Origin of the sequence: Pseudomonas medicaginis (genome assembly GCF_965119365.1) — a bacterium.
Lineage (GTDB): Bacteria > Pseudomonadota > Gammaproteobacteria > Pseudomonadales > Pseudomonadaceae > Aquipseudomonas.
This window is the reverse complement of sequence record NZ_OZ221631.1, coordinates 3,145,151-3,202,821: the sequence shown is the minus strand read 5'-3', so window position 1 is coordinate 3,202,821 and position 57,671 is coordinate 3,145,151. Positions and strand designations below refer to the sequence as shown.

The following is a 57,671-nucleotide window of genomic DNA, read 5'->3' as shown; positions in this document are numbered from 1 at the left end:
CAGCGTCCATGTCTCAACTCCCGAAACGAATGAAACCGCCTTCTTGGGCATGCTCACTGCTGTGCATGCCCCCCAGACTGGAAGCAGCGGCCCGCGGTACCGCAGAAACCGCAACACGCCCCTGCAGGGTGAAAAAGCCCATCAGTTCCTGCAACTGTTCGGCCTGGCTACTCATTTCCTCGGCGGTGGCGGCCAGTTCTTCGGACGCCGAGGCGTTTTGTTGAGTGATCTGGCTCATCTGCGACATGGCGGTATTGATCTGCTCGGAGCCGATGGACTGCTCTTCAGACGCAGCGGAGATCTCTTGGACCAAGTCGGAAGTCTTGGTGATCGAGGGCACGATTTCATCCAGCAAGTTGCCTGCCCGCTCAGCCAGGGCAACACTGCTTTTGGCGACCTGGCCGATTTCCTGCGCCGCAACCTGGCTGCGCTCGGCGAGCTTGCGCACTTCAGCGGCGACCACCGCGAAGCCCTTGCCATGTTCGCCGGCACGGGCCGCTTCGATGGCCGCGTTGAGCGCCAGCAGATTCGTCTGATAGGCAATCGAGTCAACGATCCCGATCTTCTCCGCGATGGTTTTCATGGCCGAGACGGTGTCCTTGACGGCCTGCCCACCCTCGCTCGCTTCCTTGCTCGCCTTGCCGGCCATGCCATCGGTCACTTTGGCGTTCTCGGTGTTCTGCGAGATCGACGCTGACATTTGCTCCATCGACGCCGACGTTTCTTCAACCGAGGCGGCCTGTATCGAAGCCGACTGGCTGATGCTCTGGGCCGTGGCAGAGATCTCTTCCGAGGCGCTGGACAGCGAATCGGCGGAACTGCGAACCTCGCCGATGATCTGCGAGAGCTTGCTCACCGTTTCGTTGACCGCGTTCTTCAGGTCTTGCAGGCTGCCCTGGTAATCACCTTTGACGTTGCGGGTCAGGTCACCACCGGACAGGGCCACCATGACCTCCATGGCCTCGCTGAGCGGTGCAACGATCGAGTCCAGCGTGCTATTGATCCCCGCCACGATACGGCGGAAATCCCCTTGATGGCGGGTACTGTCCGCTCGGGTATCGAGCTGGCCGACCACAGCATTCTCGCTGAGCATCCGGGTGTCTTCGATCAGCGCCTGGATGTTGCGGCGCAGTTGTTCGATGTTGTCATTGATAAAGGCCTTTTTGCCGGGGAATGGGGCCAGGGGTGCCGACAGATCGCCTTCACCGAAAGAGCGTATGCACGCCATGGCCTGCTTTTTAACGCTGATGTGACCATTGACCATGTCATTGATGCCTTGGGCAATCTGACGGTACGAGCCTTGGAATCGCTGGACCTCGATTTGCACATCGATGTCGCCTTTTTCATGCTCGTCCGACATGTGCCGCATCTCTTCGATCAATGCCGTAATGGTGCCGCGAAGATGTTCGATGGTGACGTTAATGAAGGCTTTCTTGCCGGGAAATGCTTGCAGGGGCGCCTGCAGATCGCCTTCGCTGATCGACTTGAGACAGGCCATGGCTTGCTTCTTGACGCTGATATGCCCGCTGACCATGTCATTGATGCCCTGGGCCATCAGCCCATAGCTGCCAGCGAAGCGCGCTGGGTCGATCTGCACATCAATGTCGCCTTTGTCATGCTCGGCGGACATGTGATTCATTTCGCCGATCAGTTGATTCAAGGTCCCGCTCAGACGGTCCATGGTTCCCATCAGTCCGGTACGCTCAAGACCATAGTTGCCGCCCTGCACATCCAGTTGGCCGGCCAAGATCCGCTCGGCCAGCAACCGTACATCGTCGGGCTCCCCCCCCAACGTGCCGAGCAGCCGGCGTACCAGGAAGAAGCCGACCAGGCCGATCGCCAGCAAGGTGGCGCCGCCGACCAGGGTAATGCTGTAGATCGCCGTCTGTTCGGTCGACGCAGCGATCGCCGCACTTTTACCGCCCAGGTCCAGGTTGTACTGGCGGATATCATTCAAGGCGGAAGTGACCTTTTCACGTGTCACGTCCAGGTCGAGCAGCACACTGCGGGCTTCGGGGGCAGCATTGCCGAGGGCACTGTCGAAACGTTCCACGCCCCGGTTGTATTCGTTGACCGTGCTGCGCAGGGCGCTGAGCAGCGTTGCATCACGATCGTCGGAGACGAACTCTTTCTGATAGCGATCGAGTGCCTGGAGTACCGATTCCTTGTCATTCTGCTGAGCGTTACCGACAGGTCCGGACAGGCTCTGCCATTGTCGGCTTTGGCTATCGGCCAGTGCCGAGGCCACATGATCCAGCAACTGCAGGCTGGGCACTGTATTGACTTGCGCATAGCTGGCGGTGCTCCTGACCCCACTTATCAGGTAGAGACTGAGACTGACCAGGATCAGGATGCCCAACAGAGCTGAGGCGACCAGCAGCGAGATATTTTTTTTGACGGTCATGAGGCTGTACTCCAGGGAGAACTATTGAGTCAATTCAGGGCTGAGGGTCGTACCGTGCTTCTGCTGGCTGGCGACTTGCCCGAGTAGTTTGGGAATATCCAGGATCAACGCTACTGCTCCGTTCCCCAGGATGGTGAAGCCGCCCAATCCATGAGCTGTACCGAAAATCTTGCCCAGCGGCTTGATGACCGTCTGGAACTCCCCCAGCAATTGATCGACGACCAGGCCCACGCGCATCCCCGCGTAGTGCACTACCACAATGTTTTCACGGCCATGGTTAGGCTCATCGATGCCAAACATCTCGCGCAGACGCAGGACCGGAAGCACCGCACCTCGCAGGTCGAGGAACTCCTGATTACCGCCATCGTCGGTCGACAGCTCGATGCACTCTTCGACCAGCTCCAGAGGCACGACATAAGAGGCATTGCCGACCCCGATCAGAAAACCATCGATGATGGCCAAGGTCAGCGGCAGACGGATACGCACCGTGGTACCCCGGCCCTCTTCACTTTCCAGATTGACCGAGCCGCGCAGGGCGACGATGTTCCGTTTGACGACATCCATCCCCACGCCGCGCCCGGACAGGTTGCTGACCTGATCGGCCGTGGAAAAGCCTGGCTCGAAAATCAGATTGAGAATGTCGCCGTCGGCCAACGATTGCCCTTCGGCAACCAGTCCGCGCTCCATCGCCTTGGCCAGGATGCGTTGCTTGTTCAGGCCGCCACCGTCGTCACTGACTTCGATAACGATGCTGTTCGCCTCGTGATAGGCGTTGAGGCGAACCGTGCCCTGCTCCGGCTTGCCGCGTTCCCGGCGCAGTTGGGAAGCTTCGATGCCATGGTCCATGGCGTTGCGCACCAGGTGGGTCAGGGGGTCGCCGATACGCTCGACCACCGTCTTGTCCAGCTCGGTCTCGGCGCCAAGGACCTGCAAGGCGATGTCCTTGCCCAGTTCCTTGGAGACATCGCGCACCACCCGCTGGAAGCGGTTGAATGTGGCCCCGATCTGCACCATTCGCAGGGTCAGAGCACAGTCGCGCACCTCCTCGACAAGACGCGAGAGCGAACTCGTCGCTTCAATCAACTCGCCGATGCCGCTTTGGATGGCTCCCAGGTTGGCACCAGCGCCGGCGATGATCAGCTCGCCCACCAGGTTGATCAATTGATCCAGTTTTCCAGCGTCGACCCGAATCAGATTACCTTCGGCTGGACGGGCCTCTTTTGTCCCCCGGGTGGTCACGTCATCGCGCGCCGCCTGGTCTGGCGCCACGGAGGCAACCGCAACAGCCGTCGACTCGCCAGAAGACGGAACGGCCAGCCAGGCTTCACGGGTGACGGAACCACAGGCGATGAAGGCCTCGACCATGGCATCGGGCTCAGCATCGAGACGACCGATCAAGGCCCGAAAAGCTGTCAGGTCGCCGTTACATGGCAACACGCATATCTGGCTGCCTTCGCGAACGAAGTCGAAGGCCCCTTCAATGGTGGCCTGGTCGGCATCACTGACAAACCCCAGCTCAAACCCCAGGTAACACGTTTCCGGATCCACCGTCGTGATATCCGGCAGGCCATCGGTGATGCACACGACGGCGCTGATGTGGCCGAAGCTGTTGAGGTAGCGCAGCAACGACAGTGGATCCATACCGTTGCGCAAGACGTCAGGACACAGGCGAAGGGACAGATGCCAACGCGCGACGCAAGCCGACAGCAGAGGCTCGACCGCTGCCAGGGACTGCACCGGTTCGTGACGGTGTTCCAGATAACGGTTGAGACGCTCGACCAACGCCGCGCCCTGTCGCTCGTGCTCTGCAGTCATGCCTTGCAGGTTGCCGTAGCGGGCAAGCAACTCAATGAGCGTGCACAAATGGTCGCGCACTTCCAGGAACAAGGCACTCAACGACTCGTCCACCCGCAGCTCATGTCCGCGGACCCGATCCAGTACGCTCTCTGCCACGTGGGTAAAGGCAACGATCGGCGTGAAGCCAAACAGGCCGGCAGAACCTTTGATTGTGTGGGCGACGCGAAACAACGCGTTGATGGTGTCGGCATCATCCGGCGTCTGTTCGATCTGCAACAACGCGTCTTCCATCAGGAGCAAAAGATCCTGGCTTTCGGCGATGAACGTCTGTAGCACGTCGTCCAGATTCATGGGCGAGCTCATGGTTTCAACCTCTCTGCTGACGAGGCGTGGCCGACTCGTCGAAAAAGCCGTGCAGCCCGCTCATAGCCAGTGCATCGAGTACCGCTGTACTGGGATTACTCAGTAGCAGCCTGGAGCCCTGGCGCCGTGATTCCTGTTTGATCAGTACCAACAGCTGAAGCCCGGCGGTGTCCATTTCGTCCACCCCCCCAAGATCCAACTCGACTTCCTGAGCCAGAGGAAACAGCTCCAGAAGCAGGTCCTTGCGTTCGACGGCGGTATAGATGGTCAGCGGTCCTTCGAGAACCAAAATCCGACGCAGGCAATCCGTGGTGTTTGTCATGACAATTTTCCTTTCCAGGGACTCTGGACGGCGCTACGGCATGATCAGTTTGGAGACGGCAGCGAGCATCTGAGCCGGCTGGAAAGGCTTGACCATCCAGGCCTTGGCACCGGCGGCCTGCCCCTGTTGCTTCATGGCATCTCCGGTTTCGGTCGTCAGCATGATCACGGGCGTGAACTTGTAGGGCGCCAGTTGTTTAGCTGCCTTGATGAAACTGAGGCCGTCCATGTTCGGCATGTTCACGTCACTGACGATCAAGTGGATCTTGCGTCCGTCGAGCTTGTTAAGCGCATCACGCCCGTCGACACCTTCGATGACTTCGTATCCGGCGCCCTTCAAGGTGATGCTCACCACTTGGCGAATGGAAGCGGAGTCATCGACAATCAGGATGGTTTTGCCCATGGGGAAACTCCCTAGAAAAAAGTGATCTCGGATGAAGTGCCACTCACCACAGACTTACCGTGATGGATCGCGTGCTGTTCAGGCATGGTGTAGGTGCTTGCCAACTGCTCAAGCCAGGTATCAGCGATGATCGGGGCAGGCGTACCGCCGGCGAGGGCCAGTTGCTGGCGTTCGGCGATATGCGCATGCAGCTTGCCAAGATCGTTATTGACCAGGGAAAGCATCTGGCCCACCCGATCCTGGAACTGCAGGGCGACCAGTACCCCCGAGATCTCGGTGGCAACGTTTTCGCTCTGCTGCTGAAGACTGCTGCTGGTATCGACGATGGCCTGGGCGTTATGCCGGAAGTGCTCGATCACCTGGGACACCAGTTGCTCTGACTGAGCCAAGGTGTGTGAATCCTGCTGCGCCTGGTGCCGGGAAAGCTCGACGGTGCGAGAGATGGCAGCGTTGACTGTGTTCACCGTTTCACTGATTTTCTGCCCCGTCTCCCCGGATAAACTGGACAGTTTGCGCACTTCGTCCGCCACTACCGCGAAGCCGCGCCCCGCATCCCCTGCCCGCGCCGCCTCAATGGCAGCGTTGAGTGCCAGCAAATTGGTCTGTTGGGCAATGTCACCGACGAACTTGGCCATTTCCTGCAACTGCGAAGTGAAGTCGGAAAGGAGCAAGACCTCCTTGAGCTCCGACTCCTTGCGCAAAAGCGCATCGCGCAGGGCAACCATGATCGAATCCAGGTCCCGCTGACCGACTTCAAGGATTTCCAGCAAGCGTGCGCCCGAACTCTGGCCTGCGCCGAGGGAAGCAGACGCACTGATGTCTCCCGACAACGTCGCGAAGCGGTTACTGAGCTTGAGGATCGATTCCTCGCTGAGGATGCGCGCTGCATCGATCTGATGGCTCCAGATCGGCAGTACCTGTGCGCACACCTCACCCAATCCTTCATCAGGTGAAACGGTCAGCGAGGGGTGACCTGGCTGATCGTCTTGCTCGGCGTGCGAACGGGTATTCGCTAAACGCTGGCTCCACATGCCCATGAACAACGAGCCAAACATGACAAAAGCGCAACTGACTGCGCCGCGCAGAGAGAAGTCCGCGCTGATCAGAATCGCGGCGCAACCGAGCACTCCCGTCAGACCCGCGGGCAGCATCATCAAGATCAGGGGGGAGGAAACTACCTGTCCTTTCACCTTCATCTCTCCAGTTCAGTGCGGATCCGGCGGGACCCGGCGCAAGACATCCACCCTTGGGATGCCCGGTTTTGTTGGCCTGAAAAGATAATGGCCAAGTGATGGCAGTGAAACTATCGGAGCATCCTGATTTACAGCTAAGGATTGCGGCTGTTGCGTAGGGAAATTCCTACGCGCCGCTGGCGAAAACCCCGAACACTAAAAAAAACCAGCGACAAGCGCTGGCAGGAAATTCAGGCGCGCATCGCGTTACCCAAATCGCGACTCGCTGCCTTGCACCTTGCCGGTCCAGAGCGCATCAAGGTTTTTGAAACCCCAGGTTTTCTCAGACTCAAAGCTGACAATGCTGTCTTGCTCGCAGGCCAGATCAATGCATTTGTGAGGCAACGGCGTGCGACTCGACGTCGAGAAAAAAACCTTTACCACAGGCGTGAGCAAACATTCGGTGTGCTGTTCCATGACCACCGCCAACCGGCCGCTCTGTAGGCGCACCAAGGCGCCCACCGGATAGATACCAATGCATTTGACGAAGGCGTGAAACACTTTCTGATCGAAATGACCGGTCCATCCGGCCATTTTTCGAATCGATTCCGCGGGGCACCAGCGATCTCTATAAGGACGGTCGGACGTCACAGCGTCGTAGACATCACAGACAGCAGCCATGCGCGCGAAGAGGCTGACCTGGGTTCCACATAATTTATGGGGATAGCCGCTGCCGTCCATCTTTTCATGGTGATGCAAACAGACGTCCAGCACTCGGGAAGTGAAATGATTGCTGTCCGCCAGCATCCTGACTCCTGCCTCAGGGTGGGAGCGCATTGTTGTATGTTCGTTGTCATTCAAAGGCAACGGTTTAGCCAGGATAGCCGTGGGTATTGCCATCTTGCCTACATCATGCAACAAGCCCGCAAGCCCGGCTTCTTCGACCAGGGTCGGCGGTAGATTCAGTTGACGAGCCAAACCGATCATCAGGCCACAGACCGCCACGGAGTGCATGTAGGTATATTCATCGGCGGTCTTGAGGCGCACCAGACTGAGCAGTGCATCAGGGTGACGTAACAGCGAGTCGGAAATTTCTCCCACCATGTCCGTGACGCGGTCGAGCTGAACGATCCGCCCCATTCGCAAGTCGCCGAACATCTCCATGACTGCGTCCTTGGAACGGGAACACAGTTTAGCCGCCGCCAACAGCTCTTCGCTCATCGCCACCCTCGAACGTGGGCCGGGGGATTGCGCACAAGACAGGTTCGAGTCGCACGGGGGTTGCTGTCCACCTTGCCCCGCCTGCTCATCGTTTTCACCAGGCAATCGGGCTTGTACGCCCGCCCCCTTGGTCAGGTCGATCCATGCATCGACAATGCCCGAGGCAAGGACTTTCTCCAGCACGCCTTCATTCAGAATCAGGAAGCCGTTGTTCCAGAATGGACGCTCCACACAGGAACCGGAGACCTTCTGGACATACATGCCTACGCAAAGATCGGTTACGCCGATATGTACCAACACGATTCTGACGCCCCTCTGTCCTCACCACCCTCCCTGAATTGCCCAAAACGTAATGACCAAGCGCGTTCGTCTTGATTACGCATCAGGATGCCACCCTGGCCCCCAAACAGTAGCCAAGGGCCATCACATAAAAAATCAGAGGAATCTTATCTGGCCCTAAGATTTACAGATGGGCGCGTAGGAATTTCCCTACGCTGGAAACGCTATACGGAATGCGCCAAGGAAAATCCCGGCGTTGCGCTTTGCCGGCTAAACCTAAATTCAACCCCCTAAGCCCAGTCGGTGTTGCGCTCGAAAATCGCACCTTCGATACCCAACACTTCACGCGTGTCGGCGTAAATTCCCACCCCTTTTTCCCAAACATGCTTAATCGACTGATCAGCGCAGCGAATCTGGTAGTTGAGTTCGAATGGCTCCTGGCGCGAAAGCGCATATTGCACCTCGCGCCACACGTAGTCGGCGTCCTGCGCCAGGATCAGGCTGTTGTAGGTGAACTCATGGTTATCCACCAGGCGCTCGGCGGGATAGCCGGTGAGTTGCAAACACCCGGCACTGACGAATTCCATGGTCCAATCGCGGTTGTTGCGGCCGCGATAGATGAGCCCCGGCATGCTGTCGAGCAGGCTCATGCAACTGCGCTGGCTGGCCTGCCAAGCGATTTCGCGGCGTTTGTGCGCGGTGACATCCCCAGCCACCAAGTAGAAACCTTGCGGGCCGCGCTTGAGGTTGATCTCGAACCAACGCAACTCGCCGCTGGGGTGCACAAAACGCAAGCGCTGGTTGAACGAGGTGTCGGGACGGCGGCGCAGTTCATTCAAGGCTTGGCGCCACAACGGACGGTCTTCCTGATGCACGTAGTCCATCAGGTTACGCTCCGCGCCCGGAGGGCCCATCAACTCGGCCCAGGCCAGGTTGAAGTGGGCGATCTGGCCGGTGTCGCGCAGTTGCAATAAGGCGGCGGGAAAGTAGTCCATCACGTGCAGGGACGGTGTCGGCAGGAAGGTTTCGGGGTTGTCCCTCATCTAGTGGCGCTCCTCGTGTTTCATCAAGCCGCCGCTGTGCACCCAGGCCGCCAGTTCCAGTCGCGAATGCAGGCCAAGTTTCTGCAACAGACTGCGTACATAGATTTTCACCGTGCCGTCGCTGATCCTCAGCTCCCGGCCAATCAGTTTATTGCTCATGCCGGCAGCGATCAGCGCCAGGGTCTGGCCTTCACGTTCGGTGAGGTTGTCGCTGACCGGGGTCTCGCTGTGTGGTGATGGCTCGACCTGGTCGGCAAGAATGGCAACCAGGGTCGAATCGAGCACAATTGCCCCCTTGTGGCAATTGCGCATATACGCCAATAACGCATCGGGTTCGGTTTCCTTGAGCACATAACCACTGGCACCGAGGCGCAGCGCCGCAAGCAACTCCGCGCGATCCATCGAGGCGGTGAGTACCACCACCTGGCAATCCAGGCGCAATTGGCGTAGTTCATCCAGTACCTGCAAACCGCTGAGGCCGGGCATGTGCAAGTCCAGCAGCACTTGTTGCGGCGCCAGGCTCACGGCCAAGTTGATGCCCTCGCGACCGCTGGCCGCCTGCCCCACCACTTCGAAGTCGTCACTGGCGCCGAACAGCTGCGCCAGGCCTTTGCGAAACAGCGGGTGATCATCGATCAGTAATAAAGTCGTGCAGTCCATCGAAACTCCCCTGGGGCAGGTCTTGGTGGTGGCGAAGGCCAAGGTGCACGCGGACCCCGTGCGGGCGGATCGCTTCAATTGTGAGTCGGGCGCCAATGCTCGCGGCGCGCTCGCGGATAATCGCCAGGCCGAAATGATTGGCTTCCCCTGATGCCGGACTGAGTCCGATGCCGTCATCCTCCACCGAAATGGAAACATCACCGTTCTGGTTTTTCCGCAACTCGATGCGCACATGTCGCGCATGGGAATGGCGCACCGCGTTGGCCAATGCTTCACGAATGATCTGCAAGATCTGTAACTCGGTTCCCGGGCTCAAGGCATCATCAGCCAGGCGGTTGTCCAGCTCGAAAACGATGATGCAGCGCCGCGAGAACTCGGCGACCGAGTCAGCCAGTGCTTGGCGTAGCGAGCGTCCATCCATGGTCAGACGGGCACTGGTAATCAACTCGCGCACCTGACGCTGCAACTGGCTCAAACCGACGCACAGGTCCTGCAAGCCAGCAATGGCCTGTTCCGGCTCACCCAACTGGGATTGCAGACCATGGGCCTGGAACGACAGATAACCGAGTTGTTGTGCCACCGAGTCGTGCAGCTCACGGGCCAAGTCACCGTGGCGTGACGTCGCCTGTTTGCGCTGCTGCTCAGAGTTGTGGCTGCGCAAGCGCACGGCCACGCCGACCGCCTGCGCCGCCTCTTCCAGTAACTGGCGCCAACTGGCACCGGCCCGTTTGGGGCTATCGAGTAGCAGCACGCCCTTTTGGCCCTCGGGCAAGGCGCACACCAGGCGATGCATGCCACGTTGCCGGCACGTGCCGCAGGTTTGGGGCGTGTCTGCCGCGCTTGCGTCACGCCACGGACAAGTCGCCACGTCCTGGCACCCCTCGATCAAGCTGCGTCGCATCGGACTGAGGTCTTCGCCGCCAAGGATCAGGTTCAGCCTGACAGGCGGCAGCAGTGCGTCGAAACGGTCCAGAAAACTCGATAAGGCACCGTCAGCGTGCGCCTGGCTCAAAGGCAACCTGGCCAACAGCATGCGCACGTTGCGCGCCTGTTCGGGCCGCACAGGTCCTAACCAGAGCGGCCACCACTTCGGTCGTGTTCGCACTCTCGATAACCCCCGTCCGGTTGCTCCACGCTCTATGAATACCAGCAACTTCCATGCCCCGGACGGCCATATCGCAAGGCTTATCTCCAAAGGCATAGCCCTTTTTCCAGATTGAGAAGATTTTCTCCATAGGAAAGTATCTCTCCCAACAGGAAACAAAATACCCCGTGGAGAGCCCGCATGACGCCCAACCTCAGCCGCCCCATTGTGGTGATGCAATCAGAAGCCGCCGGCGCGGCGCTCATCGGTGAACTGGACATGCCCCTGCTGTTGATCGGCGAACACCCCGACTTTGCGCGGCGCCTGCAACAGGCACTGACCAGCGCCACCGTGGGCTGCCGACTCTACCTGCTGGGCGACGAAGCCTTCCTCTGGCGCATCCACGGCGAGGCTCGCGCCGCCGGCCTGGAAGACGACGAAATCAACATGACCTGCACCGTGCCCGGCCTGCGCCAGGTGTATTGCGCGCATTGCAGCCTGACCCAGGTGGCCGGACCGGATCCGCTGTTGAACTGTATCGGCTGCCATGTCGAGTTGGAGGTACGCACGCATTTTTCCCGGCGCCTGGGCGCGTACCTCGGTGTGTGCATCAATCCCGACCAACCCTACGCGGGGTTCCAGCCATGAATGCGGCCCTCACGGTTCAGGTCAGCGCGGCACGAATGCTCACGCCGGTAGTTCGCGAACTGCTCCTGACTTCAGCCACGGGCACCCTTCCGGGCTTCTCGCCCGGCAGCCATGTGCAGGTGCACCTGCCATTGGCCGGGGGCATGGTACGCAACGCCTACTCGCTCACCGGCGACCCGGCGCACACCCGGCACTACCGCATCGCCGTGCGCTTACAGGACACTTCCCGTGGCGGCTCGCAGTACCTGCATCATCAGGTACAGGTCGGCGATACCTTGCAGATTTCACCGCCAGCCAATCTGTTCGCCCCCCACGGCACCGCACGCCTGCATATCCTGATCGCCGCTGGCATCGGCATCACGCCGTTCATGGCCTATATCGCCGCGATGGAACAGCAGCAGAGCGATTTCGAACTGCATTACCTGTTCCGCCCGGGACTCAGCGACGCCTACCTCGACGAACTGCAACAGCGCCTCGGCGCGCGCCTGCACGCCTACGACAGGCGCCCCGACCTGAGCAGGATCCTCGCCGACCGGCCGCTGGGCAGCCACGTCTACACCTGTGGCCCGCAATCGCTGCTGGAGGCGGTCGAGCGACAGGCCACGCGCCTCGGTTGGCCGCGCCAGCGAGTGCATTCCGAAGCGTTCAAAGGCGCGCAACCCGGCCAACCCTTTGACCTGCACCTATTGCGCAGTGGCCGCCGCCTGCGGGTCGAGGCCGAGCAAAGCCTGCTGGAAGCCCTGGAGCACGCCGGTTTGCAAGTGCCCAACCTGTGCCGCGGCGGCGTTTGCGGCCAGTGCATGACCCGGCACAGCGGCGGTGCCATCGAACACCGCGACAGTTTCCTCAGCCCTGCCGAGCAGGCCGACTTTCTGATGCCCTGCGTCTCGCGCGGCAGCGGCCCCTGCGTTTCGCTGGACCTCTAGGAGTGAATGCCATGCCACTGCAATCGAGCCCCGTGCTGAGTTATCGCGACGATTTCAGCTTTCGCAACAGCCCGGCGGCGATCCGCCGTTTTCCCTTCCCGTTTATCGAGGACAGTTATCTGTATTCGGTGAACATCGAACCGGCCACCTCCCGCGACCCCGGCTCGGTCTACGAACACACCTTCGATATCGACGAGCACTACCGCTCGGAAATGACCGAACGGGCGCTGGTGCTGGACAAAGACCCGCGCCGCTATCTGGTGATGCCGCACATGCAAGTGGCGGCCTGGGATGCAGTGCAAATGATCATGGAACACCTGGCTAGCGACTACCCGAAGTGGTTCAGCCTGACCCGTGACGGTGAACGCTGGCATTGGCGCAACCACCTGCTGGACATCGACCAGCACTTCGTATTCGGCGATGCCGCCAGTCTGCCCTGTGCACCGCTGGAGTACATCGGTCGCCAAGTGCAGGGGGATTTCGCCTTGCTCGATCAGCGCGACGGCGACCTCTACATGGACGCCGGCCTGGTCACCAGCCCGGCCGACTGGTCGCTGGCGTTCGACGCCGGCATGAGCTTCAAGCAGTGGCATGCACCGGTGCCCATGGCCCATCAGATGGGTGTGTTCGAACGTGCGCTGAAGTACCTGCTCAACTTGCAAGTCGGTCAGCCGGTGCGGCGTCTGAACTGGACCCTGACGATCAACCCCCGCCTGGATTCATCGCCGGAAACCTTCCATGAATGGGGCGCCGACCGCGGCCAAATCACTGCGCAGAACGTCGGCCAACAGGTGCACCTGCGGGTCGAGTTGCAAGTGATGGCGCGCCTGCCGCGCAGCAACGCGGTGATGTTCAGCATCCGCACCTACCTGATCAGCCTGAACGAACTGGTCACCCAACCCGGCTGGGGCTGCCGCCTGCACCGCGTGCTGCGCGACCTGCCTGACCCCATCGCCGACTACAAGGGCATGACCCGCTACCGCCACACCCTGGTCGAGTGGCTGAGCCAGTTCGACTCGCAGGCCTGATTCTCTTCTACGACAAGGAACCACACATGACCCACTCATGGCGTACTTCTGCATTGGCCGAACGGCACCGCGCCCTCGGCTCTCAACTCGAAGACTGGAACGGCATGGGCACCGCCTGGACCTACAACAGCGCGCTGGCCGACCACCACGAAGCGATCCGCACCCGCGCCGGCCTGATGGACGTGTCGGGGCTGAAAAAAGTCCATTACGTGGGGCCACACGCCGAGAGCTTGTTGCAGTGGGCCACCACCCGCGACATCGCCAAGCTCTACCCCGGCAAATCGGTGTACGCCTCGATGCTCGACGAGGACGGCAAGTTCGTCGATGACTGCATCGTCTACCGCACCGGGCCCAACGCGTTCATGGTGGTGCATGGCGCCGGCATCGGGCATGAAATGCTGGTGCGTTCTGCCCAGGGCCGGCAAGTGGCGGTGCTGTTCGATGACGACTTGCACGACCTCTCCCTGCAAGGCCCGCTGGCGGTGGATTTCCTCGCCGAACACGTGCCCGGTATCCGCCAGTTGCCGTACTTCCATCACCTGCAAACACGCCTGTTCGAACGCCCGGTGATGATCTCCCGCACCGGCTACACCGGGGAGCGCGGCTACGAGATCTTCTGCAAGGCAACCGACGCGCCGTTCCTGTGGGACAGCATCCTCGAACAGGGCGCCAGCCTGGGAATCATCCCGTGTGCCTTCACCGCGCTGGACTGGCTGCGGGTGGAAAGCTCACTGATGTTTTTCCCCTATGACAACTCGCAGATGTACCCCTTCGCCGACCAGAAGGCCGGTGACACCCTGTGGGAACTGGGCCTGGACTTTACGGTTTCCCCCGGCAAACAAGCCTTCCGTGGCGCTGAAGAACACCTGCGCTTGCGTGGCCAGGAGCGTTTCAAGATCACCGGAGTACTGCTCGAGGGTGTACGCCCAGCCGAGGCCGGCGACACCCTGTGGCAGGGCAACCAGCAAGTCGGCGTGGTCACCTGCGGCATGTACTCGCGCCTGAGCAAACGCTCGATGGCCATCGCCCGCATGGCCGTTGCCTGCTCCGTGCCCGGTATTGCGCTGCAGGTACGCGGCAGCCTTGAAGCGGGAGCCGTGACCCATGCCCTGCCCTTCGACGACCCGGAAAAAACCAAACGCACGGCCAAGGGCTGAGCCTTCCCTCACTTTATCCAGGAGCCCTCGATGGACGCCTCCAGCGAACATTACATTCTCAAGATCACCTGCCCGGCGGCGTCCGGGATCGTCGCCGCGATCAGCGCCTGCCTGGCCCGGCAGCAGTGTTATATCAGCGAATTGGCGCAGTTTGACGACGAGTTCACCGGGCAGTTTTTCATGCGCGCGGTGTTCCGCTTCAACGCCGGCGTCGACGGTGATATCGGCGCCCTGCGCGAAGACCTGGGCGACCTGGCCGGTGGCTTCGACATGCAGTGGCAACTGTTCAGTTCGCGCCAGCCGACCCGCGTGCTGCTGATGGTCAGCAAGTTCGACCATTGCCTCACCGACCTGCTCTATCGCCACCGCAAAGGCGAAATGGACATGCACATCACCGCCGTGGTCTCCAACCACCTGGACTTGCGGGCGATGGCCGAGCGCGAAGGCATCCGTTTCATCTATCTGCCCATCACCAAGGACAGCAAGACCCGCCAGGAGGCCGAGCTGATGCGCATCGTCGAAGACACCCAGACTGACTTGGTGGTGCTCGCGCGCTACATGCAGATTCTGTCCGACGGCCTATGCCAGCAGTTGTCGGGGCGCGCGATCAATATCCACCACTCGTTCCTGCCCGGGTTCAAGGGTGCCAAACCCTATCACCAGGCCTATGACCGCGGTGTGAAGCTGATCGGCGCCACCGCCCACTATGTCACCAGCGATCTCGATGAGGGGCCGATCATCGAGCAGGAAATCCAGCGCGTCGACCACACACACCTGCCCGATTCACTGGTTGCCATCGGCCGCGACACCGAAACCGTCGCCCTTTCCAAGGCGCTGAAATACCACCTGGAACACCGGGTATTCATCAACCAGGACAAGACAGTGATCTTTCGCTGAACCCCTCAGGAGGCACGCTCATGACTCTACGTGTTGCAATCATCGGCGCCGGCCCGTGTGGCCTGGCGCAACTTCGCGCCTTCCAGTCGGCCCGTGACAAAGGCGCCGCTATCCCTGAACTGGTGTGTTTCGAAAAACAGCAGGACTGGGGCGGCATGTGGAACTACACCTGGCGCACCGGCCTCGACGAAAACGGCGAGCCGGTGCACGGCAGCATGTACCGCTACCTGTGGTCCAACGGCCCCAAGGAATGCCTGGAATTCGCCGACTACACCTTCGAGGAACATTTTGGCCGCCCAATCGGCTCATATCCGCCGCGGGAGGTGCTCTGGGATTACATCAAGGGTCGTGTCGAAAAGGCCGGGGTGCGGGACTACATCCGTTTCAATAACGTGGTGCGCCAGATCACTTTTGACGAAGAGACCCAGCGCTTCACGGTGATCGCCCACGACCACGGCAGCGATACCCAGACCTCGGAGGAATTCGACTATGTGATCAATGCCTGCGGACACTTTTCGACGCCGAAGATGCCGTACTTCCCAGGATTCGAGCAGTTCGGCGGGCGTATCCTGCACGCCCATGATTTCCGCGACGCGCTGGAGTTCAAGGGCAAGGATCTGCTCATCGTCGGCAGCAGTTATTCTGCCGAAGACATCGGTTCCCAGTGCTACAAATACGGCGCCCGCAGCATCACCAGTTGCTACCGCACCGCGCCCATGGGCTATGACTGGCCCGCCAATTGGGAAGAAAAACCGTTGTTGCAGCGCCTGGAAAAAAACCGCGCCTACTTTATCGACGGCACCCACAAGTCCATCGATGCGGTGATCCTCTGTACCGGCTACAAACATCACTTCCCCTTCCTGCCGGACGAACTGTGCCTCAAGACCGATAACCGGCTATGGCCGATGAACTTGTACAAAGGCATTTTCTGGGAGCCCAACCCGCGACTGATCTATCTCGGCATGCAGGACCAGTGGTACTCGTTCAACATGTTCGATGCCCAGGCCTGGTATGCCCGCGATGTAATCCTGGGGCGCATTCAGCTGCCCAGCCACGACCAGATGGTCGCCGACAGCCGGCAATGGCACGAACGGGAACAGACACTGGAAACCAACCAGCAGATGTTCGAATACCAGGGTGCCTACATCCAGCACCTGGTAGACGCCACCGACTACCCGAACTTCGACATCGCCGCCGTCAATGAAACCTTCCTGCACTGGAAGCACGACAAAGCGGAAAACATCATGGGTTATCGCGACAAGTCCTATCGCTCGTTGATGACCGGAACCCAGTCACCGCCCCACCACACCCCCTGGCTGCATGCGCTGGACGATTCGATGGCGGCGTACCTCGCCGAGCCGCCGACGACCATCACGTCGGTCGGCTGATCCGGGAGGTTCATCATGAATGCACCTCGTGTATCGGCCCCCTGGGAGCCCGGCCTGTTTGCCCGGGCGCCGACCCTGGAGCGCTATCGGGTAGCGGCCGGCGGCCTGACACTGGTGGCTTTGCAGCCCGGTGACAGCCTGCAAGTGATCGACCTTGAGGGGCAGCAACCCTGTGAACTGCTGGCCGTGGATGCCAGCGGTCGCAGCGCGCTGGCGGCCTGGGCATTGAGCGGTTCGACGGCCTGCGGGTTCATCGGCGCACGGCTTGCCGAACCGACCGTGCAAGCTCGGCGCATCAACCAGGCGTTGAGCCGACGCGGTATTGAGCCCTACCAAATGCCCGGCGCGGCTTCGCTCTGGGACGAGGGCAACCCTGCCAACTTCAGTCGCCACTTTGTCGCCAGCGATGACCTGCTGGTGATTGTCGCCGCGCCCGCGGGCCCCACGTCCGTCGATCGACAGTACCGGCCCAGCGAACTGCGGTTGTGGGTGACCCGGGCCAATCCCTCGTCGCTGCTGCTCCCGGCGCTACCCGAACCGCTGGGCGAGTTGCTCGACGAATTCACCATTCGCGCTGGCACGGCCCACAGCTATACCGTCGGCAAAGGGCAGTACGTGCAGGTGCTGGATGTCGCCGGCCGCCAATGCTCGGACTTCGTCGCCCTCGACCGGCGGGCGCTGGATCGCGGCGTCGAACTGGACCTGGACCAGACCGTCACTCGGACCCTGAACGGCAGCGCCTACCCGGCGCCAGGGCTGTTCTCGAAGTTTTTCGACCGCCAGATGCAGCCGATGCTGGAGGTCGTGCAAGACACCGTCGGTCGCCATGACGCCTTCGCCCTGGCCTGCGCCGCGCGCTATTACGAGAGCCATGGTTACTTCGGGCACGACAACTGCAGCGACAACCTGAGCAGGGCCTTGGCGGTCCACGGGGTACAGGCGCGCAGCGGTTGGCCGGCGATCAATTTGTTCTTCAACACCAGGATCGACGCCCATCAGCAGATGACGCTGGACGAGCCCTGGTCGCGTCCCGGCGATTACGTGCTCCTGCGGGCCATGACCGATCTGCTGTGTGGCAGTACCTCATGCCCGGACGACATCGACCCGGCCAATGGCTGGAACCCGACCGACATCCATGTCCGCATCTACAGCGAGAAGGAGCGTTTTTCCATCGCCATGAGCACTCGAACCACGGCCGATGCCGACCCGATCCTCACCCGTGAGTCCGGCTTTCACTCACGCACCAGCCGCCTCACCGGCAGCTTCATCGACTACCGCAATTGGTGGCTGCCGCTGCGCTACGACGGCTATGGCGCCACCGAGGAATACCTCGGTTGCCGTGAACGCGTCGCGGTGATGGACCTGACCGCCCTGCGCAAATTCGAAATCATCGGCCCCGACGCCGAAGCCCTGCTCCAGTACTGCCTGACCCGGGATGTGCGGCGCCTGGCGGTGGGCCAAGTGGTGTACTCGGCGATGTGCCACGAACATGGCGGCATGCTGGACGACGGGACCCTGCTGCGCCTGGGCCCGGACAACTTCCGCTGGATCTGCGGTGAGGATTACGCCGGGGTCTGGCTGCGCGAGCAGGCGCAGAAACTGGGCATGAAGGTGTGGGTCAAGTCCGCCAGCGAGCAGATTCACAACCTGGCAGTGCAAGGGCCGCGCAGTCGCGAGCTGCTCGCGCAGATGGTCTGGACCCCGCCCACTCAACCGAGCCTGGAAACCCTCGGTTGGTTCCGCTTCCTGGTTGGCCGGCTGGACGGTTTTGATGGCTGTCCATTGATGATTTCACGCACCGGCTACACCGGCGAGCTGGGCTTCGAGGTCTGGTGCCAGCCCGAAGACGCCGAACGTGTGTGGGACCGCATCTGGCAACTCGGCGAGCCGTTGGGCCTGGTGCCGCTGGGCCTGGAAGCGCTGGACCTGCTGCGGATCGAAGCCGGGCTGATTTTTGCCGGTTACGAGTTCAGCGACCAGACCGACCCGTTCGAGGCGGGTATCGGTTTCAGCGTGCCGCTCAAGAGCAAAACCGATGACTTTATCGGCCGCGACGCCCTGTTGCGGCGCAGCGCCCACCCCACCCACAAGCTGGTCGGCCTGCACTTGAGCGGCAACGAGGCCGCCCACCACGGCGACCCGGTGTACCAAGGCCGGGCCCAGGTCGGGGTGATCACCAGTGCCTGCCGCTCACCGCTGCTGGCCAGCAACATCGCCCTGTGCCGGGTTGATGTGAGCTGCGCCGAGCCCGGCACCGCACTTGAGATTGGCAAAGTCGATGGCCTGCAGAAGCGCATCAGCGCCACGGTCAGCGCAGCGATTTTCTACGACCCGGACAAAAGCCGGGTGCGCAGTTGATCAACCAGACGGACCTGTGTGCCACCTTGAATTTGACTGCCCCCACTACTCCGCTACTCAGACATGGGAATACGAAGATGGAAGCGACGACGTTCGAGGCAGTACCGCAGGCCGCCAGCACAGCAGGCAGCCTGCACCGCAAGATTGATTGGCGCGGCGCATTCTGGGTCGCCAGTGGCGTGCCCGCGCTGGTGCTGTTCTCCATCGGTGCGATTGCCGCCACGGTGGGCAAACCGGCGTGGATCGTATGGATCGTGTCGATCCTGTTCGGGTTTATCCAGGCCTTCACCTACGCCGAAATCGCCGGGCTGTTCCCGCACAAATCCGGCGGTGCCTCGGTTTATGGCGCGGTCGCCTGGGTACGTTACAGCAAGCTGATCGCACCGGTTTCGGTGTGGTGCAACTGGCTGGCCTGGTCGCCGGTGCTGTCAATCGGTTCAGGGCTGGCAGCCGGCTACATACTCACCGCGCTGTTTCCCGCCGATGCGCTGATCAATACCTGGCAACTGACCCTGCTCGACCTGGGCTGGATCAAGAGTGGCCTGTCGCTGCGGATCAACGCGACATTCGCCATCGGTCTGTTGATCCTGCTGACCGTTTTTGCCGTGCAGCATGGCGGCATTCTGCGCTCGGCGCGTCTGACCCTGGTGCTGGGCGTGACATCGCTGGTTCCTTTGCTGCTGGTGGGTGTGGTGCCTTTGTTCACCGGAGACGCAACCCAGGCGAATTTCCTGCCGCTTTATCCCTTGGCCCATGACGCGAGTGGACAAGTGATCGACGGCCCCTGGGATCTGTCCGGTTGGACGCTGATGGCGGGCGGTCTGTTCATGGCCGCGTGGTCCACCTACGGCTTCGAAACGGCGGTGTGCTACACCCGGGAATTCAAGGACCCCAAGCGCGACACGTTCAAGGCGATTTTCTATGCGGGCCTGCTGTGCATCCTGGTGTTCACCCTGGTGCCCCTGGCGTTTCAAGGCAGCCTGGGGCTTGGCCAACTGGTGACACCGGCCGTGCTGGACGCCAGCGGTGCAGTGGTGTCGCCGGCGGTCTACAGTGGCCTGTTGTCGCCAGCGATCTACAGCGGCATGGGCGTCGGCCAGGTGATGGCGGACAGTATCGGCGGCGGCAAGCTGGTCGCCAACATCGTGCTGATCATGCTGGTCCTGGCCACCTTGCTGGCGATCATGACGTCGATGTCCGGCTCCTCGCGCACCTTGTACCAGGCGTCGGTGGATGGCTGGCTGCCGAAGTACCTGGGCCGCACCAATGAACACGGCGCGCCCACCGCCGCGATGTGGACCGACCTGTCGTTCAATTTGCTGCTGTTGCTGATGTCCGACTATGTCTTCGTGCTCGCTGCGTCCAACGTCAGCTACATCATCTTCAACTTCCTCAATCTCAACGCTGGCTGGATCCATCGCCTGGATCGTCCCGATTGGATACGCCCATACAAAGCCCCGACCGTGCTCCTGGTGGCCGGTGGTGTGTTGAGTTTCGTCAACCTGGCCTGCATGGGCCTGGGCGCCGATATCTGGGGCGCGGGCACCCTGATGACAGGCCTGCTGCTGGCGCTGTTGATCCTGCCGGTGTTCTGCTACCGCCACTATGTGCAGGACAAGGGTCTCTTCCCCGAAGCAATGCTTAACGACCTCTACGTTCAGGCCGATACGGGTCATAAACGCGCGGGCTGGTTGCCCTATGTCACGCTGATCGCGGGTGTTCTTGTGGTGTACGGCAGCCATCAATTGGTAGTCTGAGCGCCCTTGCCTGCTGTTCCCTGATAAATCATCGAGGTGCAACGACGCCTCGGTGATTGTTTCGTCCCTCTATCCATCAAGACTACGGTGACTCTTTTGACCAGCACCACCCCTGCACTTGCTCGCGATATCGACGGCAAGGCCATTTCCGCGCGGGTTCTCGACGAGGTTCGGGATGAGGTTCTAGCCCTCGCGCAGCAGCATATTTACCCAGCCCTGGCGGTACTGTTGGTGGGCGAAGACCCGGCCAGCGAGGTTTACGTGCGCAACAAACTGCTGCGGGCCAGGGAAGTCGGCATCCGCTCGCTGGAGTACCGGCTGGCAGAAAACACCAGCGAGCATCAGGTACTGGAACTGATTGCCCGACTGAACGCCGATGCCACGGTGAATGGCATTCTGGTGCAATTGCCATTGCCGGGGCATATCGACGAGGCGGCCGTCATTCATGCCATCGACCCGATCAAGGACGTGGACGGTTTCCATCGCGAAAACGTCGGCGGCCTGGTGCAAGGCATCGAAGTCCTTACACCCTGCACGCCCAGCGGCTGCATGCGTCTGCTCCACGAAACCTGCGGCGATGTGAGCGGCTTGCACGCCGTGGTCGTCGGACGCTCGAACATCGTCGGCAAGCCCATGGCGACCTTGCTGTTGCAGGCTCACTGCTCGGTCAGCGTGGTGCATTCACGCAGCGTCGATGCCCCGGCGTTGTGTCGGCTGGCCGATATCGTCGTCGCGGCGGTAGGCCGTCCCGGGCTGATCGATGCCACTTGGCTCAAGCCTGGGGCAGTGGTGATCGATGTCGGGATCAATCGTATTACCGATGAATCCGGCAGCCATCTGGTGGGCGATGTCGACTACGCCAGCGCGCGCACCGTCGCCAGCGCGATCACGCCGGTGCCCGGTGGCGTCGGGCCGATGACCATTGCCTATCTGCTGAAGAACACCTTGATCGCCAGCCAATTGCAGCAAGCCCGTGGGTTGGCATCTGCTAGCCATCTGATGGTGAGTTGAGCACAACGTCCGCCTCGAGGCGGCCTGATAGCCGACCTGGTTCTTGGTGAGAGCGCGTTTCCCCTGCTCGCGATAGCGGTGGTTCAGTCACATGGATGTTGGACTTGCCGGCCTCATCGCGAGCAAGCTCGCTCCCACAGGTTTTGCGGTGAGCATGAGTTTTGTGTCTGCTGAAGATCCATTGTGGGAGCGAGCTTGCTCGCGATAGCGGTGGTTCAGTCACATGGATGTCGGGCTTGCTGGCCTCTTCGCGAGCAAGCTCGCTCCCACAGGTTTTGCGGTGAGCATGAGTTTTGTGTCTGCTGAAGATCCATTGTGGGAGCGAGCTTGCTCGCGATGGCGGTGGTTCAGTCACATGGATGTCGGGCTTGCTGGCCTCTTCGCGAGCAAGCTCGCTCCCACAGGGGATCTTGGGTTTTCTTGAGTCTTGTGTTCACCGCAGGCCCATTGTGGGAGCTTGCTCGCGATGGCGGTGGTTCAGCCACATAGGCTCTTGCTTTGCCTTGGATTTTGATCTCGGCGCCCCGTTAACCACGATGGCCGCACGCAGGCATTGTGGAGTGGGCACCTCGGCATGGATGCCGAGGTAGCCGCGCGGGGCCATGGATGGCCCTTCGCGGCAGGCCCACGGAGCAATGCCTTCGTTCAGGCACACCGTCCCTAGGCGAGGTGCCGAGTGGTGGGATAGAAGCGCTTTGGTTACTTTCGCCTGGGCCGGCATTCCGGCTTTTCGAAAGTGACCCGCCGTAAGGGCCGAACCCTGAGCAGCCGTTGCTGCTGAAACGGATATACACACCAAAGCAAGTAGATACAGCACCACTTTTTCCAAGTGAACACTCGAAGGTGAACCGTGTCGGTCAACAGCAACGATCAGTGGTTGTAGGCACGCTCGTTGTGTTCAGCCAGGTCCAACCCCATCTCCTCCACCGACGCATCGGCGCGTAAACCGATCACCGCGTTGATCACCTTGAGAATGACCCAACTGATGACAAAGCAATAAACCGTCGTCAGCAACACACCTTTGATTTGCGCCATGACCTGGGCCCCCATGGTCACGCCTTCGACCAATCCTCCCACCGACGGCACACAGAACACCCCGGTCAACACCGCGCCAATCATCCCGCCAATGCCGTGCAAGCCGAACACGTCGAGGCTGTCGTCATAACCGAAGCGACGCTTAAGCACGGTGACGCTCAAGTAGCAGAACACCCCGCACAGCAAACCGATGGCCAACGCACCACCGACGCCGACATACGCGCACGCCGGCGTGATGCCGACCAACCCAGCCAAGGCACCACTGGCGAGGCCCAAGGCACTTGGCTTGCCAACCTTGAACCACTCGGTGAACATCCATCCGAGAATGCCGGCGCAGGCCCCCAACTGGGTGTTGAGCATGACGATGCCAGAAGTGCCGTTGAGGCCTCCGCCGGAACCGATGTTAAAGCCGAACCAACCCACCCAGAGCATCGCCGCACCGGCCATGGTCAGGCTCAGGTTGTGGGCTGGCATTGGCGAGTTCTGGTAGCCCTTGCGCTTGCCGAGAATCAGGCACGCGGCCAAAGCGGCGACGCCGGCATTGATGTGCACGGCGGTGCCGCCGGCGAAATCGAGCACACCCCAGTTGTGCATCAACGCACCTGCCCCTCCCCACACCATATGCGCCACCGGGGCATACACCAGGGTGAACCACAACGCCATGAACCACAGCGCCGCCGAAAACTTCATGCGTTCGGCGAATGCACCGGCAATCAGTGCCGGGGTGATGATCGCAAAGGTCATCTGGAAGGTCACGAACACACCCTCTGGAATATCCCCCACCAAACTCTCTGGGGTCATACCCGCCAGAAAGGCCCGGCTCAAACCACCGACGAAACTGTTGAACGTCACCTGCCCCTCAATCATGCCGGAGCTGTCGACCACCATGCTGTAGCCATAAATCACCCACAACACGCCGACCAGGCCGGCGATGCCGAAGCACTGAGTGAACAGCGAAAGCATGTTTTTTGCGCGGACCAGGCCGCCGTAAAACAAGGCGAGACCCGGTAGACACATGAACAGCACCAGCACCGCGGCAGTGACCATCCAGGCGGTGCTGCCGGTGTTCAACGCGGGTGCATCGGCGGCCTGGGCCAATGGCGCAAGAGCACCGGCCGCCAATAAGCCGAGAAGAGATTTGCCGAGAAGACGATTGACCATGTTCAAAGCTCCTGCGAAGAAAAGGTGGGTGTCGGGCAGCGAGCAATAAAGAATGAGATACGGGCCTTTTCGGCCTCTCGTATGTAATGTCACGAACAGGACCTTGTGGGAGCGAGCTTGCTCGCGATAGCGGTGGGTCAGCTTGCAGCAGTTCTGACTGTGCCACCGTCATCGCGAGCAAGCTCGCTCCCACAGGTTTGGGTCAGTAGCCGGTACCGGAACCCGGAACCCAGTTGGTCCCCGCCAACGGTACTCGCGCCATGGCCGCCGACTCCACCGTCAGCGCGACCAGATCCTCGGGATCGAGGTTGTGCAGGTGCGACTTGCCACACGCCCGGGCCATCGTCTGCGCTTCCAGCACCAGGACGCGCAGGTAGTTGGCCAAGCGGCGGCCACCCTCCACCGGATCCAGTCGCTTGGACAGCTCCGGGTCCTGAGTGGTAATCCCGGCCGGATCGCGCCCGTTCTGCCAGTCATCGTAGAAACCGGCGGCCGAACCGATTTTCTTCAGTTCCTCGTCCAGGCGCGGGTGGTTGTCGCCCAGGGCGATCAGCGCGGCAGTGCCGATGGCCACCGCATCCGCCCCCAGCGCCATCGCCTTGGCGACGTCGGCACCGTTGCGAATCCCTCCAGAGACGATCAACTGCACTTTGCGATGCATGCCCATCTCCTGCAAAGCCTGTACCGCTTGCGGGATGGCCGACAGAATCGGGATCCCCACGTGTTCGATAAAGACTTCCTGGGTCGCCGCCGTTCCGCCTTGCATGCCATCGAGCACGATCACATCCGCCCCGGCCTTCACGGCCAACTTAACGTCGTAGTACGGCCGGCTGGCGCCGATTTTCACGTAGATCGGTTTTTCCCAATCAGTGATTTCGCGCAGCTCGGCAATCTTGATCGCCAGGTCATCCGGGCCGGTCCAGTCGGGGTGACGGCAGGCACTGCGCTGATCGACACCGATGGGCAAGGTACGCATACCGGCCACACGCTCGGTGACTTTCATCCCCAGCAACATACCGCCGCCACCGGGTTTGGCGCCCTGCCCCAGGACGATTTCAATCGCGTCGGCCTTGCGCAGATCGTCCGGGTTCATGCCATAGCGTGACGGCAAATACTGATAGACCAAATGCTGCGACTGGCCGCGTTCTTCCGGGGTCATGCCGCCGTCACCAGTGGTGGTGCTGGTGCCCGCGATGGTCGCGCCACGGCCCAGGGCTTCCTTGGCATTGGCCGACAACGCCCCGAAGCTCATGCCGGCGATGGTCACCGGAATCTTCAGGTGGATCGGCTTCTTGGCAAAGCGGTTGCCGAGGATCACATCGGTGCCGCATTTCTCCCGATAGCCTTCCAGCGGGTAACGCGAAACGCTGGCGCCGAGCAGCAGCAAATCATCGAAATGCGGCAGTTTGCGTTTGGTACCGCCGCCGCGAATATCGTAGATGCCGGTCTCGGCGGCACGTTGGATTTCCTGGATGGTCAGGCGGTCGAAGGTGGCTGACTCGCGCAGTACTGGCGTGGCTGCTTTTTGGTTAATCGGGTCGCTCATATCTGTTCTCCTCGCGCGGATCAGTACGCGGACGCGTTATCGACTTTGAAGTTGTACAACTGACGGGCCGATCCATAGCGCTTGAAGTCAGCCGCCTTGTGCACGAATCCGGCGCGGTTCAACAGGTCCTGGAGCTCCTGGAGGTGCTCGGCACGCATCTCTTTCTCGATGCAATCGGAGCCCAGGGACTCCACATTGCCCTTCACGTAGATGTGGGTTTCGTACAAGGAATCGCCCAGCGCATCACCAGCATCGCCGCAAACCACCAGCCGCCCGGCCTGGCCCATGAAACAGCTCATGTGGCCGATGCTGCCACCGACCACAATGTCGATGCCTTTCATGGAAATGCCGCAACGCGCGCCGGCATCCCCTTCAATCACCAGCAGCCCGCCATGGGCGGTGGCACCGGCCGCCTGGGAAGCGCTGCCTTTGACCCGAACGTAGCCAGACATCATGTTCTCGGCGCACCCGACACCGACGTTGCCGTGGACGGTGATCGAGGCTTTTTGATTCATGCCCGCACAGTAGTAGCCGGCGTGGCCCTGGATATCGATGGACAGCACTTCGTTCACCCCGACCGCGAGGTTGTGCTTGCCGTCCGAATGCGTCACCACCCATTCGCGGTCTTCAACGCTGTTGACCTGGTCGTGCAACGCCTGATTGAGTTCACGCACGGTGGCCGTGGAAAGGTCGATGGTTTTCATGTGTGCGCTCCTTAAGCTGACTCGCGTTCCCAGATGTACATGGTGGCCGGTGCCGGCTCCCAGACCTTGGCGTGTTCGATGCCCGGCAGGCTCGACAGGGCCTGATACTCGGAAGCCATGGCGACGTAATCGTCAGTCTCGGCGAGGATCGCCGGCTTGCAGGCAATCGGGTCGCGGATCACGGCAAAACCGTTGCGAGTGCCGATGGCGAAGGTGAAGAAACCGTCCAGGTCCTCCAGCGAGTGATCCAACGCCTCTTTCAATGAGTCGCCCTGCTGCAGGCGCCAGGTCAGGTAGCCAGCAGCCACTTCGGTGTCGTTGTCGGTCTCGAAGTGAATGCCTTGGCGCTTGAGCTCCTGACGCAGGCGGAAGTGGTTGGAGAGCGAGCCGTTGTGCACCAGGCACAGGTCGGCACCGGTGGAGAACGGGTGGCTACCTTCCATGGTCACCGCGCTTTCAGTGGCCATGCGGGTGTGACCGATGATGTGGCTGCCCTTCATGCCGCCCAGGCCGAAACGTTGGGAAATTTCCAGAGGCAAGCCCATACCCTTGAGGATTTCGATGCTCTGGCCGGCGCTCATGATGCGCACGCTCGGCGCCAGTTCGGCGAGGGCCAGCCGTACCGGCGCCTCTTGGGCATTGACTTTGAGCACGGCAGCGCTGGCGTTCTGGAACCAGTCCAGCGAACAACCGAGGCGGCCCTCCAGTTCGCCCATCAGGGCTTTCCAATCGAAACCGTCAGTGGTCGCCTGCAAGGTCAGCTTGACCCAACCATCCGCCACTTCATCGCCATAGATCGCAAACCCGGCACTGTCCGGCCCTCGGTCGGTCATCGCCTGCAACATGGGTTCAAACAGCTTGCCGAGCTGGGATTCCAGCTGCGGATTTTTCAGGTAAAGGCCTACGATCCCACACATATCAAATCTCCTTCGAAGGCAGTGAACACTCGACGCGGTGCCGGGTGCCCGAATGGTTGTCAAAACACAGCGTCAGAAAAATTCGGTGTAGCGCTGGATCTCCCAGTCGGAAACGTGGCGGCTGTACTCCACCCATTCCATGCGCTTGAGCTTGATGAACTCGCCGACGATCTGCGGGCCCAGCACCTCGGCGAACAGCGGGTCGGCTTCCAGGGCGTCACAGGCTTCCTTGAGCGATTGCGGCAGGGTCTTTATGCCTCGTGCGGCGATCTGTTCCAGGCTCAGGCTGTAGAGGTTTTCATTGCAGACGTGGTCGATTTCCAACTGGCGGTCGATGCCGTCCAGACCGGCGGCGATGATCGCGGCGCTGACCAGATAGGGGTTGCAGCCAGCGTCCGGCAGGCGGAACTCCAGGCGCCCGTAGGGCACCCGCACCATGGCCGAACGGTTGTTGGCGCCGAAGGCGATGAAGGCCGGCGCCCAGGTCGCACCGGACAACGAGTTGCCGACGACCAGACGCTTGTAGGAGTTGACCGTCGGCGCGGCGAAGGCACACAGCGCCGGACCATGGGCCAGCAGGCCGGCGGCAAAGTGGTAAGCCAGTTTCGACAGCCCCATGCCGCTGGGGTCGCTGGCGTCATGGAACAGGTTTTTGTTTTCGGCGCTGCTGATCGACAGGTGAAAATGCATGCCGTTGCCGGCGCGTTTCGGATCGGGTTTGGGCATGAACGAGCAGATCATGCCCAAGTCATTGGCGATTTCGCCGGCGGCCATACGAAAAAACGTGAAGCGATCCGCCGAAGTCATGGCGTCGCTGTAGGTGTAGTTGATCTCGAACTGGCCGTTGGCGTCCTCGTGGTCGATTTGATAGACCTCGAAATCCACGGCCTGCAAGGCTTCGGTCAGCCGTTCGAGGAACACGCGCGAGCGCGACAGGCCCTTGTAGTCGTAGCAAGGCTTGTCCAGGTTGTCGCTGACGTCCACCAGTTGCAGTTTGCCCTGCTCGTCGCGACGCATCAGGTTGAACTCGGGCTCCAGGCCGGTGTTGAGCGTCCAGCCCTTTTCTGCCAGGCGTTGCACTTGTTGCTGCAACACATAACGGCTGTCGTACGGATGTGGCTTGCCGTCGACGTGGCCGATGCACACCACTCGCCCGTAACCCGGCTGCCAAGGCACCGGGGTCAACGTGGCCAGATCACCACGGGCCATGAAGTCCGGTCCGTGGGGCTCCATGCCCATGCCGCTGATCGCGAATCCGGCAAACCCCGCGCCCTCTTCGGCCACGGTCTTGAGCCCACAGATAGGTACCGATTTGGTTTTGGCCGCCCCGTGTATGTCCACAAACTGCGCAAGCACGTACTTGATTGCGTGCTTGTCGATGATGCGCTGGGTTTCTGCTGGCAACATTGCTCGTCACTCCTCGCGAAAGGGCAAAACATTGTGGGTGGGCCCTGACTGACCTTTTATTCCTAAAAAGAAAGTTAGTTTCCCAATAGGAATGCAAGGCTCTTGCCAGATTCGCGAGTGAAACGCCGACGCTCCCAGGAACGACGCTTTTGTGCTGTATATATGGGAAAATTCTTTTCCCCGTGGGAATATCGTGGGATAGAGGCGAGCTGACCGCCGCCATTTGCACTTTCTCAGTGCGAAACTAATATTACTGAACGGAAAGCGTGCAGGATTTAATGACGATGCCGACCGAAACCGCCCCTCGCCTCAAGCTTGAGCAATACCTGGGATTGCAGATCAAGCGCCAGCGCCAGGCTCAGGATCTGAAGCTGTCTGACGTGGCCAAGATTGCCGATATCAGCCAAGGCATGTTGAGCAAGATTGAAAACGCCCAGGTGTCCACCAGTCTCGATACCCTGAGCCGCCTGTGCGATGTGCTCGGCTTGCCACTGTCCAAATTGTTCAGCGAGTACGACCAGCAAGATGGCAGTGCGCTGTTGGTCAAGGCTGACCAGGGCATGGAAGTGGTGCGCCGCGGCACCGAGAAAGGCCATACGTACCACCTGCTCAACCACACCCGTGGGCCGAAGAAGAGTTTCGAGGCCTACATGGTCAGCATGGATGACGCGAGTGAGGAGTTTCCGACCTTCTCCCACCCCGGCACCGAATTCCTTCACCTGCTGGAAGGTGAACTGATCTATCGCCACGGCAATCAGCTTTACCGCATGGAAGCGGGCGACAGCCTGACGTTCGAAGGCGAAATCCCCCACGGCCCCGAGCAACTGGTGCAGGTGCCTATCCGCCTGTTATCGATCATGAACTACGGCAACGACAAAGAGTAACGCCCCTCCCGATGCATGAAGATCAACCTGTGGGAGCGGGCTTGCTCGCGAATGCGCTCTGTCCGTTGATAGAGATGACAACTGGCAGAACGCATTCGCGAGCAAGCCCGCTCCCACATTTTTGACCGCGTTCGACCGACGGAAACGATTCGCCTTCCCTCGCAAAAAAATTCCCCTCAGTTAAAAATCTTTCCTAAACCTCTAGACGTCGCGCCTCCACTCCCCTATAAAGCCACTTCAGGAATATTTTATTCCCCATAAGAAAAAACGCTCAAGGAATGAGCCTGCTGTCCTCAGACATTTTTCGCTATGCGATGAGCTGCCGCCATCATCCCGAGGACGTGTCATGCAACACGAAAAAAATCATTTCATCATGAAGATCACCTGTCCCGCGGTGTCCGGCATCGTTGCGGCCGTCACCACTTACCTGGCGGACAACGGTTGCTACATCGGGGAGATGGCGCAATTCGACGACGATTTCAGCGGTCGTTTTTTCATGCGTGCGGTGTTTCGCTTCAACGACGGCCATCAGGGCAACCTTCAACTGATCAAAGACGGTTTCGCCGACGTCGCCAAGGCGTTCGAGATGACCTGGGAATTGCACGACACCCGCGAGCCGATGCGCGTGCTGCTGATGGTCAGCAAGTTCGACCACTGCCTGACCGACCTGCTCTATCGCTACCACAAAGGCGAGATGGACATGACCATCACCGCCATCGTCTCCAACCACCTGGATTTGCGGCCCATGGCCGAACGCGAGGGCATTCGCTTTATCTATCTGCCGGTGACCCAGGACACCAAGGCCCGGCAGGAAGCCGAACTGATGAAGATAGTCGACGACACCGGCACCGAACTGGTGGTGTTGGCGCGCTACATGCAGATTCTCTCCGATGACTTGTGCAAGCGACTCTCGGGGCGGGCGATCAACATTCACCATTCGTTCTTGCCCGGTTTCAAAGGCGCCAAGCCGTATCACCAGGCCTATCAGCGCGGTGTGAAACTCATTGGCGCCACCGCCCACTACGTCACCAGCGACCTCGACGAGGGACCGATCATCGAGCAGGAAGTACAGCGGGTGGATCATGTCTATCTGCCCGACGATCTGGTCGCCACCGGCCGTGACACCGAAACCGTGGCCCTGTCCAAGGCGGTCAAGTACCACCTGGAGCACCGGGTTTTCCTCAATCAGGACAGAACGGTGATCTTCCGGTGAACACGCCTCGACTGATTGACGGCAAAGCCGCCGCCGCCCACGTGCTACTCCAGGTTCGCAAGGACGTGGATAGCCTGCGCGAGCAGGCTATTCAACCGGCCCTCGCGGTCATTCTGGTGGGCAAGGACCCCGCCAGCCAGGTCTATGTGCGCAACAAGATCCTGCGTGCCGAAGAGGTGGGTATTCGTTCCGTGGAGCATCGGCTTTCTCCCGACACCAGCACCGAACAACTGCTCAACCTGATCGCCACGCTGAATGCCGATCGCTCGATCAACGGCATTCTCCTGCAGTTGCCATTGCCTGCACACATCGATGAGCTACGCGCCCTGGAGGCCATTGCCCCGGGCAAGGATGTCGACGGCTTTCACAGTGAAAACGTCGGCGGGCTCAGCCAGGGCCGCACGGTGCTCGCCCCCTGCACCCCCAGCGGTTGCCTGTATCTGCTGGAGCAAACCTGTGGCGATCTACGCGGCAAACACGCGGTGGTGATCGGCCGTTCGAACATCGTCGGCAAACCCATGGCCGCCCTGCTGCTCAAGGCCGATTGTTCGGTGACCGTGCTGCATTCACGCAGCCCCGATCCACAGGCGCTGTGCCGGCAGGCAGACATCGTCATCGCCGCCGTGGGACGCCCAAGGTTGATCAACGCCAGTTGGCTCAAGCCCGGCGCCGTCGTGATCGACGTCGGCATCAACCGCATCGAGAACGACGGCCACAGCCGCCTGGTGGGGGATGTGGACTTCGACAACGCCCTGCCCCACGTCTCGGCGATTACTCCGGTTCCCGGCGGCGTCGGCCCCATGACCATCGCCTTCCTGATGAAAAACACCGTGACCGCCGCCCTTATGCAACAACAGGCTCAACGCAGCCAATCGGAGGCCCTATGCCGTTCAATCTATTGAAGTACGGGCTGAGTTCGGAATACCCGGTAGAGGTCGACCTGCCCCCTCCCCGGGAGCTCAAGCCGAGCTATGACGTGCTGATCATCGGCGCCGGTGGCCACGGCCTGGCCACCGCTTATTACCTGTCCAAGTACCACGGCATCAGCAACATCGCGGTGCTGGAAAAATCCTATCTGGGTGGCGGCAATACCGCGCGCAACACCGCGGTGATCCGCTCCAACTACCTGACCAGCGAAGGGGTACGTTTCTACGCCGAGTCGGTGCGGATGTTCCAGGGGCTGTCCAACGAATTCGATTTCAACATCATGTACTCCGAGCGCGGCCAACTGACCCTGGCCCATACCGACGCCACCGTGCGTTCGTTCCGCCAGCGGGCCGAGGTCAACAAGCACTTCGGCGGACGTACCGAGATGATCGATCGCCAGCAGATCCGCGAGCTGGTGCCCACCTTGAACCTCGACCCCGGGCACTTGCCGGTGCTCGCCGGGCTCTGGCACATCGACGGTGCTACCGCCCGCCACGACGCCGTCGCTTGGGGCTATGCCAAGCAGGCGGCCAAGCGCGGCGTGGAAATCCACCCGCTCACCGAAGTCCAGGACCTGATCATCGAGAACGGCGCCATCACCGCCGTCAAGACCAATCGCGGCACCATCAAATGCGGCTGCGCGGTGCAGGCGATTGCCGGGCACAGTTCCTTGCTGATGGCAAAAGCCGGGATCCGTTCGCCGATCCAGACCTTCCCGCTGCAAGCGATGGTCACCCAGCCGTTCAAACCCTTCCTAGATCCGCTCGTGAGCTCCTCTGCCCTGCACTGTTACGTGCAGCAGACCAGTCGCGGCGAAGTGGTCTTCGGCGGCGGCTCCGATCCGTATCCACTGTTCAATACCCGCTCCACGCTGGACTTGAAGGAAAGCCTGTTGGCCCACGCCATCGAAATGTTCCCGTTCCTGGCGAATGCCAAGCTGATGCGCCAATGGGCCGGCATCACCGACATGACCCCCGACTACAGCCCGATCATGGGCCTGTCGCCGGTGAAGAACTATTACCTCGACGCCGGTTGGGGCACGTGGGGGTTCAAGGCCACGCCGATCTGCGGCAAGACCATGGCCGAGCTGGTCGCCAGCGGCGGGCAGGTACCAGAGCTGATCAAACCCTTTGGCCTGGAGCGTTTCTCGACCTTCCAGCAAGTCAACGAAATGGGCGCCACGGCGGCCAGCCACTGACGGAGAACGGACGATGAAAATCATGACTTGCCCGCTCAACGGGCCGCGCAACATCAGCGAATTCACCTACGGCGGCGAGTTCAAGCCGATGCCCGACCCGGTCAACTGCAGCGATGCAGAATGGGCCGACTACGTGTTCAACAGCGATAACCTCGCCGGTGTGGTGCGCGAGTGGTGGATGCACACACCGTCCAGCTACTGGTTCCTGGCCGAGCGTCATACCGTCAGCGACGAAATCCTGCGCACCTTCGACCCCAAGGAGCTGTTCAGCAGCCGTGTCGAATTCAGTGCAGGCACCCAGGAGATTGCCGGATGAACCGCCTACCCGCCCCCATGGGCCTGCTGATCGACCGTGATCGGCCACTGGATTTCAGCTTCGACGGCCAGCACTATCAAGGTCTGCAAGGCGACAGCATCGCCAGCGCCTTGTTGGCTAACGGACGTTTCCTGATCTCCCGCTCATTCAAATACCACCGGCCGCGCGGCCCGCTGACCATGGCCGGCCAGGACGCCAACAGCCTGGTGCAACTGCCCCGCGAGCCCAACGTGCTGGCTGACGCTCATGCACTGTCCGCCGGTTTGCAGGTGACGGCACAGAACGTCAACGGCTCGCTGGACCATGACCGCGATGCCTACCTGGGCAAGTTCTCCAAGTTCATGCCGGTGGGCTTCTACTACCGCTCGTTTTACAAGCCCAGGGGCATGTGGAAGCTCTGGGAGCCGATTATCCGCAAGAAGGCCGGCCTCGGCGTGCTCGACCTGACCTTCCGGCCCGAGTACTACGACAAGGCCTACCTGTTCACCGATGTCGCGGTGATCGGCGCCGGGCCGGCGGGCCTGCAAGCGGCCCTGACGGCGGCCAATGCCGGGGCTCAGGTGCTACTCATCGAGCAACAACCGATCCTCGGCGGCTCGCTGACCTATGCCCGCTTCGACATCGAAGGCACCCGGGCCGAAACCCTGCGTCGCGAACTGCTGGCGGCTGTGGAGCAACACGCCAATATCCGGGTCCTCACCGAGGCCACCTGCAACGCTTGGTTCACCGACAACTACCTGCCGGTGATTCAGGGCAAGCGCCTGTACAAGGTCCGCGCCAACCAGTGCCTGGTGTGCAGCGGCGCCTTCGATCAACCGGTGGTGTTTCGCAACAATGACTTGCCCGGTGTCATGCTGACCAGCGCCGCGCAACGGCTGATGAAGTTGTATGCGGTCAAGCCCGGCAAGCGCGCTGTGGTGCTGACGGGCAACGACGACGGTTACCTCGCCGCGCTCGATTTGCATGACCAGGGCGTGGAAGTCGCCGCCGTGGTGGATATGCGTCAGGGCCCCGGCGATGAAGCCTTGTTGCAGGCTCTGACCCGGCTCGGCATTCCTTGCCAGCGCGCCAGCACCGTATATGAGGCACTGCATGAAAAAGGCCTGCGCCATGTCAACGGTGTCGATGTGCGCAAGATCACCGCCCAGGGCCAGGTTGCCGAAAATGGACAACGCATCGACTGCGACTTGTTGTGCATGTCCGCCGGCTACATGCCGGTCTATCAACTGCTGTGCCAGGCCGGCGGAAAACTGGCCTACGACGATCAGCGTGCCGAGTTCACCCTCAGCGGTTTGCCCCAAGACCTCGCGGTGGCCGGTTCGGTCAATGGTCGTCACCGCCTCGACAACGTGCTCGTCGACGGCGTGAATGCCGGAACGGATGCCGCGCTCGCGCTGGGCCTGGTGGTGGGTGCACAGCGTCCCGCCTTCGGCGACGAGGCTCGAGTCAACTTCAACTGGCCGATCTTTCCCCATCCCAAGGGCAAGGATTTCGTCGATTTCGACGAGGACCTGCAAGTCGCCGACATCGTCAACGCCACCAGGATCGGCTACCGCGACGTACAACTGGTCAAGCGCTATTCCACTGTCGGCATGGGGCCGTCCCAGGGCCGTCATTCGGCGTTGCCAACCGCGCGATTGGTGGCCTGGGCCACCCAGCGCAACATCAGCGAAACCGGCGTCACCACGGCACGGCCACCGTTCGTGGCCGAGAAGCTCGCCCATGTGGCCGGCCGGGCGTTCGACCCGTACCGGCAGACGCCGATGCATGCCCGACACCTGCAAGCCGGGGCGAAGATGATGCCCGCCGGCATCTGGCAACGCCCGGCCTACTACGGCAGCGCCCAGGATCGCGAGGCCTGCATGCAAGCCGAAGCCCTGCATGTGCGCAACAAGGTCGGCATCATCGACGTCTCGACCCTTGGCGGTCTGGATGTACGCGGCCCGGATGCCGCCGAGCTGCTCAATCGGATGTACACCTTTGCCTTTCTCAAGCAGCCGGTCGGCCGCTCCCGTTATGCATTGATGACCAACGAGCACGGCGTGGTGATCGACGACGGCGTGTGCGCGCGTTTCGCCGAGAATCACTTCTACGTCACCGCCACCACCAGCGGGGTCGACCGCATCTATCAGCAGATGCTCAAGTGGAACGCGCAGTGGCGCCTCGACGTGGACGTCGCCAACGTCACCGCCGCCATCTGTGCGGTCAACGTTGCCGGGCCGGATTCGCGCAAAGTGCTGGAAACAGTCTGCACCGATCTGGACCTGAGCGCCGAAGCCTTCCCTTATCTGGCCGTGCGTCAGGGCACAATCGCCGGCATCAAGGCGCGACTGCTGCGGGTCGGTTTTGTCGGTGAACTGGGCTATGAAATCCACGTGCCGGCGCGTCACGGGCTCAAGCTCTGGGACGCGCTGATGGAAGCTGGCAAAGCCCATGACATGCGCCCGTTCGGCGTCGAAACCCAGCGTCTGCTGCGCCTGGAAAAAGGCCATGTGATCATCAGCCAGGACACCGATGGCATGACCCACCCGGCGGAAATCGACATGGGCTGGGCGGTCAGCCGCAACAAGCCATTCTTTGTCGGCCGCCGCTCGGTGGACATCCTCGAAGCCCAGCCGCTCAAACGCAAACTGGTGGGTTTCACCTTGCCCAAAGGCAGTGCGCAGCCGCTGGAGGGGCATCTGGTCCTCGACGGCCCGGACATCAGCGGCAACGTCACCTCCTGCGAATATTCCGCAAGCCTTGGCAAGATCATCGGGCTGGCCTACGCCGCCAGCCACCAGAGCGCACCGGGCCAGCAGATTCCGATCCGCGTCGAGGGCGGGATCGTCGTCCAGGCCACGGTGGTGCAATTACCCTTCTTCGATCCTGAAAACCAGCGGCAGGAGCTTTAATTCATGTCCAGTCTGAACGCACAAGAGATGATCACGCCATGCCCGGTTGCCCACCCGCAGGCCTGCACGCTGGTGGACCAGACCGACCTGCCCCGGGTGGGTTTTCGTGGCGCGCAAGCAGCCGATTACCTGGAGGCTCGCGGCTTTATCCTGCCGCAGTCCCCCAATCGGTCCGTCCTCCAGGCTGACGGTAGCCAGGTGGCACGCCTGTCACAGACTGAATACCTGCTGTTGGGAAGCGTCGAGGATCAAGGCGAGCGAATCGCCGATGAGGAAGCACGCTGGGAACTCGACCACCGGGCCAACTACCTGCTGCCCCGCCAGGACAGCCATGCCTGCTTCCTGCTGAGCGGCGCCCCCATCGCCCAGGTCATGGCCAAGCTGTGCGGCGTCGACCTGAGCCGGCAGGCCTTCGCCCCCGGTGCGGTGGCGCAGACTTCGGCGGCGCGAATCAACGTGATCATCATCCATTGCGCAACCGACGACCGCCCGGCATTCCTGCTTCTCTGTGACCGTGCGTCGCGCGCCTACTTCCACGACGCACTGCTCGATGCTCTGGAGGAGTTCTCAGCACTTGCAATGGAGAACGCATCCGGGAACCCATGACAACGTGGGCCACGACAACAACACTTGTTCACCCGACTCAGCGCTTCGCTTTCGCCAGATCTGCAATCAGAAAATCCCTGAATGCACGAACCGCTGCCGGTAAATTGCGGCCAGCCATGCTTTGCAGTTCGATGCGTCGTGCCTGCATGCCTTCGTCAAGGATCGGCACGCATTGCAGGACCTTGTCCGCCACCTGCTTTTGCAAGGTCATTTCGCTGGCCAGGCTGATAACGCCTTCTTCGCGGACGAAGCTATAGAGCGCCGCCACGTAATTAGTGGTCAACACCGGGTCGAACAACAACCCCTGGACACCGCAACAGATGTCGAATAGCTGACGTATCGTGGTGTCGGCCTTGGGTAACGCAATGGGCCAGGGCTGCAGCTCGGCGAGGCTGACCGCTTCACGCCCGGCCAAGGGATGGGAATTGGCGACCACGGCAAAAATCGCCCCGCTCAGGACATGTTCGACCTTGATTTCCCTTTGCGGCGTCAGGCTGAAGGTCATCGCGAGATCGGCTTCGCCGGAACGCACCTTCTCGGTCGCTTCGGCAGGCGCACAGACCTCCAGCGTGAAATGAATGCCCTGATACTCACGCCTGAACGCGCTGATGCTCCTGGGCATGTATTCCAGTGCAAACCCTTCCGAACAGGCAACGTGTACATGGCCCCGCTGCAAACCATGCAGCTCGGTAATCTCCAGCACCACCTGCTCGGCCTCAAGCTGAGACTTGCGCGCATAGGCCGCCAGTCGCGCCCCCGCCTCGCTGAGCACCATGCCTCGGGCACGACGCTCAAACAGGCTGGCATCCAGAGCCAACTCGAGCTTGGAAATTTGTCGGCTCACCGCTGAGGCAGCGACATTCAGGCGCATTGAAGCTTCGCTGATCGATCCGCATCGCGCCACCTCCAGAAAATAACGCAGTGCCGTGGACTGCACACCATACAGCTGCATCGGCGCCCCCAGGCGTTGCCTTTTCGGCAACGTAAGTATCGAAATATTATTCTTGTGGCATTGATATCGTTTCCCTACATTCGTGTCTAGACCAAAAAAACATGACCTGACCTTCTCATCCTCTTTTACGCATTTGCGATTCGCTGCCCTTTGATTCAACCACTCTCGCCAACGGAGACGACGGCATGGGCATCAAAGGTTTCGCCTGCAGTATTGCGCTGACAGGCCTCATCAGCAGTTTTCCGGCTCATGCCGGTAAAGCCAACGACACCCTGGTTTACGCTTCCGACAGCGAGCCTGAAAACATCAGTCCCTATCACAACGATTTGCGCGAAGGTGTGATTCTCGGCCGGCTGATCTGGGACAACCTGATCTACCGCGATCCCAACAGCGGCGAATACAAACCCATGCTGGCCACCGGCTGGAAACAGGTCGACGACACCACCATCGACTTTGAGCTGCGCAAGGGCGTCAAATTTCACAACGGCGACGCCTTCACTGCCGACGACGTGGTGTTCACCCTCAACTACGTGGTGTCGCCCGAAGCGAAAGTCGTTACCGTGCAAAACGTAGACTGGATCAAGAGCGCCGAAAAAACCGGTGACTACAGCGTCCGCCTGCATTTGAAGAAACCCTTCCCTCCGGCGCTGGAATACCTGTCCAATGCCGTTCCGATGTACCCCAAGCAGTACTTCGAGAAGGTCGGCCTGGCCGAATTCAGCCGCAAGCCAATCGGTACCGGACCGTATAAAGCGGTGTCGGTGGTGGCTGGCGAAGGCGTGACCATGGCGATCAACAAGGACTACTTCCCGGACAGCCCACAAGGCAAGCCCCATATCGGTCACCTGAAATTCCGAGTGATTCCAGATGCGGAAACCCGCCTGGCCGAGTTGATGACCGATGGTGTCGACTGGACCTGGCGCGTGACCTCGGATCAGGCCGTCGATCTCAAAGGTATGTCGAACCTGACCGTGACCAGCGGCGAAACCATGCGCATCGGCTTCCTGATTCTTGATGCCCGGGGCACCTCCACGGAAAACTCGCCCATGAAAAACCTCAAGGTGCGTCAGGCCATCAACCATGCGATCAACCGCAATGCGCTGGCCACGCAATTGGTGGGAGGCGAAGCCAAACCCTTGCAGGTTGCCTGTTATCCGGGCCAGTTCGGCTGCGATACCACCGCGGCCACGGTCTACGACTATGACCCGGCCAAGGCCAAGGCGCTGCTCGCCGAGGCCGGTTACCCAAATGGCTTCGAGACAGAAATCTTCGCCTATCGCGACCGCGATTACGTCGAAGCCATCATCGGTAACCTGCGCGCCGTGGGCATCAACGCCAAGCTTCGCTTCTTGAAGTACGCCGCCCTGCGCGATCAGCAACGTGGCGGCAAGGTGCCCATGTCGTTTCAAGCCTGGGGCTCGTTCTCGATCCTCGACACTTCGGCGTCGGCCGGCACCTGGTTCAAGGGCAACCCGGACGACAACATCAAGGATCCGCAAGTCCAGAGCTGGCTGCAGACCGCTGACAACGCCCTCGACCCGCAGCTGCGCAAGGACAACTACCGCAAGGCGTTGCAGCGCATCAGCGAACAGGCGTACTGGGCGCCGCTGTTCAACTACTCGATGAACTACGCCTACACCTCCGAATTGGCGTTCACGCCATATCCGGATGAGCTGCCGCGTTTCGTCCAGTCCAGCTGGAAGTGATCCGCGACCGAGCGGATTGATCGAGAGGTGCCGTGGCTTGCGGACTGACCCGCACCACGGATACCTCCTCACATGCCATCCATTGGATAAGGAAACTTGCCATGCTTGGATTCCTTCTGCGCCGGCTGGGCATCGCTATTTGCGTCGCCATTACCGTGTCGGTGATCAGCTTTTCTCTTTTGCACCTGTCCGGCGACCTGGCCACGGCCATTGGCGGACCGGAAGCCACCAGCGAACAGATCGAACAAATCCGCGTGCAATACGGTTTGAACAAACCGCTGCCGACCCAGTACTTCAACTGGCTGGGCGATTTGCTGCGGCTGGACCTGGGCAACTCTTTTTTCTTCCAGGAATCGGTCTACAACCTCGTCGCCAGCCGCTTGCCGATTACCCTCGGGCTAGGGGCCATGGCGCTGGGCATCGCCTTGCTGGTAGCGATTCCACTGGGCGTGCTGGCGGCGGTCAAACGCGACACCTGGGTCGACCGCCTGGCCTTGAGCATCGCGGTACTGGGCCAGGCCATGCCCAGTTTCTGGTTTGCACTGATGTTGATCGTGGTGTTCGCGGTGACGCTCAAGTGGCTGCCGGTGTCCGGCAATTCGACCCTGCTGCACTTCGTCATGCCGGCCATTGCCTTGGGCTACTACGCGACGCCGGCAATCATGCGCCTGACCCGTGCGGGCATGCTTGATGTGCTCAGTTCCGATTACATCCGCACCGCCCGCGCCAAGGGCCTGCGCCCTGCCCGCGTGTTGTTCAAGCACGCACTGCGCAACGCCTTGATCCCGGTCGTGGCGCTGGCGGCGGTGGAATTCGGCTTCATGCTCGGCGGTTCGGTGGTGATCGAAACCGTGTTCTCCCTGCAAGGCATCGGACAACTCGCCTGGGATGCCATCGCCCGTGATGACTTTCCAGTCGTACAGGCCGTGGTCCTGCTCATTGCCGTGATCTACATCATCCTCACCTTGCTGGCCGATGTGCTCAACGCACTGCTCGACCCGCGCATTCGCGTGCGCTAGGAGGTTTACATGAGCACCCCCACGACCCTCGCGATCAATGACTACCTGCCACCACCCAGCAGCCTGGGTCGAGTCCTTGGCAAGAGCTTTCGTCACCGAGGTTTCGCCATCGGCGCGGCGTTGTTGCTGATCATCTTCGCCGGTGCACTGTTCGCGCCGTGGCTGGCGCCTTACGACCCGTATGCACAAGACGTGATGTTGCGCATGAAACCGCCGGTGTGGATGGCCAACGGCACCTGGGAATACGTCCTCGGCACCGACAAGCTGGGCCGCGATTACCTGTCGCGACTGCTCTACGGCGCACGTATTTCACTGTTCATCGGCATTGCGGCGGCGCTGATTTCCGGCTTTATCGGCACCGTCATGGGGCTGTTGGCCGGTTACTACGGCGGCAAGGTCGATGCGTTTATCAGCTACCTGATCACCACCCGGTTGGCGATGCCGGTCGTGATGGTCGCGCTGGCCTCGGCCTCGTTGATGGGCGGTTCGCTGAAAGTGGTGATCGTGCTGCTCGGCTGCCTGTTATGGGATCGCTTCGCGGTGGTGGTCAGGGCTTCGGTGCAACAGATTCGCGATGCTGAATATGTCGCGTCGGCCCAGGCGCTTGGCTGCTCGACCCTGCGCATTCTGGTCAATGAAATCCTGCCCAATCTGGTCGGCGCACTGATCGTCGTGGCGACGCTGGAAATGGCCCACGCGATCCTGCTGGAGTCGGCCCTGTCGTTCCTCGGAGTTGGCGTGCAGCCACCGACGCCATCCTGGGGTTTGATGATCGCGGAAGGCAAACCCTACATGTTCTTTTCCCCGTGGGTCATCGCCATTCCCGGCGTCGCCCTGATGATTCTGGTGCTGGGCATCAACCTGGTGGGCGATGGCCTGCGCGATCTGATCCTGCCCGACGGCCGTAACTGATAGACGGCTTAACTGAGAGAGGGTACCGAACATGGCACTACTCCATGTTGAAAACCTGCGCGTGGACATCCCCATGGGCAACAGCCCGACGCCGGATGACATGCTGCATGCCGTGCGCGGCCTGAACTTTGAAGTCGAACGCGGCGAAATGCTGTGCATCGTCGGCGAATCCGGCTGCGGTAAATCCCTGACGTCGCTGGCGCTGATGGACCTGTTGCCGCGCAAGGCCAAACGTACTGCGTCCCGGCTGACACTGGACGGTATCGACATGATCGGCCAGAGCGAACGGCGTATGTGCGACCTGCGCGGAAACCGTCTGGCGATGATCTTCCAGGAACCGATGACTTCGCTGAATCCGGCCTACAGCATTGGCGATCAGCTCAGCGAAGTGCTGACCCGGCATCGCAAGGTGTCGCGCAAGGATGCCCTGGTTCGCGCCGGGCAGATGCTGGAAAAAGTCGGTATCAGCAACGCCACCGAGCGCTTGCGTCAGTATCCGCATCAACTGTCTGGCGGTTTGCGCCAGCGGGTGATCATCGCCATGGCGTTGATGTGCGAGCCGGACCTGATCATCGCTGATGAACCAACCACGGCACTGGACGTGACCATTCAAGCGCAGATCCTGCGCTTGATCCGCGACATTCAGAAAGAACTCGGCCTGGCCGTGATCTTCATCACCCACGACCTTGGACTGGTGGCACGGATCGCCGATCGGGTCGCGGTGATGTATGCCGGGGAAATCGTCGAAACCGCCCCTGCCCTGCAACTGTTCGAAAACCCGCAGCATCCGTACACCCGTGGTCTGCTGGCCAGTATTCCAATCCCTGGCCGGACCAAACCGGGCGAGGCCCTGGGGTCGATTCCAGGCCTGGTGCCAAGCCTGGTAGGCGAACAGCAAGGTTGCGCGTTCCGCAATCGTTGCGGCCAGGCGATACCTACCTGCGCGCAAGACATCCCCGAAGTCGAGCAGGACGGACACATGGCGCGCTGCCTGTTCGCCGCACCGGCACCGATTCGCCTTCTGGAGCGGGCACGGTCATGAAAAAAGACATCGCGTTGGAGCTGTGCGACATCCGTCGCGAGTTTCGGATCAACAAGGGCTTTTTCAAGCCCGCCGCCACCCTGAAGGCCGTGGATGGCGTTTCCCTGCGCCTGATGCGTGGCGAGACCCTTGGCCTGGTAGGCGAGTCCGGTTGCGGAAAAAGTACCCTGGCAAAGATGCTGCTCGGTCTGTTGCCGCCTACCAGCGGCGATGTGCTGGTCAATGGCAACCATCTTGGCGCGACTGATCGCAAGGAAATGTCCCGGCACATCCAGCCGATATTCCAGGACCCGTATTCCTCGCTGAACCCGCGCAAGACGCTGCGCGAGATCGTGACCCTGCCGCTGATCGTGCACGACATCGGCAGCACCGCCGAGCGGCGCAAGAAGACCGAAGAGATGCTCGATGTGGTTGGCCTGCCCAAACGGGTCATCGACAGCTATCCCAGCCAACTGTCCGGCGGCCAGCGGCAACGGGTGGCCATTGCCCGGGCGTTGATCATGCGTCCTGACGTGTTGATCTGCGACGAACCCACCTCGGCGCTGGACGTGTCGGTGCAGGCGCAGATTCTCAACCTGCTGCAAGACCTCAAGCGTGAATTCGGCCTGACCTATCTGCTGATCAGCCATAACCTGGCGGTCATCGAACACCTCGCCGACCGGGTCGCGGTGATGTACCTGGGGCGCATCGTCGAAGAACGTACGCGCGAATCGTTGTTCGCTGAACCCGGCCACCCTTATACCCGCGCCTTGCTGGATTCGGTGCTCACGCCCGATCCGCGCCTGGGCATTCCCGAAATCGGCCTGCACGGCACCTTCCCCAATCCGATGTCACCGCCGTCCGGTTGCGCCTTCCATCCGCGCTGCCCGAGCTGCTTCGCACCGTGCAAAACGGCCTACCCGGCCAATGATTCAATTATCGGGGGCAACGTGCGTTGCCACCTTCACGACATTCCTGCCCAAACACTGGAGCTTGTCCACTCATGAGTCGCTCATTGGCCATCAGCAACACCACAGCGCAATTTGATAACGGCGCCTTTTTCAATCTGCTCGAACGTAGCGTCGCCTTGCACACCGAAAGCCAGGCAACGGACAGCCAGCCCGAGTTGTATCGCTACCTTCATGATTTCATCACCCCGCATGTCGAGGCGATGGGCTTCAGCGTCAAGATCCATGACAACCCGGTGGCAGAACGTGGCCCCTTCATGATCGCCACGCGCATCGAGCATCCAGAACTGCCAACTGTACTCAGCTACGGCCACGGTGATGTGGTACGCGGCTATGAAGCGCAATGGCGTGAAGGCCTGTCGCCGTGGCAAGTCATCGCCGAAGGCGATCGCTGGTACGGCCGCGGCACGGCGGATAACAAAGGCCAGCACCTGATCAACCTGACCGCGCTGGAACAAACGCTCAAGGCTCGCGACGGCAAGCTGGGTTTCAACGTCAAACTGCTGCTGGAAATGGGCGAAGAAGAAGGCTCGCCGGGCTTGAATGCGTTCTGTACCGCGCACAGCGAAGAGCTCGCGGCGGATGTTTTCATCGCCTCGGACGGCCCGCGCCTGGCGGCATCACGACCGACGATTTTTCTCGGCTCACGCGGGGTGTTCAACTTCGAGCTGGTGGTCAATTTGCGCGAAGGCGCTCATCACTCCGGCAACTGGGGCGGGTTGCTGGCCAACCCTGGCATCATTCTGGCCAATGCCATCGCGAGCATGGTCGATGAACACGGTCGGGTGAAAGTGGCAGGCCTGATGCCCGCGACACTGCCGGAATCGGTTCGCCAGGCACTGGCCGATATCGACGTCGGTGGCGGACCGGGCGATCCGCAAATCGACGCCCATTGGGGTAATCCAGAGCTCTCGCTGAGCGAAAAAGTGTTCGGCTGGAACACCCTCGACGTCATCGCCTTCAAGACCGGCAACCCGGACGCTCCCGTGCATGCAATCCCCGGCAAGGCCAACGCCCACTGCCATATCCGCTTCGTGGTGAACAGCGACTACACGACCTTTATCCCGGCTGTGCGTGCCCACCTGGATGCTCATGGTTTCAGCAATGTCGAGGTCAAGCAAAGCCACATCGATGTGATGCATGCCACTCGGCTGGACCCGCAAAGCCCATGGGTCAATTGGGCGCTCAGCTCCTTGGCACAGACCACCGGCAAAAAACCTGCGCTGCTGCCAAACCTCGGTGGCTCGCTGCCCAACGACGTGTTCGCGGACGTGCTCGGCCTGCCAACATTGTGGGTGCCGCACTCGTACCCGGCCTGCTCGCAACATGCGCCGAACGAGCACTTGCTGGCACCGGTGGTCAAGGAAAGCCTGCAAATCATGGCCGGTCTGTTCTGGGACCTGGGCAACGATGCGGCACGCCTGACCCAGGAACATCAGCTACGGGAGCAGGCGCAATGAGTGCCACGCCACAACAGGCGCTGGACTGGCTTGCCGACCAGCGCCACGCCATGGAAGCGCTGCTGCAGCGTATCGTTGACACCGACTCCAACAGCTATGACAAGGCAGGCGTCGACGCGGTGGGCGCGCTGCTCGCGGCTGAACTGGAAGCCGACGGCATCCTGCTCAAGCGCATGCCGGTCGATGATTTTGGCGACGTGATGCTCGCCGAAGTGCCAGGCGAACCTGGAAAGCCGGTGTTACTGCTGGGCCATCGCGACACGGTGTTCCCCAAAGGCACCACCGCGACGCGCGGCTACAGCTGCGATGGCAACCTCGCCTATGGCCCCGGCGTCGCCGACATGAAAGGCGGCCTGGTGCTCAATTGCTTCGCCCTCAAGGCACTCAAGCGCGCCGGCCAGTTGCCCTATCCGGTGCAGGTCCTGTACACCGGTGACGAAGAAATCGGCTCCGGCAGCGCCAGAGCCCATATCGAACAAGCAGCCCGTGCCGCCCGCGCCGTGCTCAATACCGAACCCGGCCGGGCCAGTGGTAACGTGGTCAGCGCACGCAAAGGCGGGGCCACACTGATCATCGAAGTCAGCGGCCGTGCGGCGCATGCCGGGGTCAACCATGCTGACGGAGCCAGTGCTATCGAGGCCCTGGCACGCAAGATCGTCAAGCTCCATGCCTTGACTGATTACTCGGCAGGCATCACGACTAATGTGGGCCTGGTATCCGGAGGCACGTCCAGCAACACCGTTGCGCCGAGCGCCTGCGCCCGGCTGGACGTGCGCTTTATCGAACTCAAGCACTGGGATCAGATCTTTACCTCAATCCTGGCCATCGTCGCCGAAGAAGAACTGATCGGCACCCACGCCATCCTCAAGGACGCAACCACCTTTCTGCCGATGGAAGCCCGTCACAGCGAACGATTGCTGCACATCTACCAACAGAACGCCCTGGCACTGGGTTTCAGCGTCGAAGGCGAGTTCACCGGCGGTTGTGCCGACTCCGGGTTCACCGCCAGCCTGGGCATTCCAACCCTGTGTGGCCTCGGGCCGGTGGGTGGCAAAGTCCATACCGACCGTGAATACCTGGAACTGGACACCCTGGTGCCCCGCGCCCAGGCGTTGGTGGCGACCATCCTGGCTGTTGGCCAGAGCAGTTGAGATAACGGGGCGTCGAGATCGAAGTCCAAAGCAAGAACAAGAGCAGGACACACCTCCAACCTCTATGTAGCTGAACCACCGCTATCGCGAGCAAGCTCGCTCCCACATGGATTCGCGGGTGTTCACAGCACCTGCACACGACACAAAAACCTGTGCGAGCTTGCTCGCGATGAGGCCTGCAAGCCCGACATCCCTGTGACTGAACCACCGCTATCGCGAGCAAGCTCGCTCCCACATGGATTCGCGGGTGTTCACAGCATCTGCACACGACACAAAAACCTGTGGGAGCGAGCCTGCTCGCGATGAGGCCAGCAAGCCCGACATCCCTGTGACTGAACCACCGCTATCGCGAGCAAGCTCGCTCCCACATGGATTCGCGGGTGTTCACAGCACCTGCACACGACACAAAAACCTGTGGGAGCGAGCTTGCTCGCGATGAGGCCAGCAAGCCCGACATCCCTGTGACTGAACCACCGCTATCGCGAGCAAGCTCGCTCCCACAGGAGGAAGCCGACCTCAAGCGTCCCAAGGGGCCACGGCGTCAACGTCAATGGCGTAGCGCTCAATGGCCTCGGCACAGACGCTGGCATCCAGACGCCCCTCATGCACCAGGGAGGTCAGCGCACTCAAGACGATCTGGTGGCGGTCCACTTCAAAGAACCTGCGCAGTTGGCTGCGGGTATCGCTGCGGCCAAACCCGTCGGTGCCGAGCACGGTGTAGTGGTCATCGAGATAACTGGCGATCAACTGGGGCAAGGCGCGCACGTAGTCGGTACAGCCAATGATGGGCGCCGAGTCGCGAAGGCATTCCTGGACATGACTGCATTGGGCAGGTTGTCCAGGATGCAGGCGATTCCAGCGCTCCACTTCCCGTGCCTCCCGGGCCAGCTCGGTGAAGCTGGTAACGCTCCAGACCTGACTGTCGATACCCCAATCGCTCGCCAGCAACTGGGCGGCGGCAATCACTTCGCGCAGGATGGCGCCGGAACCCAACAACTGAACACGTCCACGCGCACCCTCGACCTCATGCCGGGCGAACCGATACATGCCCTTGATAATGGCCTGTTCGACGCCTTCAGGAAGGCTGGGCTGCGGGTAGTTCTCGTTCATCAAGGTGACGTAATAGAACTCGTCCACCTGACGCTCCAGCATCTGGCGCATGCCGTGGTTCAGGATCACCGCGAACTCGCCGGCGAATGCCGGATCGTAAGCCCGACAATTGGGGACCATGGCCGCCATCAGATGACTGTTGCCGTCCTGGTGCTGCAGACCTTCGCCACCCAATGTCGTACGGCCTGCGGTGGCACCGAGCAGAAAACCGCGGGCCCGTTGATCCGCCGCCGCCCAGATCAGGTCGCCGATGCGCTGGAAACCGAACATCGAGTAATAGATGTAGAACGGCAGCATTGGCAAGCCATGCACCGAATAGCTGGTCGCCGCTGCAACCCAGGAACTGATCGCCCCTGCCTCGCTGATGCCCTCTTCAAGAATCTGGCCGTCCAGCGCTTCTCGATAACTGAGGATCGAACCAATGTCTTCCGGCTCATAACGCTGCCCCACGCTGGAGTAGATGCCGATCTGCTTGAACAGGCTCGCCATGCCGAATGTACGCGCTTCATCCGCCACGATCGGCACGATGCGCGGGCCCAGTTGCTTGTCCCGGAGCAAGCCGCTGAGCATCCGCACGAAGGCCATGGTGGTGGACATTTCCTTGCCTTGGGCGGCGATGGCAAACCCGGCGTAGCTGTCTACGTCGGGCACGGCCAATGACGCGCAGGTCGAAGGTCGCGCAGGCATGTAACCGCCCAACGCCCGGCGGCGTTCATGCAGGTAGCGCATTTCCGCGCTGTCATCGCTCGGCTTGAAGAAACTCAGCGAGACGGCCTGCTCGTCGGTCAATGGCAGGTTGAAACGGTTGCGGAACGCGATCAACGCCTCATTATCGAGTTTCTTCTGCTGATGCACGGTCATCTTGCCCTGCCCGGCGTCGCCCATGCCGAAGCCCTTCTTGGTCTGGGCCAGGATGACCGTAGGTTTCCTGCCCTCGAGCACTGCGCTTTGATACGCGGCAAAGATTTTCACCAGGTCATGACCACCGCGTTTGAGCCGGTCGATCTGCTCGTCGGTCAGGCCTTCGGCCACATGCGCCAGGGCTTCGTCCTGGCCGAAGAAATGCTCACGGTTGAAGCGCCCATCCTTGGCCGCGAACGTCTGGAACTGGCCATCGACCGTGGCCGACAATGCCCGGACCAACGCGCCGTCTTTATCCCGGGCAAACAACCTGTCCCAGTCGGAACCCCAGACCAGTTTGATCACGTTCCAGCCCGCACCGCCGAACAACGCCTCGAGCTCGTCGATGATGCGACCGTTGCCACGTACCGGCCCGTCCAGCCGCTGGAGGTTGCAGTTGACCACCCAGACCAGGTTATCCAGCCCTTCACGCGCCGCCAGGGTCAGCGCAGACATGCTTTCCGGCTCATCCATTTCACCGTCGCCAAACACCCCCCAGACGGTTCGCCCCGCGGTATTTTGCAGACTGCGGTGCTCCAGGTAACGCATGAAACGCGCCTGGTAGATCGAGCTGATCGGACCGATCCCCATGGAGCCTGTAGGGAACTGCCAGAAGTCCGGCATCAACCAGGGATGCGGATAACTCGACAACCCCCGGGCGCCATTGGCGCGCGCGCCGATCTCTTGCCGATAGTGCTGCAGATCCTTTTCTTCCAGGCGTCCCTCGAGGAACGCCCGGGCATAGACGCCTGGCGCCGAGTGCGGTTGGTAGAACACCAGATCACCGCCGCCGATTGGGGTGCGCGCCTTGAAGAAGTGATTGAAGCCCACTTCGAACAAATCCGCCGCGCTGGCATAACTGGCGATGTGTCCGCCCAATTCGCCATAGGCATGATTGGCCCTGGCAACCATCGCCAGGGCATTCCAGCGCATGATCGATGCCAGGCGCTCCTCGATGGCCAGGTCCCCTGGAAATACCGGTTGCTGCTCAACGCTGATGGTATTGATGTATGGGGTGCCATGGCTGGGCCGCCAGCCGATGTCCGACGTGCTTGCCACGGCCAGCAGCATGTCGAGGATCTGTTTCGCCCGGCCCGTGCCGCCATGGGCGGCGACGGAAAGCAAAGCCTCACGCCACTCGGCCATTTCTTCATCCTCGGCAGCCTGGCCCGGCCATGGGGCATGGAAATCGGACAGGTTCATAGGCAACTCCTGCAGGTGTCGGGCATCACTTCAAGGTGGCGCGAGTGGTTCACTCGGGCGAGGCGTTTTACCTGCTCTAGCGCATCAATGACGGAGCGTTCGGCCGCCTCGTCCGGTGCCACTGGGTAGAGGCATGGCTTACCAATGGAAAGGTCGTGCAAGAGGCGCTCATCAAGTTCACCGAGCACCACAAAACAGTAGTCACGCTTGGCCATTTGCACGCCAACGAGCTTGCCAGTCGCGGTGCTCACCGTATCGACATGGATCAGCGCAACATTGTCAAAACAGCTGAACCCCTGATGGATCAGATCAATATGATCGCTATCAAGTCCGCTCACGATGACCACGATACGCGTACAACTGGAAGGCTCGCGCATCCACCTCATTGCGTGGACACGCCCCTCGGCGGTTCGGCTCATAAGCATTGCCTTTCTTGTTTCAACAGGCGAATTGACGAGGACTGGGTTAAATGACGCCGCGGGCCTGCAGCACGCTTTTCGCTAGACTCCGGGTCGCCGATAACACTTCTTCCACCTGTCGATCCATCGCCGCAGTGGAGGAGGCTATTGCTCCAAGTTCGACGACACGCAGCGGGTGGCCGCAGACGGACCCCAGCCAGGTCAGGCCAGGCACCGTGCCGACTTCCAGTAGAAAGCTGTCGTGGGGGACGGAGCGCAACAGTTGGCTGGCATAACACGCGTCGCCCCCGGCAGACGGCTCCGGGCTGGACCCGACCCGTAGCCAGTCGACCCTCAATACCTCCGATTGCTTGACCGCTAGATAAGCCACCTGGTCCCAGTCGTCGATCGTCACGTGCAGCTTGTCGATCATGTATTTGGGCAACGCGGCGCTGGTCACGATGACCACCCCGGCATCCGGCGAAGGTTCCTTGATCCAGACGGCGGATTGCGATATCGCATGCATGGCGGTACTCCCAGCGGTGGGTTGCAGCCGCTTGCTCCGAGCGGCGATCCGACGATGAGGCCGTGACATTCAATATGAATGCCGACTGCCCCACCGTTTCGTGGGCAAGCGCTTGCCCACAGGTCATCGGCGTGAATCAGCCGTTGCGGAACAGGAAGCTGTAGGCATTCAGCGCCGGCGCCCCGCCCAAGTGCGCGTAAAGCACTTTCGAGCCTTCGGGGAACTCGCCACGGCGGACCATTTCAATCATCCCGTGCATGGATTTTCCTTCGTACACCGGATCGGTCAGCACACCTTCCAGGCTGCCGCACAGACGAATGGCTTCCAGCGTACCGTCGTTAGGCAAACCGTATTCCGGATAGGCAAACCGCGTATCGAGCACCACGTCCTCTTCGGTAATTTCGCGGCCCAACTCCACCAGCTCTGCGGTATGCCGGGCGATACGCAGAATCTGTGCCTTGGTTTTCTCTGGCTTGGCCGACGCATCAATGCCGATCACGTTCTTCGAACGGCCGTCCGCGGCGAAGCCGACGACCATGCCGGCCTGGGTACTGCCGGTCACGGAACAGACCACGATGTAGTCAAACGTGAAGCCCAGTTGTTTTTCCTGCTCCCGCACTTCCTCGGCAAAGCCGACGAACCCGAGGCCGCCATAGGGATGCTCGGAACAACCCGCCGGGATCGGGAACGGTTTGCCACCCTGCTCCACCACATCGCTCATGGCCTTTTCCCAACTGGGCCGGATACCAATATCGAAACCTGCAGCGTCCAGTCGCACGTCCGCCCCCATGATGCGAGACATCTCGATGTTGCCCACCCGGTCATACACGGCATCGGAGTAATTCACCCAGTTTTCCTGCACCAGCACACACTTCATGCCCAGGTGAGCGGCCACGGCGGCCACCTGGCGGGTCTGGTTCGACTGGATGCCACCAATGGAGACCAAGGTATCGCAGCCTTGCTCGATCGCTTCGGGAATCAGGTATTCGAGCTTGCGTGTCTTGTTCCCGCCGAAGGCCAGGCCACTGTTGCAGTCTTCACGCTTGGCATACAGCTCGACCTTGCCACCCAGGTGTTCACTGAGACGCTTCAAGGGCGTGATGGGAGAAGGACCGAAGGTCAACGGATAACGTTTAAAACGATTCAGGTTCATGACTCTGCTCCTCGATATTGGATATCCAAGCGCCAGACCGAAAGGGGAAAGACCGCATTCCGGGCTCTTTCAGGAGGGGCTTCGATGAGTTCAATATTAAGAAGAATTAGAAAAATATGTGTTGCAAGTTTCTGCCAATTAGAAAAACATAATTTCCGATGATCCACATAAAACTTATTTTTAATGCGTGGAATCCACCATGAAAGCAACAAACTATCACAAGAAGCCGGGCACTACGCTCCCGGTGCCGCACCCATTGGATCGAACCGACCGCGCCATTCTCAAGGTCCTGCAACGAGATGCCTCCGTCTCCAACGTGGCGCTCGCCGAGAAGGTGAAACTCAGTGCCCCGGCTTGCCTCAGGCGTGTCGAACGGCTCAAGCAGGTCGGCCTGATCAAGGACATCGTCGCACTGCTGGACAATGAAGCGCTGGATGCGGGGATGGTGGTCTTGATCGGCGTGGTGCTGGACCGCTCCACACCGGAATCCTTCGCAGCCTTCGAGGCGGCCGCACAAAAAGTATCCGGCTGCATGGAGTGCCATGTGGTGACGGGGGAATTCGACTACTTCATGTTGATACGAACCAAGGACAGCAACAGCTTCAACCGGCTCCACGCCGAGCAACTGCTCTACCTGCCCGGGGTTCGCCAGATTCGCTCGTTCATGGGGTTGCGCCAGGTCTTGTCGACCACCCACATTCCCCTTTGAGGCTCCAATCAGACCGAGCAGGCATGGGTTCGGTATTCATCGCTTATCCAGCGAAGCATCGAGAGGAAGACGCACGGGCTGCGATCAATCACGCCGTTCAACGCCTGCCCTGGCATTGCAGATCAGGTTCACCAGAACCCGGTGCCGGTCCAACGGCAGCAGGGACAAGGGCGCAAGCAATGGCAGATCATCGTCGCATTGCAAAGCCCGGGGGGCGAGAGATAGCCACATTCATCATCACGCAACCGCCGCTGCAGCCGCTCTGGAACGCCAGGCAAACGCCAACACCATCAACAGCCCCAGACCCGCCATGGCCGCTCCGGCCAGGGAAATCGCCGGATAACCCAGCCCGGCATTGATCACCGCGCCCCCCAGCGCCGCACCTATCGCGTTGCCAAGGTTGAAGGCACCGATGTTCACTGCCGAGGCCAGATTGGGCGCGTCCTTGGCGGCTTCCATGACGCGCATCTGCAGCGGCGGCACCAGGGCGAAGCTGGCGATGCCCCATATCAGGATGGCCACGGCGGCAGGCAATGACCAACGCATCAGGACGGTGAACGCCAGCAAGACGAGGATCAGCACGCTCAGCGAAACGATCAGGGTGCGGTCTATCGAACGGTCGGCGGCCTTGCCCCCCCACATGTTGCCCAGCGTCAACCCCACACCGAACAGCATCAGCATGGCTGTGATGTAAGCAGTGGACCCGTGGGTCTCGTTGCCGAGAATCGGCGCGATGTAAGTGAAGACGGTAAACATTGCACCCGAACCGACCACGGTCAGAGCCAACGCCCCCAGCACCGGGCCACGGCCCAGTACCCGGATTTCAGCCAGCACGCCGACGCCTTGCGGCATTTGCAGGTTGGGCAAGGCGAACCACAGCGCGGCCATGGTCAGCCCGCCAAGGCCGGTGATACCCCAGAATGCCGTGCGCCAGCCGAACAGTTCGCCAAACCAGGTGGCCAGCGGCACGCCGCCGATGGTCGCCAGGGTCAGGCCCATGAACATTGCCGCAACCGCCCCGGCACGTTTCTGCGGGGCGACTACGCTGGCGGCGACGATGGAGCCAACGCCAAAGAACGCACCGTGGTTCAGCGAGGTCACCACCCTGGCGACCATGAGGCTGTAGTAATCGGTCGCCAGGGCTGACATCAGATTACCCAGGGTGAAAATCGCCATGAGTCCGATCAGCAGATAGCGCCGGGGGATCCTGCCGGTGGTCAGGGTCATCAGCGGCGCGCCGAGCAATACGCCCAGGGCGTAGGCACTGACCAACAGACCGGCGGCGGGAATGGAAACGCCGAGATCCGCAGCGATGCCCGGCAACATGCCCATGGGGGCGAACTCGGTAACGCCGATGCCAAAGGCACCGATGGCGAGTGCAACAAGGGGTGGATTGATACGCATGGAAGGCTCCTCATCTATGCTGCGAATGCTACGATCCAGTCTTTTCAGGCGGTAGATAGCATTTTTGGCAATCACCTTTGCGTAAGAGGCACAAATGGACTTCAACGGCAGGTCAGGTGAAATGAGCGTATTCGCCACTGTGGCGCAGGAAGGCAGCCTGTCAGCCGCCGCGCGTGCATTGGGGCTGACACCCTCGGCGGTCAGCCGGATCATCGCGCGTGCCGAACAACGCCTGGGAACCCGCCTGCTGTTGCGCACCACCCGAGCGATCACCTTCACGGCCGAGGGCGAGGCATTCCTGCGCGGCGCCCGGCGGATCCTGGCTGACATGGACGAGGTCGAAGAAGCCATCGCCGACCAGGGCGTACCCAGGGGCCGATTGCGCGTCAGCGCCGCCCTTGGCCATGGGCGGATGGCTATCGTTCCCTTGGTGGCGGCATTCAGCGCCCGCTACCCGAACATCGTCGTCGACCTCACCCTTGGCGACGAAGTCGTCGACATTCTCGGTGGCCAGGCCGACGTAGCGGTACGCTTCGGCCATCTGCCGGACAGCCCGCTCACCGCACGCAGGATCGGCGACACCGGCCAGGTCGTGGTGGCATCGCCCGAGTACCTGCAGCGCCACGGCATCCCGCAGGAACCGGAAGACCTGCTACGACACAACTGCCTACGCTTCAACTTCCGGCGTGCCGAACCCAACTGGCCGTTCATCCGCGACGCAAGGGAGTTTTCCCTGAAGGTCAGCGGCAACATCGAATGCAGCAGTGGAGAAGCGCTGGCACAACTGGCGCGCGTGGGTGCCGGCATTGCCCGCATCGGCGAATTCACCGTGAGCGAGGATCTGCAGCGCGGTGACCTGATACCGTTGCTGGAAGCCTGGAACCCAGGCGACCGAGAACCGATTCATGTGGTGTTCGTAGGGGGCTCCACAATGCCGGCACGGGTGCGGGTGTTCGTGGATTTCTTGCTGGAACATCACCGGATGTGAGCGGTGGCGTCACCGAAAGCGACCGCGATCGCACGCGCACCTTGCCATTTCCACTTCGGAGCATTCAGGCTGAATGGAAAGTTGCCTGGGAGTCGCTCGCCTTGGCCGAGGCGACTCCACCGACAACGCCCAACCGGTGCCCGCAGTTTCTTCAATAAGCGCTCAAAACAAGGCATCCAATAGCCGGTAATAGCTGATCCCGGCAGCAAGATAAAGCCGCTGCAACGCATGAAACGGAATTCGCCGCAGTGGCATGACCGGGAACGGGAAGTCCTGCGTCGCCCCTGAGAGCTTCGCGGCCAGATGCTTGCCTAACGTCGTGGACAGGGCGATGCCGCGGCCGTTGTAGCCGAGCAAGACTGACAGCCCCGGTGCCGGATCATGCACATGCGGAAGAAAGCTTTGCGTCAGGGCGACCCGACCACTCCAGCGGTACTCGACAGGCACATCCGCCACTTGCGCAAACAGCGTCCCCAGCGAACGCTCCAGGTGCGCCCAGTCACGCTGCCGGGAAGGCTCCGAGAACGGCCCTCGCCCTCCCAGAAGCAAGCGCCCCTGGGCATCCAGCTTGAAGTAGAGCAGCAAACGGCGTGAGTCCGAACAGACCTCGCCTCCGGGCAGGATGGTCTTGCGGATCGCCGGCGGGAGCGGACGGGTCGCGATGATGAAGCTGTTGGCCGCGACAACGGTCTGGCGCAACCCGGGCCACAAGTCATCGGTATAGCCATCGGTTGCCAATAACACCCGTTGTGCACTGACCTTGAATCCTTGCGCAGTGGACAATAGCCAGCCTGATCGCTGCCGCTGCAGCCCCGTGACGCGGCTGTGACCATGGATCATTGCGCCCTGCCCCATTGCGGCCTTCGCCAGGCCACGGGCATAACTCAATGGATGCAAGCTACCGGCCCGTGGATCGACCCACCCCCCCAGGTAATGCTCGGTACCGATACGTTGGTTGACCGCGGCCCGGTCCAGCAGCTCCACCTTGACGCCTCGGCGTTGCCATTGCACGGCGCGCTGCTCGATGGTCTTCATCGCGGTCGTCGAGCAGGCCGGTTGAATCCAGCCTTTCTGGGTGGCATCACACTCGATCCCGTACTGGCGAATCAGCGCAAACACCTCGTCAGCGGCTGACCCGGCCGCCTCGATCATCGCTTCGGCACGGGCCGGGCCAAACTTGGCGTGCAACTGATCCGGGTCGAACTTCAGCCCAGGAATCACCTGCCCGCCGTTGCGTCCCGAAGCGCCCCAGCCAGGCTCCCCAGTATCCAGCACACAGACGCTGACACCCGCTTCGGCCAATCGTAAAGCCGTCACCAAACCGGTATAGCCGGCCCCCACGATGGCCACATCCACTTGCTTGTCTTCGGCCAGGGCCGGCGTTTCCATCGCCGGTGTGGCAGTCGCGGCCCAGAGCGAGGCCGGCAGTTGCGGAGCGAAAGGTGCATTCATGCCGGCACCTCCCCGCTGTGGTTGAGCAGTCGGCGAAGAAAGTCCTGTGTACGAGGATGCGTCGGCGTACTCAGTACTTCCCCGGCGGGGCCTGACTCGACGATCTTGCCGCTGTGAAGAAAACAGACCTTGTCGGCGACGTCTCGAGCGAAGGCCATTTCGTGGGTCACCACGATCATGGTCATGCCCTCATCGGCCAGATTGCGCATCACCGCCAATACTTCGCCGACCAACTCCGGATCGAGCGCCGAGGTCGGTTCGTCAAAGAGGATCGCCTGGGGGTTCATCGCCAACGCCCGGGCAATGGCGACACGTTGTTGCTGCCCCCCGGACAGTTCGTCCGGGTAGGCATTCATCCGATGGGACAAGCCGACCTTTTCCATCAGCGCCTCGGCATTCTTGCGCGCCGTCTGAGGGTTCTCCTTCTTTACATAGATCGGCCCTTCCATGACATTTTCCAGGGCCGTGCGGTGCGGGAACAGATTGAAACGCTGAAAGACCATCGCCACCCGAGTACGAATGTCGTGGATGTTCCTGGCATTGCGGTCGACACGTTCATCGCCGACCAGTACCTCGCCCTGGTCATAACTTTCCAGGCCATTGATACAGCGCAACAACGTGGACTTCCCCGACCCCGAAGGGCCAATCAGGCACACCACCTCACCGCTCTTGACCTGCAAATCGATGCCTTCGAGGACCGGCACGCTGCCGTAACGCTTGTGAATGCCCTTGATCTCGATCATGACGTTCTCCGGGTGCTGAAGCGTGCTTCCAGACGACGCAGCGCAAAGGACAATGGCAGGCTCATCGCCAGGTAGAGCAATGCCACCAGGGTGTAGACCGTCATGTTCTCGAAGGTCGAAGAGGCGATCAGTTGCCCGGCGCGAGTCATCTCGGCCACGGTGATGGTGGAGACCAGCGACGAGTCCTTGAGCATCATGACCAGGGTGTTGCCGTAAGGCGGCAAGGCGATGCGGAATGCCTGGGGCAGCACCACTCGCCGCATCACCATCGCACCGCGCATACCCAAGGATTCCGCCGCCTCGATCTGCCCTTGCTGGATTGCTTGGATACCGGCCCGGAAGTTCTCCGCCTGATAGGCCGAATAAGCGATTCCCAGGCCAATGACACCGGCTTGCATGGCCGTCAGTTGAATGCCGAATTCAGGCAGGACGAAATAGATATAAAACAGCTGCACGATGATCGGCAGCCCCCGAATGATGTTCACCACACTGATGGCGAACAACGCGACCGCACGCATTTTCGAGACCATCATCAGGGCCAGGAGCAGGCCGATCAGCGAACTGAGTACAAACGACCCGGCCGTCACTTGAAGAGTGACCACCGCCCCTTTTAGCAAGATAGGGAGGAAGTCCAACGCATTCTGGAGAATCATAAAAGCTACCCACGGAACAATAAGTGGACCCGCCCGCTACCGCAGGCGGTCGACAAAACCCTCAGTTGAGTTTCCACTTCTCGATGATCCGTTCGAGGGAACCATCAGCCTTGATCGCAGCGATGCCTTTGTTGACCTGCTCCAGTGTTGCGTTGTCGCCCTTGCGCACGATCAGGCAAACGTCCCCCATCACCACCGGCTGATAGCTCTGTACCAGGTGCACCTTGTTCTGCGTGCCCTGGGCCAATTGGTAGGCGACGATCGGGCGATCGGCGAAACCTGCCTTGATACGGCCGAGGGCCAGGTCGCGCATCAGATCGGGGATCGAGTCATAGCCACGGACTTCCTTGAAGACGCCACGCTTGTTCAGCTCATCGATGAACACGGTGCCGACCTGGGCGCCAACAGCTTCGCCGGCAAAATCCTCCATGCGGGTGTACGCGGTCTGGTCGTCGGCCTTGACGATCAGACCCTCGCCATAGGTAAAGACCGGATCGGAATACTGCACCACCTTTTCC

49 protein-coding genes and 1 pseudogene (2 of these 50 running past the window's edge) are annotated in these 57,671 nt (G+C 61.0%); 25 read left to right on the top strand and 25 right to left on the bottom strand.

The window, feature by feature from the left end:
- From ACMTA2_RS14290 to ACMTA2_RS14245, 10 genes and pseudogenes are all read right to left on the bottom strand, one after another.
- Positions 1–10, bottom strand: partial view of a chemotaxis protein CheW gene (locus ACMTA2_RS14290; protein WP_413795333.1) — the 5' end (the start) only. The gene continues 503 nt to the left of window position 1, outside the view; only the first 10 of its 513 coding nucleotides appear in the window; its start codon is at positions 8–10; the stop codon falls past the left edge of the window.
- A gap of 3 nt (positions 11–13) precedes the next feature.
- Complete coding sequence (locus ACMTA2_RS31550; protein WP_438943742.1) at positions 14–2,404, bottom strand: methyl-accepting chemotaxis protein; 2,391 nt, start codon at positions 2,402–2,404, stop codon at positions 14–16.
- 21 nt (positions 2,405–2,425) lie between these two features.
- Complete coding sequence (locus tag ACMTA2_RS14280; protein WP_413795332.1) at positions 2,426–4,552, bottom strand: chemotaxis protein CheA; 2,127 nt, start codon at positions 4,550–4,552, stop codon at positions 2,426–2,428.
- Between the two features lie 16 nt (positions 4,553–4,568).
- Positions 4,569–4,886: an STAS domain-containing protein gene (locus ACMTA2_RS14275; protein WP_413795331.1), complete on the bottom strand. Its 318-nt coding sequence runs from the start codon at positions 4,884–4,886 to the stop codon at positions 4,569–4,571.
- Between the two features lie 33 nt (positions 4,887–4,919).
- Entirely contained in the window at positions 4,920–5,288 is a 369-nt protein-coding gene (locus tag ACMTA2_RS14270) for a response regulator (RefSeq protein WP_413795330.1), read from the bottom strand.
- Positions 5,289–5,299: 11 nt separating this feature from the next.
- A pseudogene (locus tag ACMTA2_RS14265) lies at positions 5,300–5,902 on the bottom strand (methyl-accepting chemotaxis protein); the annotation flags it as partial.
- A gap of 825 nt (positions 5,903–6,727) precedes the next feature.
- Positions 6,728–7,981: a cyclic di-GMP phosphodiesterase gene (locus ACMTA2_RS14260; RefSeq protein ID WP_413795329.1), complete on the bottom strand. Its 1,254-nt coding sequence runs from the start codon at positions 7,979–7,981 to the stop codon at positions 6,728–6,730.
- 269 nt (positions 7,982–8,250) lie between these two features.
- Complete coding sequence (locus ACMTA2_RS14255; RefSeq protein ID WP_413795328.1) at positions 8,251–9,003, bottom strand: PAS domain-containing protein; 753 nt, start codon at positions 9,001–9,003, stop codon at positions 8,251–8,253.
- Positions 9,004–9,663, bottom strand: coding sequence for a response regulator (locus ACMTA2_RS14250; RefSeq protein ID WP_413795327.1), 660 nt, complete (start codon positions 9,661–9,663; stop codon positions 9,004–9,006). It lies immediately after the preceding gene.
- Positions 9,632–10,696: an ATP-binding protein gene (locus ACMTA2_RS14245; RefSeq protein WP_413795653.1), complete on the bottom strand. Its 1,065-nt coding sequence runs from the start codon at positions 10,694–10,696 to the stop codon at positions 9,632–9,634. Before ACMTA2_RS14245 ends, ACMTA2_RS14250 begins: the two co-directional genes overlap by 32 nt.
- A gap of 252 nt (positions 10,697–10,948) precedes the next feature.
- Here ACMTA2_RS14245 and ACMTA2_RS14240 point away from each other — a divergent pair, with 252 nt between their 5' ends.
- The 9 genes from ACMTA2_RS14240 (at position 10,949) to ACMTA2_RS14200 (ending at position 21,917) form a co-directional block, all read left to right on the top strand.
- Positions 10,949–11,395, top strand: a complete 447-nt coding sequence (locus ACMTA2_RS14240) for a dimethylamine monooxygenase subunit DmmA family protein (RefSeq protein ID WP_413795326.1) — start codon at positions 10,949–10,951, stop codon at positions 11,393–11,395.
- On the top strand, positions 11,392–12,321 hold the full coding sequence (locus tag ACMTA2_RS14235) for a PDR/VanB family oxidoreductase (RefSeq protein WP_413795325.1): 930 nt from the start codon (positions 11,392–11,394) through the stop codon (positions 12,319–12,321). The genes ACMTA2_RS14240 and ACMTA2_RS14235 overlap by 4 nt, the downstream gene beginning before the upstream one ends.
- 11 nt (positions 12,322–12,332) lie before the next feature.
- Positions 12,333–13,349 (top strand): heme-dependent oxidative N-demethylase family protein, encoded by a 1,017-nt coding sequence (locus tag ACMTA2_RS14230; RefSeq protein WP_413795324.1) that lies wholly within the window; start codon positions 12,333–12,335, stop codon positions 13,347–13,349.
- Positions 13,350–13,375: 26 nt separating this feature from the next.
- Positions 13,376–14,506 carry an aminomethyl transferase family protein gene (locus ACMTA2_RS14225; RefSeq protein ID WP_413795323.1) on the top strand — a complete coding sequence of 377 codons (1,131 nt, stop codon included), beginning with the start codon at positions 13,376–13,378 and terminating at the stop codon, positions 14,504–14,506.
- A 30-nt stretch (positions 14,507–14,536) separates the two neighbouring features.
- On the top strand, positions 14,537–15,403 hold the full coding sequence (gene purU, locus ACMTA2_RS14220) for a formyltetrahydrofolate deformylase (RefSeq protein WP_413795322.1): 867 nt from the start codon (positions 14,537–14,539) through the stop codon (positions 15,401–15,403).
- Positions 15,404–15,423: 20 nt separating this feature from the next.
- Complete coding sequence (locus ACMTA2_RS14215) at positions 15,424–16,791, top strand: trimethylamine monooxygenase (protein ID WP_413795321.1); 1,368 nt, start codon at positions 15,424–15,426, stop codon at positions 16,789–16,791.
- Positions 16,792–16,806: 15 nt separating this feature from the next.
- Complete coding sequence (locus ACMTA2_RS14210; protein WP_413795320.1) at positions 16,807–19,149, top strand: trimethylamine N-oxide demethylase; 2,343 nt, start codon at positions 16,807–16,809, stop codon at positions 19,147–19,149.
- A gap of 77 nt (positions 19,150–19,226) precedes the next feature.
- Positions 19,227–20,906 carry an APC family permease gene (locus ACMTA2_RS14205; RefSeq protein ID WP_413795319.1) on the top strand — a complete coding sequence of 560 codons (1,680 nt, stop codon included), beginning with the start codon at positions 19,227–19,229 and terminating at the stop codon, positions 20,904–20,906.
- An 87-nt stretch (positions 20,907–20,993) separates the two neighbouring features.
- Positions 20,994–21,917 carry a bifunctional 5,10-methylenetetrahydrofolate dehydrogenase/5,10-methenyltetrahydrofolate cyclohydrolase gene (locus tag ACMTA2_RS14200; protein ID WP_413795318.1) on the top strand — a complete coding sequence of 308 codons (924 nt, stop codon included), beginning with the start codon at positions 20,994–20,996 and terminating at the stop codon, positions 21,915–21,917.
- An 870-nt stretch (positions 21,918–22,787) separates the two neighbouring features.
- On the opposite strand, the gene ACMTA2_RS14195 is transcribed toward ACMTA2_RS14200, so the two are convergent.
- From ACMTA2_RS14195 to glnT, 5 genes are all read right to left on the bottom strand, one after another.
- Positions 22,788–24,113 (bottom strand): ammonium transporter, encoded by a 1,326-nt coding sequence (locus ACMTA2_RS14195; RefSeq protein ID WP_413795317.1) that lies wholly within the window; start codon positions 24,111–24,113, stop codon positions 22,788–22,790.
- A 202-nt stretch (positions 24,114–24,315) separates the two neighbouring features.
- Positions 24,316–25,659: an FMN-binding glutamate synthase family protein gene (locus ACMTA2_RS14190; RefSeq protein WP_060742973.1), complete on the bottom strand. Its 1,344-nt coding sequence runs from the start codon at positions 25,657–25,659 to the stop codon at positions 24,316–24,318.
- A 20-nt stretch (positions 25,660–25,679) separates the two neighbouring features.
- Positions 25,680–26,363, bottom strand: a complete 684-nt coding sequence (locus ACMTA2_RS14185; RefSeq protein WP_413795316.1) for a GltB/FmdC/FwdC-like GXGXG domain-containing protein — start codon at positions 26,361–26,363, stop codon at positions 25,680–25,682.
- 11 nt (positions 26,364–26,374) lie between these two features.
- Positions 26,375–27,280 carry a class II glutamine amidotransferase gene (locus ACMTA2_RS14180; protein ID WP_413795315.1) on the bottom strand — a complete coding sequence of 302 codons (906 nt, stop codon included), beginning with the start codon at positions 27,278–27,280 and terminating at the stop codon, positions 26,375–26,377.
- A gap of 72 nt (positions 27,281–27,352) precedes the next feature.
- On the bottom strand, positions 27,353–28,687 hold the full coding sequence (gene glnT / locus ACMTA2_RS14175) for a type III glutamate--ammonia ligase (protein ID WP_413795314.1): 1,335 nt from the start codon (positions 28,685–28,687) through the stop codon (positions 27,353–27,355).
- A gap of 278 nt (positions 28,688–28,965) precedes the next feature.
- Here glnT and ACMTA2_RS14170 point away from each other — a divergent pair, with 278 nt between their 5' ends.
- From ACMTA2_RS14170 to ACMTA2_RS14140, 7 genes are all read left to right on the top strand, one after another.
- A complete protein-coding gene (locus ACMTA2_RS14170; protein ID WP_109755155.1) occupies positions 28,966–29,571 on the top strand; it encodes a helix-turn-helix domain-containing protein in 606 nt (201 codons plus the stop codon).
- A 346-nt stretch (positions 29,572–29,917) separates the two neighbouring features.
- The gene (gene purU, locus ACMTA2_RS14165) at positions 29,918–30,784 is read left to right on the top strand and encodes a formyltetrahydrofolate deformylase (protein WP_413795313.1); all 867 of its coding nucleotides are present in this window, start codon (positions 29,918–29,920) and stop codon (positions 30,782–30,784) included.
- Complete coding sequence (gene folD / locus ACMTA2_RS14160) at positions 30,781–31,686, top strand: bifunctional methylenetetrahydrofolate dehydrogenase/methenyltetrahydrofolate cyclohydrolase FolD (protein ID WP_413795312.1); 906 nt, start codon at positions 30,781–30,783, stop codon at positions 31,684–31,686. Before purU (ACMTA2_RS14165) ends, folD begins: the two co-directional genes overlap by 4 nt.
- Complete coding sequence (locus ACMTA2_RS14155; protein WP_413795311.1) at positions 31,668–32,909, top strand: FAD-dependent oxidoreductase; 1,242 nt, start codon at positions 31,668–31,670, stop codon at positions 32,907–32,909. Before folD ends, ACMTA2_RS14155 begins: the two co-directional genes overlap by 19 nt.
- A 13-nt stretch (positions 32,910–32,922) precedes the next feature.
- Positions 32,923–33,225 carry a sarcosine oxidase subunit delta gene (locus ACMTA2_RS14150; RefSeq protein WP_413795310.1) on the top strand — a complete coding sequence of 101 codons (303 nt, stop codon included), beginning with the start codon at positions 32,923–32,925 and terminating at the stop codon, positions 33,223–33,225.
- On the top strand, positions 33,222–36,119 hold the full coding sequence (locus ACMTA2_RS14145) for a 2Fe-2S iron-sulfur cluster-binding protein (protein ID WP_413795309.1): 2,898 nt from the start codon (positions 33,222–33,224) through the stop codon (positions 36,117–36,119). Before ACMTA2_RS14150 ends, ACMTA2_RS14145 begins: the two co-directional genes overlap by 4 nt.
- 3 nt (positions 36,120–36,122) lie before the next feature.
- A complete protein-coding gene (locus ACMTA2_RS14140; protein ID WP_413795308.1) occupies positions 36,123–36,725 on the top strand; it encodes a sarcosine oxidase subunit gamma in 603 nt (200 codons plus the stop codon).
- 37 nt (positions 36,726–36,762) lie between these two features.
- Here ACMTA2_RS14140 and ACMTA2_RS14135 read toward each other — a convergent pair whose 3' ends face one another.
- Positions 36,763–37,677, bottom strand: coding sequence for a LysR substrate-binding domain-containing protein (locus tag ACMTA2_RS14135; RefSeq protein WP_413795652.1), 915 nt, complete (start codon positions 37,675–37,677; stop codon positions 36,763–36,765).
- 185 nt (positions 37,678–37,862) lie between these two features.
- Between ACMTA2_RS14135 and ACMTA2_RS14130 the strand changes: the two genes are divergently transcribed.
- From ACMTA2_RS14130 to ACMTA2_RS14100, 7 genes are all read left to right on the top strand, one after another.
- Positions 37,863–39,383: an ABC transporter substrate-binding protein gene (locus ACMTA2_RS14130; protein WP_413795307.1), complete on the top strand. Its 1,521-nt coding sequence runs from the start codon at positions 37,863–37,865 to the stop codon at positions 39,381–39,383.
- Positions 39,384–39,484: 101 nt separating this feature from the next.
- Positions 39,485–40,402, top strand: coding sequence for an ABC transporter permease (locus ACMTA2_RS14125; protein WP_024077467.1), 918 nt, complete (start codon positions 39,485–39,487; stop codon positions 40,400–40,402).
- 9 nt (positions 40,403–40,411) lie between these two features.
- Positions 40,412–41,314 (top strand): ABC transporter permease, encoded by a 903-nt coding sequence (locus tag ACMTA2_RS14120; protein WP_413795306.1) that lies wholly within the window; start codon positions 40,412–40,414, stop codon positions 41,312–41,314.
- Positions 41,315–41,345: 31 nt separating this feature from the next.
- Positions 41,346–42,356 carry an ABC transporter ATP-binding protein gene (locus ACMTA2_RS14115; RefSeq protein ID WP_413795305.1) on the top strand — a complete coding sequence of 337 codons (1,011 nt, stop codon included), beginning with the start codon at positions 41,346–41,348 and terminating at the stop codon, positions 42,354–42,356.
- Positions 42,353–43,342 (top strand): ABC transporter ATP-binding protein, encoded by a 990-nt coding sequence (locus tag ACMTA2_RS14110; protein WP_413795304.1) that lies wholly within the window; start codon positions 42,353–42,355, stop codon positions 43,340–43,342. The genes ACMTA2_RS14115 and ACMTA2_RS14110 overlap by 4 nt, the downstream gene beginning before the upstream one ends.
- A complete protein-coding gene (locus tag ACMTA2_RS14105; RefSeq protein ID WP_413795303.1) occupies positions 43,339–44,763 on the top strand; it encodes a M20 family metallopeptidase in 1,425 nt (474 codons plus the stop codon). The genes ACMTA2_RS14110 and ACMTA2_RS14105 overlap by 4 nt, the downstream gene beginning before the upstream one ends.
- A complete protein-coding gene (locus ACMTA2_RS14100; protein WP_413795302.1) occupies positions 44,760–45,914 on the top strand; it encodes a M20 family metallopeptidase in 1,155 nt (384 codons plus the stop codon). The genes ACMTA2_RS14105 and ACMTA2_RS14100 overlap by 4 nt, the downstream gene beginning before the upstream one ends.
- Before the next feature lie 516 nt (positions 45,915–46,430).
- Here the strand turns inward: ACMTA2_RS14100 and mdeB are convergent.
- The 4 genes from mdeB to ACMTA2_RS14080 all read right to left on the bottom strand — a co-directional run bounded on the left by mdeB (position 46,431) and on the right by ACMTA2_RS14080 (position 51,204).
- On the bottom strand, positions 46,431–49,127 hold the full coding sequence (gene mdeB, locus ACMTA2_RS14095; protein ID WP_413795301.1) for an alpha-ketoglutarate dehydrogenase: 2,697 nt from the start codon (positions 49,125–49,127) through the stop codon (positions 46,431–46,433).
- Entirely contained in the window at positions 49,124–49,504 is a 381-nt protein-coding gene (locus ACMTA2_RS14090; protein ID WP_413795300.1) for a hypothetical protein, read from the bottom strand. Before ACMTA2_RS14090 ends, mdeB begins: the two co-directional genes overlap by 4 nt.
- An 88-nt stretch (positions 49,505–49,592) precedes the next feature.
- Positions 49,593–50,051, bottom strand: a complete 459-nt coding sequence (locus ACMTA2_RS14085; protein ID WP_413795299.1) for a transketolase — start codon at positions 50,049–50,051, stop codon at positions 49,593–49,595.
- A 136-nt stretch (positions 50,052–50,187) separates the two neighbouring features.
- Entirely contained in the window at positions 50,188–51,204 is a 1,017-nt protein-coding gene (locus ACMTA2_RS14080; RefSeq protein ID WP_072339314.1) for a 1-aminocyclopropane-1-carboxylate deaminase, read from the bottom strand.
- 199 nt (positions 51,205–51,403) lie between these two features.
- Here ACMTA2_RS14080 and ACMTA2_RS14075 point away from each other — a divergent pair, with 199 nt between their 5' ends.
- A complete protein-coding gene (locus ACMTA2_RS14075; protein ID WP_413795298.1) occupies positions 51,404–51,913 on the top strand; it encodes an Lrp/AsnC family transcriptional regulator in 510 nt (169 codons plus the stop codon).
- 237 nt (positions 51,914–52,150) lie between these two features.
- Here the strand turns inward: ACMTA2_RS14075 and ACMTA2_RS14070 are convergent, their stop codons facing one another.
- A complete protein-coding gene (locus tag ACMTA2_RS14070) occupies positions 52,151–53,317 on the bottom strand; it encodes an MFS transporter (protein WP_413795297.1) in 1,167 nt (388 codons plus the stop codon).
- A 94-nt stretch (positions 53,318–53,411) separates the two neighbouring features.
- Here ACMTA2_RS14070 and ACMTA2_RS14065 point away from each other — a divergent pair, with 94 nt between their 5' ends.
- The gene (locus ACMTA2_RS14065; RefSeq protein ID WP_413795296.1) at positions 53,412–54,305 is read left to right on the top strand and encodes a LysR family transcriptional regulator; all 894 of its coding nucleotides are present in this window, start codon (positions 53,412–53,414) and stop codon (positions 54,303–54,305) included.
- Positions 54,306–54,467: 162 nt separating this feature from the next.
- On the opposite strand, the gene ACMTA2_RS14060 is transcribed toward ACMTA2_RS14065, so the two are convergent.
- The 4 genes from ACMTA2_RS14060 to ACMTA2_RS14045 all read right to left on the bottom strand — a co-directional run.
- Positions 54,468–55,757, bottom strand: coding sequence for an NAD(P)/FAD-dependent oxidoreductase (locus tag ACMTA2_RS14060; protein WP_413795295.1), 1,290 nt, complete (start codon positions 55,755–55,757; stop codon positions 54,468–54,470).
- Complete coding sequence (locus ACMTA2_RS14055; protein WP_413795294.1) at positions 55,754–56,500, bottom strand: amino acid ABC transporter ATP-binding protein; 747 nt, start codon at positions 56,498–56,500, stop codon at positions 55,754–55,756. Before ACMTA2_RS14055 ends, ACMTA2_RS14060 begins: the two co-directional genes overlap by 4 nt.
- Positions 56,497–57,153, bottom strand: a complete 657-nt coding sequence (locus tag ACMTA2_RS14050; RefSeq protein WP_413795293.1) for an amino acid ABC transporter permease — start codon at positions 57,151–57,153, stop codon at positions 56,497–56,499. Before ACMTA2_RS14050 ends, ACMTA2_RS14055 begins: the two co-directional genes overlap by 4 nt.
- 61 nt (positions 57,154–57,214) lie before the next feature.
- Positions 57,215–57,671, bottom strand: the 3' portion of a protein-coding gene (locus tag ACMTA2_RS14045; RefSeq protein WP_413795292.1) for an ABC transporter substrate-binding protein. 302 nt of this gene lie beyond the right edge of the window; the window shows 457 of its 759 coding nt (coding positions 303–759); the start codon falls outside the window, past its right edge; the stop codon is at positions 57,215–57,217.

Bases quoted from the DNA above. Each gene is read 5' to 3' on its own strand.
- ACMTA2_RS31550 (WP_438943742.1), bottom strand. From the start codon at position 2,404: ATGACCGTCAAAAAAAATATCTCGCTGCTGGTCGCCTCAGCTCTGTTG.
- ACMTA2_RS14280 (WP_413795332.1), bottom strand. From the start codon at position 4,552: ATGAATCTGGACGACGTGCTACAGACGTTCATCGCCGAAAGCCAGGAT.
- ACMTA2_RS14275 (WP_413795331.1), bottom strand. From the start codon at position 4,886: ATGACAAACACCACGGATTGCCTGCGTCGGATTTTGGTTCTCGAAGGA.
- ACMTA2_RS14270 (WP_413795330.1), bottom strand. From the start codon at position 5,288: ATGGGCAAAACCATCCTGATTGTCGATGACTCCGCTTCCATTCGCCAA.
- ACMTA2_RS14255 (WP_413795328.1), bottom strand. From the start codon at position 9,003: ATGAGGGACAACCCCGAAACCTTCCTGCCGACACCGTCCCTGCACGTG.
- ACMTA2_RS14250 (WP_413795327.1), bottom strand. From the start codon at position 9,663: ATGGACTGCACGACTTTATTACTGATCGATGATCACCCGCTGTTTCGC.
- ACMTA2_RS14245 (WP_413795653.1), bottom strand. From the start codon at position 10,696: ATGCTGTTGGCCAGGTTGCCTTTGAGCCAGGCGCACGCTGACGGTGCC.
- ACMTA2_RS14240 (WP_413795326.1), top strand. From the start codon at position 10,949: ATGACGCCCAACCTCAGCCGCCCCATTGTGGTGATGCAATCAGAAGCC.
- ACMTA2_RS14235 (WP_413795325.1), top strand. From the start codon at position 11,392: ATGAATGCGGCCCTCACGGTTCAGGTCAGCGCGGCACGAATGCTCACG.
- ACMTA2_RS14230 (WP_413795324.1), top strand. From the start codon at position 12,333: ATGCCACTGCAATCGAGCCCCGTGCTGAGTTATCGCGACGATTTCAGC.
- ACMTA2_RS14225 (WP_413795323.1), top strand. From the start codon at position 13,376: ATGACCCACTCATGGCGTACTTCTGCATTGGCCGAACGGCACCGCGCC.
- purU (WP_413795322.1), top strand. From the start codon at position 14,537: ATGGACGCCTCCAGCGAACATTACATTCTCAAGATCACCTGCCCGGCG.
- ACMTA2_RS14215 (WP_413795321.1), top strand. From the start codon at position 15,424: ATGACTCTACGTGTTGCAATCATCGGCGCCGGCCCGTGTGGCCTGGCG.
- ACMTA2_RS14210 (WP_413795320.1), top strand. From the start codon at position 16,807: ATGAATGCACCTCGTGTATCGGCCCCCTGGGAGCCCGGCCTGTTTGCC.
- ACMTA2_RS14205 (WP_413795319.1), top strand. From the start codon at position 19,227: ATGGAAGCGACGACGTTCGAGGCAGTACCGCAGGCCGCCAGCACAGCA.
- ACMTA2_RS14195 (WP_413795317.1), bottom strand. From the start codon at position 24,113: ATGGTCAATCGTCTTCTCGGCAAATCTCTTCTCGGCTTATTGGCGGCC.
- ACMTA2_RS14190 (WP_060742973.1), bottom strand. From the start codon at position 25,659: ATGAGCGACCCGATTAACCAAAAAGCAGCCACGCCAGTACTGCGCGAG.
- ACMTA2_RS14185 (WP_413795316.1), bottom strand. From the start codon at position 26,363: ATGAAAACCATCGACCTTTCCACGGCCACCGTGCGTGAACTCAATCAG.
- ACMTA2_RS14180 (WP_413795315.1), bottom strand. From the start codon at position 27,280: ATGTGTGGGATCGTAGGCCTTTACCTGAAAAATCCGCAGCTGGAATCC.
- glnT (WP_413795314.1), bottom strand. From the start codon at position 28,687: ATGTTGCCAGCAGAAACCCAGCGCATCATCGACAAGCACGCAATCAAG.
- ACMTA2_RS14170 (WP_109755155.1), top strand. From the start codon at position 28,966: ATGACGATGCCGACCGAAACCGCCCCTCGCCTCAAGCTTGAGCAATAC.
- purU (WP_413795313.1), top strand. From the start codon at position 29,918: ATGCAACACGAAAAAAATCATTTCATCATGAAGATCACCTGTCCCGCG.
- ACMTA2_RS14155 (WP_413795311.1), top strand. From the start codon at position 31,668: ATGCCGTTCAATCTATTGAAGTACGGGCTGAGTTCGGAATACCCGGTA.
- ACMTA2_RS14150 (WP_413795310.1), top strand. From the start codon at position 32,923: ATGAAAATCATGACTTGCCCGCTCAACGGGCCGCGCAACATCAGCGAA.
- ACMTA2_RS14145 (WP_413795309.1), top strand. From the start codon at position 33,222: ATGAACCGCCTACCCGCCCCCATGGGCCTGCTGATCGACCGTGATCGG.
- ACMTA2_RS14140 (WP_413795308.1), top strand. From the start codon at position 36,123: ATGTCCAGTCTGAACGCACAAGAGATGATCACGCCATGCCCGGTTGCC.
- ACMTA2_RS14135 (WP_413795652.1), bottom strand. From the start codon at position 37,677: ATGCAGCTGTATGGTGTGCAGTCCACGGCACTGCGTTATTTTCTGGAG.
- ACMTA2_RS14130 (WP_413795307.1), top strand. From the start codon at position 37,863: ATGGGCATCAAAGGTTTCGCCTGCAGTATTGCGCTGACAGGCCTCATC.
- ACMTA2_RS14125 (WP_024077467.1), top strand. From the start codon at position 39,485: ATGCTTGGATTCCTTCTGCGCCGGCTGGGCATCGCTATTTGCGTCGCC.
- ACMTA2_RS14120 (WP_413795306.1), top strand. From the start codon at position 40,412: ATGAGCACCCCCACGACCCTCGCGATCAATGACTACCTGCCACCACCC.
- ACMTA2_RS14115 (WP_413795305.1), top strand. From the start codon at position 41,346: ATGGCACTACTCCATGTTGAAAACCTGCGCGTGGACATCCCCATGGGC.
- ACMTA2_RS14110 (WP_413795304.1), top strand. From the start codon at position 42,353: ATGAAAAAAGACATCGCGTTGGAGCTGTGCGACATCCGTCGCGAGTTT.
- ACMTA2_RS14105 (WP_413795303.1), top strand. From the start codon at position 43,339: ATGAGTCGCTCATTGGCCATCAGCAACACCACAGCGCAATTTGATAAC.
- ACMTA2_RS14100 (WP_413795302.1), top strand. From the start codon at position 44,760: ATGAGTGCCACGCCACAACAGGCGCTGGACTGGCTTGCCGACCAGCGC.
- mdeB (WP_413795301.1), bottom strand. From the start codon at position 49,127: ATGAACCTGTCCGATTTCCATGCCCCATGGCCGGGCCAGGCTGCCGAG.
- ACMTA2_RS14090 (WP_413795300.1), bottom strand. From the start codon at position 49,504: ATGCGCGAGCCTTCCAGTTGTACGCGTATCGTGGTCATCGTGAGCGGA.
- ACMTA2_RS14085 (WP_413795299.1), bottom strand. From the start codon at position 50,051: ATGCATGCGATATCGCAATCCGCCGTCTGGATCAAGGAACCTTCGCCG.
- ACMTA2_RS14080 (WP_072339314.1), bottom strand. From the start codon at position 51,204: ATGAACCTGAATCGTTTTAAACGTTATCCGTTGACCTTCGGTCCTTCT.
- ACMTA2_RS14075 (WP_413795298.1), top strand. From the start codon at position 51,404: ATGAAAGCAACAAACTATCACAAGAAGCCGGGCACTACGCTCCCGGTG.
- ACMTA2_RS14070 (WP_413795297.1), bottom strand. From the start codon at position 53,317: ATGCGTATCAATCCACCCCTTGTTGCACTCGCCATCGGTGCCTTTGGC.
- ACMTA2_RS14065 (WP_413795296.1), top strand. From the start codon at position 53,412: ATGGACTTCAACGGCAGGTCAGGTGAAATGAGCGTATTCGCCACTGTG.
- ACMTA2_RS14060 (WP_413795295.1), bottom strand. From the start codon at position 55,757: ATGAATGCACCTTTCGCTCCGCAACTGCCGGCCTCGCTCTGGGCCGCG.
- ACMTA2_RS14055 (WP_413795294.1), bottom strand. From the start codon at position 56,500: ATGATCGAGATCAAGGGCATTCACAAGCGTTACGGCAGCGTGCCGGTC.
- ACMTA2_RS14050 (WP_413795293.1), bottom strand. From the start codon at position 57,153: ATGATTCTCCAGAATGCGTTGGACTTCCTCCCTATCTTGCTAAAAGGG.